Genomic DNA, 56,450 nt, shown 5'->3' on the forward strand with positions numbered 1-56,450 from the left:
TACCGGTTCCGGTGAGGGTCGAGTAGATGGTCAGCAGATTGCTGATACCCGGCTTGTGCTCCGCGTCATACCTGATGACGGTGTCGGTGTCGGTGACCGCGCTCTTGACCTTCTTGGCGGTGGCCTTCGGCTCGTCGAGGAGGTTGATGAGGCCCTTGGGCGTGGACGCCGACTTGCTCATCTTGATCGACGGGTCCTGGAGATCGAAGATCTTCGCCGTCTCCTTGAGGATGTACGGCTTCGGGACCGTGAACGTCTCGCCGAAGCGGCCGTTGAAGCGCTCGGCGAGGTCGCGGGTGAGCTCGATGTGCTGGCGCTGGTCCTCGCCCACCGGGACCTCGTTGGCCTGGTACAGCAGGATGTCGGCGACCTGGAGGACCGGGTACGTGAACAGGCCGACGCTCGCGCGGTCGGCGCCCTGCTTGGCGGACTTGTCCTTGAACTGGGTCATGCGGGAGGCCTCGCCGAAACCGGTGAGACAGTTCATGATCCAGGCGAGCTGCGCGTGCTCCGGGACGTGGCTCTGGACGAAGAGCGTGCAGCGCTCCGGGTCGAGGCCCGCGGCGAGCAGCTGCGCGGCGGCGAGCCGGGTGTTGGCGCGCAGATCGGCCGGATCCTGCGGGACGGTGATCGCGTGCAGGTCGACGACCATGTAGAACGCGTCGTGGGACTCCTGGAGGGCCACCCACTGGCGGACGGCGCCGAGGTAGTTGCCGAGGTGGAACGAGCCTGCGGTGGGCTGGATTCCGGAGAGCACGCGGGGACGATCAGAGGCCATGTCCGCCATTCTCTCAGGTGCGAGGCGCCGGTCCGGAACAGGCCGGAAACAGAAGGGGAGGACTGTGATGGGCAGGGGCGTATCGGGCGAGGGCCTGTGGGGCAGGATTGCGCTGGTCAGGGGCTTGCGGCGGGGTCCACGGAGCCTGCGGGGCGCTCGGCGCGTACGGCCCGTGTTCGCCGTGGCCATGGCATGCATGGTGCTCGGGGCGCCGCAGGCCGGGGCTCTCGGCCGGGACGACGGTCATGGTCGCGACATACCGGACCTGGCGCTGGTCATCGCGGGCGGGTCGGGGCGGACGGTCGTCCTGCGCTCCGGGCAGCGGGACTTCGCCCGGATCTGGCAGTTGCTGGGGCCGATGAACGTCGGGACCGAGAAGGTGCCGGACGCCTGGGCGCGGGGCCGCTACCCGAAGGTGCGGGCCACCGTGGTGTGGGGCCTGACGGGCATCGGCGGCTGGCCGTACACCGACCGGGCGCCCGGCGGGGACGTCGGCATCGAGCGGCAGGACCAGGTGTTCCTCGCGGAGGACGGGACGCCCTGGGTGCGTACGGATCCGGCGCCGGACGTGGCGGACGACGACGTGCGCTGGCACCGGGCGACGCGTTCGGTCTTCGCCGAGGTGAACAGGAGCGGTCTGTTCGGGGCGGCTCCCGCGCCCCCGGCGGACGAGGGACCTTCGGCGGTGCGCTGGGGCGTGTGGGGGCTCGGCACGGGACTCGCCCTCGGGGTCGGCGGCACCCTCCTGGTACGCCGCACGGCGGCCCGGCGTGAAGGTGCCGGACCGCCGCGGGAGCCACGACAGGAGCTGATCGACCTGTAGGGCCGACCGGCGTACGGGGTGGCGTCAGCCGAGGTCGATCTCCGGGTAGAGCGGGAAGCCGGTCAGCAGGTCTCCGGCGCGGTGGGCGATCTCGTCCGCGATCTTCGGGTCCAGGACGTGCTGGGCCTTGGAGGGGGCGCCCTTGGCGGTGGTGCCGGGCTCGGTGGTGGTGAGGACGCGGTCGATGAGGCCCGCGATCTCGTCCATCTCGGCCGTGCCGAGGCCGCGCGTGGTCAGGGCGGGCGTGCCGATGCGGATGCCGGAGGTGTACCAGGCGCCGTTGGGGTCGGCGGGGATCGCGTTGCGGTTGGTGACGATGCCCGAGTCGAGCAGCGCGGTCTCGGCCTGGCGGCCGGTGAGGCCGTAGGAGGAGGCGACGTCGATCAGGTTGAGGTGGTTGTCGGTGCCGCCGGTGACCAGGGTGGCGCCGCGGCGCACCAGGCCCTCGGCGAGGGCGCGGGAGTTGTCGACGACGGCCTGGGCGTAGTCGCGGAACTCGGGGCGGCGGGCCTCGGCGAGCGCGACGGCCTTGGCGGCCATGACGTGCGGAAGGGGGCCACCGAGGACCATCGGGCAGCCGCGGTCGACCTGGTCCTTGAGCGAGTCGTCGCACAGCACCATGCCGCCGCGCGGGCCGCGCAGCGACTTGTGCGTGGTGGTCGTCACGATCTGGGCGTGCGGGACCGGGTCGAAGTCGCCGGTGAGGACCTTGCCCGCGACGAGGCCGGCGAAGTGCGCCATGTCGACCATCAGGGTCGCGCCGACCTCGTCGGCGATCTCCCGCATGATCCGGAAGTTCACGAGGCGGGGGTAGGCGGAGTAGCCGGCGACGATGATCAGCGGCTTGAACTCGCGGGCGGAGGTGCGCAGGGCCTCGTAGTCGATGAGGCCGGTGGCGGGGTCGGTGCCGTAGGAGCGCTGGTCGAACATCTTGCCGGAGATGTTCGGGCGGAAGCCGTGGGTGAGGTGGCCGCCGGCGTCCAGGGACATGCCGAGCATGCGCTGGTTGCCGAAGGCGCGGCGCAGCTCGGCCCAGTCGGCGTCGGAGAGGTCGTTGACGTTGCGGACGCCCGCCTTCGCGAGGGCGGGGGCCTCCACCCGGTCCGCGAGGACGGCCCAGAAGGCGACGAGGTTGGCGTCGATGCCGGAGTGCGGCTGGGCGTAGGCGTGCTGGGCGCCGAAGAGCTCGCGGGCGTGCTCGGCGGCGAGTGCCTCGACGGTGTCGACGTTGCGGCAGCCGGCGTAGAAGCGGCGGCCGACCGTGCCCTCGGCGTACTTGTCGCTGAACCAGTTGCCCATGGCCAGGAGGGTGGCCGGAGAGGCGTAGTTCTCGGAGGCGATCAGCTTGAGCATCTCGCGCTGGTCGGCGATCTCCTGCCCGATGGCGTCGGCGACGCGGGGCTCCACGGCCCGGATCACGTCGAGGGCGCTGCGGAAGGCGGTGGACTCGGTGGAAAGGGGCTGCTCGGGCATGTCGGCCTCCGGACGGCGTGGCGTTCAGCGTTCACGGTTCACGTTCGGCCCAGGCGCACGGCACACATTCGCATTCAGGCCGCTCCCCGATGGTCGGTCCCATCCCAGCGCGCCAGTCACGGCCCGTCGGCCAGCCTACCGGGCGTGCCGGACGGGCGGCGACGCGGCCGGGGCCGCGGGTCGACTACGCCCCGTCCGGCGTGCGCGCGACGATGGGGAGGGGGGTCACCCGTCGTCGTGCGGTCGGAAACGGAGTCCTCGTGAGCACCACCGAAACACTCATCGCCTCGGCCGACGCGCACAGTGCGCACACCTACCACCCGCTGCCGGTCGTCGTGGCGACGGCGGACGGGGCCTGGATGACGGACGTCGAGGGGCGCCGCTATCTCGACCTGCTGGCCGGATACTCGGCGCTCAATTTCGGACACGGCCACCGGCGGCTGATCGACGCGGCGCGAGCGCAGCTGGAGCGGGTGACGCTGACGTCGCGGGCGTTCCACCACGACCGGTTCGCCGCCTTCTGCACCCAGTTGGCAGAGCTGTGCGGCATGGAGATGGTGCTGCCGATGAACACGGGCGCGGAGGCGGTCGAGACGGCCGTGAAGACGGCCCGGAAGTGGGGCTACCGGGTGAAGGGCGTGCCCGCGGAGATGGCGAAGATCGTCGTGGCGGGCAACAACTTCCACGGCCGTACGACGACGATCATCAGCTTCTCCACGGATCCGGAGGCGCGGGCGGACTTCGGTCCGTACACACCGGGCTTCGAGATCGTGCCGTACGGGGATCTGACCGCGATGCGTTCGGCGCTCACCGAGAACACGGTGGCGGTGCTGCTCGAGCCGATCCAGGGCGAGGCGGGGGTGCTGGTGCCGCCGGCCGGCTACCTGGCCGGGGTGCGGGAGCTGACGCGGGACCGGAACGTCCTGTTCGTCGCGGACGAGATCCAGTCGGGGCTCGGCCGGACGGGGCGTACGTTCGCCTGTGAGCACGAGGGGGTCGTACCGGATGTGTACGTCCTGGGGAAGGCGCTCGGCGGCGGGATCGTGCCGGTCTCGGCGGTGGTGGCGTCGAGCGAGGTGCTCGGTGTGTTCCGGCCCGGTGAGCACGGGGCGACGTTCGGCGGCAACCCGCTGGCCTGCGCGGTGGCGCTGGAGGTGATCGCGATGCTGCGGTCGGGCGAGTACCAGGCGCGGGCGGCCGAGCTGGGCGAGCACCTGCACCGGGAGCTGGGGGTGCTGGCCGGCACCGGGCGGGTGACGGCGGTGCGCGGGCGCGGGCTGTGGGCGGGCGTGGACGTCGATCCGGCGTACGGCACGGGCCGGGAGATCTCCGAGAAGCTGATGGACCGGGGTGTCCTGGTCAAGGACACCCACGGCTCGACGATCCGGATCGCGCCCCCACTGGTGATCTCCAAGGAGGACCTGGACTGGGGGCTGGCCCAACTGCGTGGCGTGCTCGGTGTCTAGTGCCGTGACAGGCCCTAGAGGATCACATGGGGCAGGAAGCGGGCGTACTCGTCCGTGATCAGCCCGGACGACTCGCGGATGCCGAGGCCCGCCGACTCGTCCTCGACGACCCAGGCGCCGAGGACGACGTGGTTGCCGTCGAAGGCGGGCAGGGGTGCCAGCTCCTGGTAGCAGCAGGGCTCTTCCTCGCGTACGACGGGGGCGGCGCCCGGTGCGTGGACCGTCACCCCCGCGCCCTCCCGGCCGAGGAGCGGCTTGGCGACGTAGCCGTTGGCGGTCGCCAGGTCGCGTGGGCCGTCGAGGTAGGCGGGGAGCAGGTTCGGGTGTCCGGGGTACAGCTCCCAGAGGATCGCCAGCAGGGCCTTGTTGCTGAGCAGCATCTTCCAGGCGGGTTCGATCCACAGGGTGGAGCCCGTGCCGCCGCCGTTGTCGAGGGTGTCCAGGACATGGCCGGCGAAGCGGTCGCCGGTGAGCCACTCCCAGGGGTACAGCTTGAAGCAGCTGCGGATGAAGTGGAGCTGGTTGTCGACGAAGCGGCCGGAGAGCGGGTCCCAGCCGATCTCCTCCATGGAGATCCAGTCGGTGTCGAGGCCGGCCTGCTCCGCGGTCTCCTTGAGATAGGCGACGGTCATCAGGTCCTCGCCGAGTTCGTCGGCGGCGGAGTGCGCGAAGTAGAGCGGGCTGCCCGGCGGGAGGAGGGCGGCCTGCTTCTTCCAGGCGTCGACGAGCCGTTCGTGGAGGGAGTTCCACTGGTCGGCGCCGGGGAAACGGTCCTCCATCCAGAACCACTGGGGGCCGGCGGCCTCGACGAGCGAGGTCGGGGTGTCGGCGTTGTACTCGAGGAGCTTGGCGGGGCCCGTGCCGTCGTAGCGGAGGTCGAACCGGCCGTAGACGGACGGGAGTTCGGCGCGCCGGTGCCAGGCCTCGGCGACGAGCGCGGCGAGGCGCGGGTCGGCGATGCCGAGGTCGGCGAAGCGATTCTGCTCGACGATGTGCGCGGCCGCCGCCAGGCACATGCGGTGCAGTTCCTCGACGGTCTCCTCCAGCGCCTCCACCTCGGGCAGCGAGAAGACGTAGTACGCGCTCTCGTCCCAGTAGGGGCGCAGGGAGTCGTCGGGGTAGCGGGTGAGCGGGTAGATGAGGCCCTGCGCCTCGACGGTCTGCTGCCAGCCGGGGCGGGGGTCGATGGTGCGGCGTTCCATGGCGTACGAGTCCGATCGCTCCGTGACCGCTCAGCCGCCGGAGCCGCCCTTGCCGCTGCCGAAGCCGCCGCGGTCGACGCCGCCACCGCCGCTCGAACCGCCCGAACCCTTGGAGGGCTTGGTGAAGCTGCCGGAGTCGATGCGGCTCTTGCTCCTGTCGCCGCCGTAGTACCAGGTGTAGCCCGAGGAGACCTTGCCGCTGCCGGAGCTGCCCGTCTTGCAGTTCTTGTCGGCGACGACCTTGTAGCCGCCCTTGCCGAGGTTGTAGCTGTCGCGGTCGACGCAGCGCTTGTCGGGTTCGTCCGACGAGCAGGCGGTGAGCGCCGCCGCGAGGAGTCCCATGCCGCCGAGCACGACCGTGCCCGAGCGCAGTTGCCGTCGTGAGTTCGCCATGTTCGTACTCCCCCGTTCGTAGGATCAATCAGGCGATCACATTAGAGAGCGCCGCTCTGCCGTATGCACCGGCCCCCCGTGATCCCCTTCCCCTACAGTCACTTTGTGCTCTTTGGAATGATGTGCGCGCTCGGCGCGGCGGTCTGCTTCGGTACGGCGACGGTGTTGCAGGCGATCGCCACCCGGGAGGCCGCCACCACGGGGCCCGGCGGGGACGCGGCTCTGTTGCTGCGGGCGCTGCGGCAGTGGCGGTATCTGGCGGGCCTGGCGCTGGACGGGCTGGGCTTCCTGCTCCAGATCGCGGCACTGCGGTCGATTCCGATCTACGCGGTCGGCGCGGCCCTGGCGGCGAGCCTCGCGGTGACGGCGGTGGTCGCCGCACGGCTGTTGCATGTGCGGTTGAGCGGGGTCGAGTGGGCCGCGGTGGGGGTGGTGTGCGCGGGCCTCGGCATGCTCGGGCTGGCGTCCGGGGCGGAGGGCGACCGGGCCGGGTCGACGGCGCTGAAGTACGCGACGCTCGCGACGGCGGTGGCGGTGCTGCTGCTCGGGCTGGTGGGCGGGCGGATGTCCGGGCGGGGGCGGGCGTTGGTCCTCGGCCTCGGGGCCGGATTCGGGTTCGGGGTCGTAGCGGTGTCCGTACGCCTGATCGACGACCTCGCGCCCGCCACTTTGCTGACCAATCCGGCGACGTACGCACTGCTCATCGGCGGAGGCGCCGCATTCATCCTGCTGACCTCGGCGCTGCAACGCGGCTCGGTGACGACGGCCACGGCCGGCCTGGTCATCGGCGAGACCGTCGGACCGGCCCTGGTGGGGGTCATCTGGCTGGGTGACCGTACACGGGAGGGCCTGTCCTGGCTGGCCGTGCTGGGCTTCGTGGTGGCGGTCGCGGGGGCGTTGGCGCTGACACGGTTCGGGGAGGCGCCGGTGGAGGAGGGGTGACGGGGCGACGCGACTGAGCCCGCTTCCAGGGGCGCGGGGAGCTACGCGGCCCCCAGTTCGCACCAGACCAGCTTGCCCCGATGCCCGAGCCGGGACAGCGGCTGCCAGCCCCATACGTCGGAGCACGCCCGCACGAGGGCGAACCCGCGTCCGCTCTCGGCATCGGTCAACTCCTCCAACCGGCCGGGCGGCTCGGGCGGCTCGGGGTCGGCGTCCCAGGCACCGATCTGCAGGAGGCCGTCCCGGTAACGGACGCGGAGACAGGCCGGGCCCTTGGTGTGCAGTACGGCGTTGGAGACCAGCTCCGAGGCGAGGAGTTCGGCGGTGTCGGCGAGGTGGGTGAGGTGGTGGAGGGTGAGGACCAGACGGAGGGTGCGGCGGCAGACCGTGACGGCGCGGAGGTCCTGGGGGATGTAGAGGGAGTACTCCCAGGAGTCGGCGGCGGAGTCGGTTTCGGGCATGCGTCAGCTCCAAGTGGGGTGGGATTACGGGCGGTGGCAATGCCGCAGCCGTCACGGCAGGACGGAGCGGTGCGCTTCCGCAGCGTGTGCGTCTCATCACTGACAGTAGGTCTGAAAGTTATGACGGTGCAAGTCGTTCGCGTAATCTGACGCCCGAACGAGGCACCCATGCCGGCAAGTTGAGGAGCTGTACATGGCGACGCGGCGACACCCCACGGCACGGCAGGCGCGCCTGGGCTCCGAGCTGCGCAAACTCCGGGACGCCGCTGGGCTGAAGGCGACCGCGGCCGCGACCCTGCTGGGCGTGAGCTCGGTCCAGATGAGTCAGATCGAGTCCGGCATCGCAGGAGTCAGCGAGGAACGCATCCGCCGCCTCGCGGCCAACTACGCATGTTCCGACAGCGCGTTGATCGATGCCTTGGTCGTCATGGCCACGGACCGGACCCGTGGCTGGTGGGAGGAGTACCGAGGTGTCCTTCCGGCCGCCTACCTGGACCTCTCCGAACTCGACCACCACGCGACGTTCCGCCACGATGTGGCGGTCATCCATGTGCCTGGGCTCTTCCAGACGGAGGACTATGCCCGTGCGCTCTTCTCCTATATGAACCCGGAGTTCCCGGAGAGCGAGGTGGAACACCGGGTACACCACCGGATGAAGCGGAGGGTCGTCATCGAGGGTCCCACGCCCATTCCGTACGAGGCCGTGATCCACGAAGCAGCACTCCGCATCAAGGTGGCCGGCCGACCCGCTTCGTGTGCCCAACTCACCCGGGTTGCGGAGCTGTCCGAGGAAGAGCACATCAGCGTGCGGGTCATCCCGTTCGGCCTGGACGACTTCGCCGGTGCCGGAAGCGCCATGGTGTACGTGGGTGGCGCGGTACCGCGCCTGGACACTGTCGTACGCGACGCTCCGCACGGCACGGCCTTCGTCGATTCGGAAGCCCAACTGGACCACTTTCGGACGCTCTTCCGTAGGGTGAAGGGGGAATCACTGGACCCCGGTCAGTCACGTGACCTCATCCACAAGCTCATCAAGGAACTGTGAGGAAGAGCCATGGCCACCCGCCTCAAGTGGCAGAAGTCGTCCTTCTCCGGCGGCGGTGAAGGCAACGACTGCCTCGAACTCGCATCCACCCCCACCACCCTCCACCTCCGCGAGAGCGACACCCCCACCACGGTCCTCACCACCACCCCCACCACCCTCGCCCACCTCCTGGCAGGCATACGCGCCCACGCCGTTCCCGGCCAGGCGTGACCAAAGGCTGGGCGCCGGTGCCCACCCGGCCTCACTGAGGTCAGCCGGTACTGTCGAAAGGCAATGCCGCGCACAAGGCGTCCAGCGCCCCCGACCACCCGTGGTCCGGTGGTGTCCCGTAGCCCACCACCAGCGCGTCGGACCGCTCGGCGGTCGACTCCGGGTGGCGGTAGCGGTCGAGGCCGTGCACCGCGAGCCCCTGCCAGGCCGCCGCCCTCAGCGTCGACTGCTCGGTGCCCGGCGGCAGGCGCAGCACCACGTGCAGGCCCGCCGCGATGCCCGTCGCCCGGCCCCCGGGGGCCTGTTCGGCGAGCCGCGCCACCAGGGCGTCCCTGCGCCGCCGGTAACGCAGCCGGGACGCGCGAATATGGCGGTCGTAGGCGCCCGACGCGATGAACTCCGCCAGGGTGAGCTGGTCCAGCACCCCGCACGACCAGTCCACCCCACCCTTCGCCGCGACCACCTCCGGGGCGAGCGCCGGCGGCAGCACCAGCCAGCCCAGCCGCAGGCCCGGCGCCAGGGACTTGCTGGCCGTGCCCATATGGACGACGTGGTCGGGGTCGAGCCCCTGGAGGGCGCCGACCGGCTGGCGGTCGTAGCGGAACTCCCCGTCGTAGTCGTCCTCCAGGATCAGACCGTCGTCGCGCCGCGCCCAGTCCACCACCCGCGCCCGCCGGTCGGGGTGCAGCGGTACGCCCATCGGGAACTGGTGCGCGGGCGTCATCAGCACCGCCCGTACGCCTCCCAGCGCACCCCCACCCTGCGCACCGGCCGCCAACTCCTCCGTACGCGTGCCCAGTTCGTCGAATCCGAGCGGCACCGTGCGCAGCCCGGCCGCCTCCAGCAGCCGCCAGTGGGCGTCGAGCCCGTACGACTCCACGGCCAGCGAGGTCAGTCCCCGCCCGCGCAGCACCTGGCCGAGCAGCATCAGGCCGTGCAGGAAGCCGGAGCAGATGACGATGTGCTCCGGGTCCGTGCGGACGCCCCGGGCGCGGGCCAGATAGCCGGCCAGGGCGGTGCGCAGTTCCACCCGGCCGCGCGGGTCGCCGTAGTGGAGGGCCTCGTGCGGGGCGACGGTCAGCGCGCGACGGGAGGCCTTCAGCCAGGCGGCGCGGGGGAAGGAGGACAGGTCGGGGGTGCCGGGGACCAGGTCGTACACCGGGCGGGCGCGGGTCGGGCGGCCGGGGGCCGAGGCGGCGGTGGGCGTCGGCACCGGGCGCCGTGCGACGCTCGTGCCCGAGCCCTGGCGGGCGGTGAGCCAACCCTCCGCCACCAGGTCCGCGTACGCCTCCGCGACCGTGTTGCGGGCGATGCCGAGGTCGGCGGCGAGCGACCGTGATGAGGGCAGCCGGGTGCCGGGGGCGAGGCGCCCGCCGCGGACCGCCTCGCGGAGGGCTTCCGTCAGACCTCTGCGGATGCCGGGTCCGGTCGGCTCGACGTGGAGATCGACCCCGAAAGTGGCCCAAGATTTCGCCATGTAAATGGACCATACTCCTGGGCTGCTTCGCTCATAGGGTCGAGAGCATGACGACGAACGACACCACCACCGCCACGACCACCCCCACCGCCGAGTACGCCCCCGAGCACAGCCCCCGCCTGAACTGGGCCAAGCTCGCCCCCGATGTGTACAAGGCCATGATCCGGCTCGACACGGCGGCTCAGCGGGGCCTCGACCCGAAGCTGCGCGAGCTGGTGAAGATCCGCGCCTCGCAGCTCAACCACTGCGCGTTCTGCCTCGACATGCACACCAAGGACGCGCTGGCGGCGGGCGAGAGCGTCGAGCGGGTCGTGCAGCTCAGCGCGTGGGACGAGTCGCGGCACTTCTACACGGAGAAGGAGCTCGCGGCCCTCGAGCTGACCGAGGCGGTCACGGTGCTCACGGACGGCTTCGTGCCGGACGAGGTGTACGAGAGGGCCGCCAAGCACTTCGAGGAGGCGGAGCTGGCCCAGCTGATCGCCGCGATCACGGTGATCAACGCGTGGAACCGGTTCGGGGTGACCTGCCGGCTGGTGCCGGGCCACTACCAGGCCGGGCAGCACAAGTGACGGTGCGCACACGGCAGCTCGAACTGGCCCGCAAGGACGGCGAGTCGGAGAACCGCATCCAGCTGCTCAACGGCTGGAACCGGCTGATGGTCAGCCGTCGGATTCCCCCGGGGGGCTACACATGGTGAGCGGCGTCGATCTCTTCCGCGCCCTGCACCGCGGCCGCGTGCCCGGCGATCCGCTGGTGCTGCCCGGTCCGTGGGACGCGGCGAGCGCACGGGTGTTCGCCGAGGCGGGGTTCCCCGCGCTCGCCACACCGAGCGCGGGAGTCGCCGCCTCGCTCGGCTACGAGGACGGGGCGACGCCCGCCGACGAGATGTTCGCGGCGGTGGCGCGGATCGCACGGGCCGTCGACGTGCCGGTGTCCGCGGACATCGAGGACGGGTACGGGCTCGCGCCCCGGGAACTGGTGGAGCGGCTCCTGGAGGCGGGTGTCGTCGGCTGCAATCTGGAGGACTCCCACAGGGGAGTGCTCCAGGACCCCGCCCGGCACGCCGACCGGCTCGCCGAGGTGCGCGCCGCCGCGGGCGACCGGCTCTTCGTGAACGCCCGCGTCGACACCTTCGTGCGCGGGGTCACGGATCCCGCACGGGCCATCCAGCGGGCCGCGTCGTACGTCGCCGCGGGCGCCGACTGCGTCTATCCGATCGGCGCCCCGACGGACGTACTGCCCCTGCTGCGGTCGGGCATCCAGGGGCCGGTCAACCTGCTCGCCCGGCCCGGGGGCCCCTCGCTCACCGCACTCGGTGAACTCGGCGCCACCCGGATCACGTTCGGCCCGGGCCTCCAGCTGCGGGCGACGGAAGCACTGCGCGAGATCGCCGCCGAGCTGGCGTAGGGCGGCCCGGCGGATCAGGCCGGACCGGCCCCGGGCGAGGCAGGGGCTACGACAGCCACGCCTTCCACGTCGAAGCGTGGCCGTCCACCCACTTCTTCGCCGCCTCCTCGGGCGTCAGCTTCTGGTCGGCGATCATCAGGGCGACCTCGTTCTGGTCCTCGGTCGTCCACTTGAACTTCTTCAGGAACCGCGCCGCCTTGCCGCCGCTCTTCGCGAAATCGGCGTTCAGGTACTTCTGGAGGGGCGTGTGCGGATAGGCGCACGCGACCTTCTTCGCGTCGGCGTCGCAGCCCTCCTTGTACGCGGGCAGCTTCACCTCCGTCATCGGGACCTTCTTGAACAGCCACTGCGGCGCGTACCAGTACGTCAGGAAGGGCTTCTTCTCCTTGGCGAACTGCCGCATCTGGGTGATCTGCGCCGCCTCCGAACCCGCGAACACGACCTGGTAGTTCAGCTTCAGGTTGTTCACCAGCGCCTTGTCGTTGGTGACGTAGGACGGGGAGCCGTCCAGGAGCTGGCCCTTGCCGCCGCTCTCCGCGGTGCGGAGCTGGGAGGCGTACTTGTTCAGGTTCCTCCAGTCGGTGACGTCCGGGTGCTGCTCGGCGAAGTACGTCGGGACGTACCAGCCGATGTGCCCGGTCACCCCGAGCCCGCCGGCGGGCGCGATCGTCTTCTTGTCCTGGACGTACCGCTTCTCCTGCTCGGGGTGACCCCAGTCCTCCAGCAACGCGTCGACCCGGCCCTGGCTGAGCGCGTCCCAGGCGGGCACTTCGTCGACCTGGACGGTGTCGACGCGGTAGCCGAGCTTGTGTTGCAGCAGGTACTGCGCCACGGCGACGTTCGACTGTGCGCCCACCCAGGACTGCACGGACAGCGTCACCGTCTTGGCGCCCTGCGCGCCCGCGAAGGGCGAGGCCTGCTTGGTCATGTCGGCGGCGCCGCAGCCGGTCGCGAGCAGCAGCACGGCAAGACCCGCCGTCATCGTCGTCATCCTCGTACGCCGAGTCATGTGACGCGTCATGTCACGCTCCCTTCTTCGCGCGGCGCCCGGTCGGCTGGGTCACCCGGTCGAGCATCAGGCCGAGGCAGACGATCGCCGCGCCGGCCACCAGACCGGTCGCCAGGTCGCCCTGGGCCAGGCCGAACACGACGTCGTAGCCGAGCGCGCCGCCGCCTACCAGACCGCCGATGATGACGACGGCGAGGACCAGGACGACGCCCTGGTTGACGGCGAGCAGCAGGGCCGGGCGGGCCAGCGGGAGCTGGACCTGGCGCAGCTGCTGCCCACCGGTGGCACCCAGCGAGCGGGCGGACTCCAGCGCGGCCGGGTCGACCGCGCGCAGCCCCTGGGTCGTGATGCGGACCACGGCGGGCAGCGCGTAGACCACCGCCGCGGCGACCGCGGGCGCCCGGCCGACACCGAACAGCGCCACCACCGGGATCAGGTACACGAACTGCGGCATCGTCTGGAAGACGTCCAGGACCGGGCGCAGCAGCCGTTCGACGCGGTCGCTGCGCGCGGCGGCGACGCCCGTCGCGAAGCCCAGGACGAGGGTGACGGCCACGGCCGCCAGCACCTGCGCGAGGGTGTCGAGGGACGGCTTCCAGACGCCCAGCACGCCGATCGCGGCCATCGCGAGGACGGCGGTGAGCGCGGTGCGCCAGGTGCCGATCAGCCAGGCGAGGGCGGCGACGATGAGCAGCACCGACCACCAGGGCAGCCACTGGAGGCCGTCGCGGAGCGGGTCCAGGACCCAGGTGGTGAAGTGGCCCGCCCAGTCGGCGGTGCCGCCGAGGTAGGGGACGCCGGAGTAGAGGTGGTCGGTCATCCAGTCGACGACCCGGTTCACCGGCGCGGCGATGTGCACGGTCCAGGCGTCGGGCCAGTCCAGGCGGTGCGTGAACCGGCCGGCGAGCGCGACGGCCACGGCCGCGGCGGCCGCGTAGGCCCACCCGGCGCGGCGGGAGCCGTCGGCGCCGGGCCCCTCCCCCGCCGCACCGGTCACCCGGTCCAGGACGACCGCGAGCAGCACGATCGGGATGCCCGCGGCGAGGGCGGCGCCCACGTCCACGGAGGCGAGCGCCTGGTAGACGCGGTCACCGAGGCCGCCGGCGCCGATCACGGAGGCGATGACCGCCATGGACAGCGCCATCATGATCGTCTGGTTGAGGCCGAGGAGCAGTTCCTTGCGGGCCAGCGGCAGACGGGCGGTGAGCAGGCGCTGGCGGGCCGTGGCGCCGAGGGATTCGACGGCCTCCAGCACACCGCCGTCGGCGTCGCGCAGGCCGAGCGCGGTGAGCCGGGCCATGGGCGGGGCCGCGTAGACGACGGTGGCGAGGACCGCCGCGGGGACGCCGATGCCGAAGACGAGGACGACCGGGAGCAGATACGCGAAGGCGGGCAGCACCTGCATGGTGTCCAGGATCGGCCGCAGGGCGCGGTGGGTGCGGTCGGAGAGCCCGGCGGCGAGGCCGAGGAGCGCGCCGAGCACGACGGACGCGAGGACCGCGACCACCATGAGGGCGAGCGTCTGCATGGTGGGCACCCACATGCCGAGCAGACCGCAGACGAGGAAGGCGACGGCGGTGCCGGCCGCCAGCCGGACTCCGGCCACCCGCCAGGCGACGAGCGCGGCGGCGGCCGTCACACCGGCCCAGCCTGCCGCGAGCAGCACGAGGTAGACGCCGCGCACGGCGAGGACGACGGCGTTGCTGACGTAGCCGAAGAAGTACAGGAACAGCGGGTGGCTGTCCCGGTTGTCGATGATCCAGTCGCTGGCCCTGCCGAGCGGCTCGGTGAGGTCGACGGTCAGCGCGTGCGGCCAGGTCCCGCTCGCCCAGCGGGCGTCGGCGAGCGGGACGAGGACGGCCGCGGCCAGCGCGAGGAGCGCGAGTTTCCGGACGGCGCGGCGCCTGAGGAAGGCGGGGACGCCGACGTGGGAGGCGGCAGCGGTGGCTGTGGCCATCAGGCGACCTCCTCGCCGGTGACGTCACCCGGCGCCGCCTCTGCCGCGCCGGCGCCCGCGTTGCCGAAGTCCCGGCTCGGCTCGAACGGGGGAACCGCTGTCACCGCGGGGGCGGGGCCGCTGGCACCGACGCCGGCGACCACGTCGAGCAGCGCCTCGGAGTCGACCACCCCGACGCACCGCCCGGAGTCCACGACCCGCGCCGGGCTGCCCGCCCGCGCGACCGCCTCGATCGCCTCGGACACCGTCGCGTCCGGGGCGACGGCCGGGCCGCTTCCCGCCTCCTCGGCGGAGGCGGCGCGCATCGCCGTGCGGACCGTCATCACCTGCTCGCGCGGCACGTCCCGGACGAACTCGCGTACGTAGTCGTCGGCGGGCGAGCCGACGATCTCCTCGGGCGTGCCGAGCTGGACGACGCGGCCGTCGCGCATCAGGGCGATGCGGTCGCCCAGGCGGAGCGCCTCGTTCAGGTCGTGGGTGATGAAGACCATGGTGCGGCCCTCCTCGCGGTGCAGCCGGACGACCTCCTCCTGCATGTCGCGCCGGATCAGCGGGTCCAGCGCGCTGAACGGCTCGTCGAAGAGGAGGACCTCGGGGTCGACGGCGAGCGCCCGGGCCAGGCCCACGCGCTGCTGCTGACCGCCGGACAGCTGGCCGGGCTTGCGCTGCTCCATGCCTTCCAGGCCGACCTTGGCGACGACCTCGGCGGCCCGCTCGCGGCGTTCCGCCTTGCCGAGGCCCTGGATCTCCAGGCCGTACGCCACGTTGTCGAGGACCGTGCGGTGCGGCAACAGGCCGAAGTGCTGGAAGACCATGGACGCGCGGTGGCGGCGCAGTTCGCGCAGCCGGGTCCTGTCCATGGCGCGTACGTCCTCGCCGTCGATGGCGATGGTGCCCGCGGTCGGCTCGATCAGCCGGGTCAGACAGCGCACGAGCGTGGACTTGCCGGAGCCGGACAGGCCCATGACGACGAAGACCTCGCCCTTGTGCACGTCGAACGAGACGTCGCGGACGGCGGCCGTGCAGCCGGTGCGCTCGCTCAGCTCGGCGGCGCTCAGCGCGGCGAGTTCGGGGTCGGCGGGGACGCGTTCGGCCTTCGGGCCGAAGACCTTCCACAGGCCGTCCACGGAGAAGACGGGGCGCGTGTTCTGCGGCGGCGTACTCATCACGCGTCACCCCGCAGCAGGTCGGCGCACTTCTCCCCGACCATGAGTACCCCGATCATCGGGTTCACGGCGGGCATCGTGGGGAAGACGGACGCGTCGGCGATGCGGATGCCGTCGAGGCCGCGGATGCGCAACTTGGGGTCGACGACGGCGTGTTCGTCGGAGGTGGCGCCCATGCGGCAGGTGCCCGCCGGGTGGTACACGGTGTGCGCGACCTGCCGGGCGTATGCGCTCAGCTCCTCGTCGTCCGTGATCTCCGGACCTGGACAGACCTCGCGCTTGAGCCAGCGGGCGAGTGGTTCGGTTTTCGCGATCTCGCGGGCGATCTTGATGCCGTCGACGAGGGTACGGCCGTCGTAGTCGTCCTCGTCGGTGAAGTACCGGAAGTCGAGGGCGGGCTTGACGGACGGGTCCGCGCTGGTCAGGTACACCCGGCCGCGGCTCTTCGGCTTGGGGATGTTCGGGGTCATCGACACGCCGTGCTCGGGGCGTTCGTAGCCGAGGCGCTCGGGGTTGTCCGTGAAGGGGATCTGGTAGAAGTGGAACATCAGGTCGGGGCCCGCGTGTTCGGGGTCGCGGCGCACGAACAGGCCCGCGTCCGAGTCCATCGCGGAGTTCTCCGGGATCGGCCCGTCGGTCTCCCAGACGATCACCGACTCGGGGTGGTCGAGCAGGTTCTCGCCGACGCCGGGCAGATCGTGCGCGACCGGTATGCCGAGCTTCTCCAGGTCCTCCTTCGGGCCGATGCCCGAGTGCATCAGCAGCCGCGGCGAGTCGACCGCGCCCGCGCACAGCAGGACCTCGGTCCGGGCCCGTACGAGGATCTCCTCGCCGTCCTTGGTGCGCACGTGCACGCCGGTCGCCCGGGTGCCCGCCAGCTCCAGCCGGTACGCCCAGGTCTCCAGGAGGAGGTGGAGGTTCGGGCGGTCCAGGAAGGGGTGGAGGTAGGCGACCGACGCGGAGGACCGCTTGTTGTTCTCCGGGTGGTAGGCGAGGTCGAAGAAGCCGGTGCCGTCGGTGAACGGTTTCTTGTTGAAGCCCTCGACGCGGGGGACGCCGAGCGCGGCCTGGGCGGCGTCGACGAAGTCGCGGGCGATCGCGTTCCGGTCCTTCTCGTCGACGGGGACGATGTTGTTGCGCAGCCGGGCGTAGTACGCCTCCATCGGCACCGCGCCCCAGCCCTCGGCGCCCGCCGCCTCCCACTCGTCCCAGTCGGACGGCAGCGGCTTGAAGGCGATCAGCGTGTTGTGCGAGGAGCAGCCGCCCAGCACGCGGGCGCGGCTGTGCCGGATGTGCGAGTTGCCGCGCGGCTGCTCGGTGGTCGGGTAGTCGTAGTCCAGTTCCCCGCCGAGCAGGCCCATCCAGCGGCGCAGGGTCAGCACGTCGTCGCGGCCGACGTCGCTGGGGCCGCCCTCGATGACGGCGACGGTGACGTCCGGATCCTCGGTCAGGCGGGACGCGATGACGGAGCCCGCAGTGCCGCCACCGATGACGACGTAGTCGTACTCGCGGGAGTTCTCATGGGAGTTCTCATAGGAGTTCTCGTGCATGGGGTGGTGCTCCTGGGTTACTTGGGACGTGGGGTAGTGCGAGGGTCGGGGGACGGCGTCGGCCCGCGACGTGGTGCCGGGGTGCGGAACAGGGGCCGGGCGGGCCGTCCTCAGCCTGCGAACCAGCGCACGGGCTTCGGCGCGAGGTTCTGGTAGACGTGCTTGGTCTCGCGGTACTCGGCGAGTCCGGCGGGTCCCAGCTCGCGCCCGACCCCGCTCTTGCCGAAGCCGCCCCACTCCGCCTGCGGGAGGTAGGGGTGGAAGTCGTTGATCCAGACGGTGCCGTGGCGCAGGCGTCCGGCGACCCGGCGGGCGCGGCCGGCGTCGCTGGTCCAGACGGCGCCGGCGAGCCCGTACTCGGTGTCGTTGGCCAGGGCGACGGCCTCGTCCTCGGTGCGGAAGGTCTCGACGGTCAGGACGGGCCCGAAGACCTCCTCGCGTACGACCTTCATCCCGCGGTGGCACTGGTCGAGGACGGTCGGCTCGAAGAAGTAGCCGGCCGCGGGCCTGACGTCGCTCGGCTCGGGCCGCCTGCCGCCGGTCCGCAGCACCGCTCCCTCGGACAGTGCCGAGGCCACGTACCCCTCGACCTTGTCGCGCTGCTGCTCGGAGACGAGCGGACCGCACTCGACGCCGTCCTCGGTGCCGCGGCCGAGCCTGATCCGGCCCGCCCTGCGGACGAGTTCGGCGACGAAGCGCTCGCGGACGGATTCCTCGACGATGAGGCGGCCGCCCGCCGAGCAGACCTGGCCGCTGTGGATGAAGGCGGCGTTGAGGGCCTGGTCGACGGCGGTGTCGAAGTCCTCGTCGGTCGCGCAGGCGTCGGCGAAGACGACGTTGGGGTTCTTGCCGCCGAGTTCGAGCGCGACCTTCTTGACGCTGACGGCGGCGGCCTGCGCGACCTTGGTGCCGCTGGCGAGTCCGCCGGTGAAGGAGATCAGGTCGACGTCGGGGTGCTCGGCGAGCCGGGCGCCGACGGTGTGGCCGGGGCCGGTGACGATGTTCGCGACACCGGCGGGCGCTCCGGCCTCGACGAGCAGGTCGACGAGGGCGGCGGTGGTCAGCGGAGTGATCTCACTCGGCTTGATCACGAAGGTGTTGCCGGCGGCGAGGGCGGGCGCGATCTTCCAACTGGCCTGGAGGAGCGGGTAGTTCCAGGGCGTGATCATGGCGCAGACGCCGACCGGCTCGTGCACGACGACGCTGTGGATGTCGGGCGAACCCGCGTCGACGACCCGGCCGCCACCCTCGCCGACGACCAGATCGGCGAAGTAGCGGAAGGCGTCCGCGACGCAGTCGATGTCGACGCGCCCCTCTTCGAGGGTCTTGCCCGCGTCCCGGCTCTCCAGCAGGCCCAGCGATTCCCGATCGCGCACGAGGAGATCGGCGACGCGGCGCAGCAGGGCGGCGCGCTCGGCGACGGGCGTGTGCGGCCACTCGCCCGAGTCGAAGGCGCGCCGGGCGGCGGCGACGGCCGCGTCGGCGTCCCGCTCGTCACCCTCCGCGACGACGGCGAACGGCTTGGCGTCCGCGGGGTCGAGGATCTCGCGCGTGGCGCGGGAGTCGGCTTCGCGCCACTCCCCGCCGACATGGATGGTCCGCTGCGTCTGCCCTGCCTGCCGTGCCTGCTGTCCGGCCATGATCGGTATTGCCTTCCGTTCCTGTTCGGTGCCCCTGTGTCACACCCGTGTCACTCTTGGGGGCCGTGAGCACCTGCCCCTGAGTGGGATATGCATGCGCGATCGATGGCCGAAAGTGTGCGGCGTCACGGAAAATGCGACCAAAAGGACAGAAAGGCACGCCGAGCGGCGCCGGGCATCACCCAGGGTGAGGTGATGTGGCACGGCGCGCGTCGGACGGGCGGGGCGGGGCGTACGAGGACGGCGTCCCGGGATCGAGTGCGGCGACTCGTCCGTGTCGCGGCGACTCGCCGGTGTCAGGGGCTCGTGCAGCTCGCCCCGGTCGGGCAGAACGAGTTCAGGGCCACGGTGAACGGCTCGGCCACGTCCAGGCCGGAGGGGCCGCTCGAACGGATCGCGTACAGCGTGCCGTCGGCCGCTGTGAAGCGGTGGTCGATGACCTGCGTGGTGCCGCTCTTCGGGTCGTCGTAGCGGTAGTCGAGCCTGGCCCAGTCTGCGCCGGAGGACCGGTCGAGGACGTGGAAATCCGCCAGCCCGTCGAATCCGCCGGGACCGTTCTCCGCCAGGTCGAGGGATTCGGCCGGGGTGTTCTCGACGACCTGGAACAGCTTCAGCGTGCGGCCGTCGTCCGGTGAGGCGTAGGTGACGACCTCGGCGCTGACTCCCCGTTTCTCCTCACGCACCCACCCTTGCGGCACGTCGACGGTGTAGCCGACCGGGTCGACGGCCCGGCTGTAGCCGGGGGACGGCTGGGCTGCGGCGGACGACGGCTGCGCGTCCGTGCCGACGCTGTCGCCGTCGGACAGCGTGGAGCCGCCCTGCCCCGCGGCGTCCTCCCCGGCCGTCGCCGTGGCGGTGACGGTCACGGACGGCCCGGCGCCCGCCGCCCCCGTGTGCTCCGTGGAGTCGTCGCGGGTCAGCACCCACGCCCGAACCCCCACCCCGGCGCCCGCGAGCACCGCCAGCACCGCGACGAGGACGAGCGTGCGCCGGGACCCGCCCGAGCCGGGCGGCGTGCCGCCGCCGACGACGGGGACGGGGGACGACCAGGAGTCGGGCGGGGGAGGCGGAGGAGGCGAGGACCATGGGGTTGATGCCGACGGAGGCGGGGACCACGGCTCTTCCGCGGGCGGGGGCGCGGCCCACGGCTCTTCCGGCGGCGCAGGCGCGGGCGAGGACCACGGTTCTTCCGCCGACGGAGACGGAGGCGAGGACCACGGTTCTTCCGGCGTTGGAGGCGCGGCCCACGGTTCTTCCGTCGGCGGCGACGGTGGCGCGGGAGGCCGTACCCCCGCCGCCTGGGTCTCGGCGCCCGCCCACCAGGGGGTGTCCGGTGCCTCGTCCGACGGAGGTACGGGCGGTCGCTGCCACAACGGCGTGTCGCGCGACGGCTCCGCCCGCTCGCCGCCGTCGTTCCCGCCGTCGTTCCCGCCGTCGTGGCCACCGCCGTGCCCGTCGTCGTGCCCGTCGCCGCTCCACTGTTGTCTGTCCGGGTCCCGCCGTTGCTGCATCTCGTCCCCCTGCCCCACCCACACCAGGATTCGACGATAGCGACGGTCCCGTCCGTCGTGTCACCTCAAACGCCGATTAAGTACGCACGTTCGATACGTACTTTCGGTACGCATGACGGACAAGCGGAAGGCCCCGCCCCCGGAACGGATCCGGCGGCGGGGCCTTGCGCGGTGCTACGCGTCAAGCGTGTGGGCTCAGATGAGGCCGAGGGCGCGGACCGCCTCGCGCTCCTCCTCGAGCTCCTTGACGGAGGCGTCGATGCGGGCGCGGGAGAACTCGTTGATCTCCAGGCCCTGGACGATCTCGTACCGGCCGTCCTTGGTGGTGACCGGGAAGGAGGAGATGAGGCCCTCCGGGACGCCGTAGGAACCGTCCGACGGGATGCCCATGGAGGTCCAGTCGCCGTCCGCGGTGCCGTTGACCCAGGTGTACACGTGGTCGATGGCGGCGTTGGCGGCCGACGCGGCGGAGGACGCGCCACGGGCCTCGATGATCGCGGCGCCGCGCTTGGCGACCGTCGGGATGAAGTCCTCGGCCAGCCACTTCTCGTCGTTCACGACCTCGGCGGCGTTCTTGCCGGCGACCGAGGCGTGGAAGATGTCCGGGTACTGGGTGGCGGAGTGGTTGCCCCAGATCGTCAGACGCTTGATGTCGGCGACCGTGCTGCCCGTCTTCTTCGCGAGCTGGGTCAGCGCACGGTTGTGGTCCAGACGGGTCATCGCGGTGAAGCGCTCGGCCGGTACGTCCGGGGCGGCGGCCTGCGCGATGAGCGCGTTGGTGTTCGCCGGGTTGCCGACGACGAGGATCTTGACGTCGTCCGCGGCGTTGTCGTTGATGGCCTTGCCCTGCGGCTTGAAGATGCCGCCGTTGGCGGAGAGCAGGTCGCCGCGCTCCATGCCCTTGGTGCGGGGGCGGGCGCCGACGAGCAGACCGACGTTGGTGCCGTCGAAGGCGACGTTCGGGTCGTCCGTGATGTCGATGCCCTGAAGGAGCGGGAAGGCGCAGTCGTCGAGCTCCATCGCCGTGCCCTCGGCGGCCTTGAGCGCCGGGGTGATCTCCAGGAGACGCAGCTTGACCGGCACGTCCGCGCCGAGCAGCTGGCCGGAGGCGATGCGGAAGAGCAGGGCGTAACCGATCTGGCCGGCCGCGCCGGTGACGGTGACGTTCACGGGAGTGCGGGTCATGGCGTTCTCCGTAGGACAGCTGGCGGTGGGGCGTCGCTGCCCCGGGTGCAGGTTCCGGATCCCCTGCGTCCGCCGGAATGATCGATCAGGGGTACAGATGATCGATCTCTTGGCGTCAAGAGAGATCCGCCCGTCAGGCTATCGCGCATCCGGCATCCGAGACGTCCGGGTCGGTGTGGCCCACCCCACAGATGGTCACGGAGGGGGCGGCGGCCGCCCGTTCGGGAGAGGGGGGAACGAGGCGGCCGCCATGAGGGGTGCCGGAGCCGGGAAGGACTGTCGCCCTCCCGGACGGGCCGGACTCCCGTGGGGGTACGGTGCGCCTGCCCAGGGTGCGGGCGGCCATGCCCCCCAATTTCGAATGAGTTTTCCTCGTCCCGCTTCGGCTGGCTCGGCGGCTTCGGCGGCGTCGGCGGCTTCGGCTGCTTCGGCTGCTTCGGCGGCGTCGGCGGCTTCGGCTGCTTCGGCGGCGTCGGCTGCTTCCCGGGGGAACGCCCCCACGCTCCCCCGGATGCCACTCAGGTGGTGCAGCCCTTCTGGCCCGCCTTCAGGGTCACGCAGGCCTTCGCCTCGCCGGCGTCCTTCACGGCCACCATCGGGGTGTACGCGTCGGTGTCCGCGGCCGCCTCGACCGTGCCGGTCTGCTTCGCCGACGCGCCCGAGGCCACGGTGACCTCGTCGCCCGGCACGGCCCGGGTGATACGGGCCCAGGCCGCGCCGCAGGTCTTGCTGTAGCGGACCTCGACGAGGGTCGTGCCGACGGTGACGCTGTTGGAGGTCTTGGCCAACTCGCCACCGCAGCCCATGTTCTCCGGGTCCTTGCCGGTGCAGCTCTTGCCGCTGCACTTCACGCCCGCCGGCAGGTCGGGGTCGGCGGAGGCCGAGGCCGCGGGTGACTTCGGCGCGGTCTCGTTGTCCTTGTCGCCGCCGTTGTTCGTGAGGAAGACGGCCGCCGCGATCACGACGAGTGCGCCGACGACGCCCGCGAGGAACATCGTCAGCCGCCGCTTGCGCCGCGCCCCGTCGGGCGAGCCGACCGCAGGGGGACCGGAGTCCCGTGGCGGCTGTCCGCCCGGCGCTCCGTGAGCGGCGGCCTCCGGCGTCCGGCCCGGCCCCCCGGGCGACCGAGGTCCCCCCTTCTCGGGCGAGCCCGAGCGCCCGGTGGGAGCGGCGGGCGCGCGCCCGTCGGCCTGTGCCGGGCCCGCGTACCCGGCGAGCCCCCACGAGTTGCCTCCCGAGGAGGCGGCGGAGGCACCGGAAGAGCCGCCGGAGGAGCCGCCCCGCAGGGCGCCCCGCCGGGCCTCGCCCGACGAGTCCTGGACGTCCGGGGCCGTCGGCTGCGGCGGAATGGTCGGCGAGACGCCGGCCGGGCCCGCCACGCCGGGCAGCACCGTGGCGCCGCGCGCCGCCTTGCCGTTCCTGCCCGCCGCCGGTGGGGCACCGGACTCCCCGAGCGCGGCGCGCGCCTGGGATATCCGGATCGCCTCCATCGTCATGTCGTGGCGCATCTCCGAGCGGCTCCAGGCGCGCTCGGCCAGCTCCCACATGGTGGTCAGATGAATGGGATTGGTGCCGGTGACCTCGGCCAGGGCGACGATGGCGCCCTTGGGCGCGAGCAGCCGGCCGTTGAGGTATCGCTCCCAGGACGTCTTGCTGTAGCCCGTGCGGTCGGCCACCGCGGCTATGCTCAGCCCGCTGCGGTCGACGAGCCTGCGCAACTGGCTTGCGAACTCCCTGACCTGCGGATCGAGTTCATCCGGCAAAGCCTTCCAACGAGGCATTGCTTCCCCCTCTTCCCCCGTACGAGCCTGAACTGTCCCCCCGTACGTGTCTGGTCTTCCCCCCGTACATACGTACCTGGCTTCCCTCGTGCGTGCCGGACTTCCTCGCTCGCGACACCCTCCGCGAGTCCCCGTTCTGGCTACCCACAGGGATGCGCCCGGCCAGGATCTCAGTTCCCCCATAGGGGGCGCACGGGAGCATTCGGGCCTGAGCGCGCGCCGTTGCGCGCCCATGAGGCCCTGGTCCAGTGTCCCACCGACACCTCGGGCAGTCGGCCGGAACGCCCTCGACCGACGCACGGAACGTCCCACGGAGCCCGTGCGCCCCCCATGGTGCCGTCACGTCAGCGCGAAGGCGCCGATGAGTACGCAGAGCAGGAGGGCGACGGCGATGACGCCGGCGACCGCGAGCAGCCGCGTCGGGGACCAGCGGGGTTCGGGGACGTTGTCGCGCGCGTCCCACCAAGGGAGCGTCGGATCGTCCTCGTACGCGCCGGGGGCCGGTCCGCCCATCGGCTCGCCCGTCGGTCCGCCCGTCGGTCCGCCGGCGTGAGCGGGTGCGGGGGCCGGCGGGCGGGGCCAGGCGTGGACCGCCAACTCCCATCGCACGCCGAAGCGTTCGGCCTCGCTTTCGGCGAGGCCCGCGACCCGGCACAGCGCGGCGACCGCCTGCCGGGGCGGCGGCTGGGTCGCGTTGAGGTAGCGCTGCCAGGAGGACTTGCTGTAGGCGGTGCGTGCGCCGAGCGCGACCAGGCTCAATCCCGTGCGGTCCTTGAGGAGCCGCAGCTGCTCCACGAAGTGCCGTACCTCCGGCGGCAGATCGTCCGGCAGCGGCTGCCAGGCACCCATCATTCACCTCTTCCGCATCGCCCGATCTGAGCGATGGACGATGTCAGGCGGCGGATCGGTTCCCACGCGGTTGCCGTTCGGTTGCCTCTCGGTTCCCGTTGCCGGGCGCGGACACGGTAGCGGAATGGTCACTTCCGTGCCACAGCGGACTGCCAGGTGTTGAACAGCTGATTCCGTGTGGCCGAGTGTTGACCACGGGCGGCCCGGCCGCCTCTGGCGCCCGTCCTCCCACGGGGGTGAGGACGGGCGCCACCCTGTGCCCGGCGCCTCCCGGGCCCCCTGCGCACCCGGCGCCCCGCGCCTCACGTCCCGCGTCCCGTCCCGCCCCCGGTCCCGTCCCGCCACGTCCCGCGAGGCGCGCCGGGACCCCGCAGGTCCCGGCCCGGGACGTCCCGGTTCGTCCCGCCCCGGCCGATCCGGGGAGCCGCGGCACGGCCTGCCGCGACCTGATGGCTGTTGGCACACAACGAGCCACGGGCCGCACCGGGGGATCACGGGATCAGCGGAGCAAGCGGTCCGGGGAGAGGAATGAAGACCATGCGCAAGCACATCCGCACGGCAGCGGTGGCGGCGGTTCTGGCCGCGGGCACGGCACTCGGGTCGATCGCGGCCGTCGGCACGGCCCTGGCCTCAGAGGACACGGGCTTCGTCGACGGCAAGGCCGGTACCCACGACGACTGGAACGACGAGGGGACCCTCGCCAAGGACGACACCAGCAACGCGGTCGCCCTGTGGCAGACGGTCCTGTGGGCCGACGGTGCCAAGTGGAAGGCCAAGAACGGGACGCTGAAGTCGTTCACCCAGGACGACATCACCGGCGACTTCAACAGCCGGACGGTCTCGGCGACGAAGTTCTGGCAGGCCGGCAACGGCCTCAAGCAGACCGGCAAGGCCGACGGAGCGTCGTTCTCGCTCGCGGACAACAACCTGGGCTCCGCGAACAAGAAGGGCCTCGTCATCTACGACGGCGTCATCGACGAGACCGTCCAGTTCAAGCGCCTGACCGTCGCGGGCGTCACCCAGCAGGTCTACTTCGTCAAGGTCGACGACGAGTGGGTCGCGGCCGCGTACTGACAGCCGGCGGGTCCTCCTGATCCCTCATGGATCAGCCCGCCCGACGACCGGTCGGGCCCACCCGCGGCACCGATGGGGGCCTCAAGGATTCGTCGTGACCGGCTCGCAGTCGGTGCGGCCCTGGCCGATGACGGCCAGGGCCGTGCCGGTGACGGCGAGGAGCAGTGCCAGCAGTACGGCGGCGATCAGCCGCCAGCGGCGCACCGCCGCCGCGAGCGGGGCCGTGGGAGCGGCGGACGCCGGGACACTCTTCCCGGCCCGCCGCTCCTCCCGCGCTGTCCGGCCGGACTCGGCCGGTGACGCCGGTGACGCGTCCTGAGGCATCGCCTCCTGCGGCACCGCCTCGGCGGGCTCCCCGCGCCCGTGCGACGGCCCACGCCCGTCCGACGGCTGCCGGGGCCCGGGCGGCGCTAGGGGACCCCGGCCGGACCGCAGCACCGCCTCACGCAGGCCGAGCAGCCGGGCCGGGTCGGCCCCGGCCGCCTCGGCGAGGAACCGCAGGGCCGAACGGGGCGGTATCTGGCGGCCGTTGAGACAGCGCTGCCAGGAGGACTTGGAATAGTGGGTCCGCTCCGCCAGAGCGGCCAGGCTGAGTCCGGTGCGTTCCTTGAGGAGACGGCAGGACTCGGCCAGCGCGCGGGCCTCCCGCCCCAGGTCCGCGGGCAGCGGCGCCCACTCCCCCATGCCCCGTTCCGCCACGTCGTTCCCCCCTTACGACCCGCCCGACCATCGTGGCCGCCCGAGCCGGAAGCGTGGCGAGAACCAGGGGTGTTCGATTCACCGGACACCCCGAACGCCGCCCGCCGGATACAGCACAACCCGCAGACGCCGTACGCACACTTCGGGCTCCGAAAGGGGCGCGGGACGGTGTCGACATGCGACTCCGTCGCGTGGGCGCGACCAGCCACCGCCGGCCCGCACCTTCCGAACCGGCCGCCGGTCACACCCCGCCCCCGGCCCCACCCGCGGAGCGCTACGTACGGATCGTGAAGTGCAGCGTGTCGTCCAGGAACGGGATCTCCAGCAACGGGTTCGGCTGAGCCATCATCGCGAGCAGCACGATGGCGACGCCCAGCACGCCGTACGTGACCATGTCCGTGAACCGCGACCGGACCGCGAGCATGCCCACATCGGGCAGCACCCAGCGCATCGCGGCGCCGGCGAGCAGCGCCACGCCGATCAGGACCGTGCCGAAGCGGACCACGTCCAGCGCGGTGAGCAGCAGCCCGAGCCCGACGGCGGTCAGCACGGTGAGGATCGGCCACTGGCGGGCGGGCGCGGGCGCGTCCGAGGACGCGGCGCGGCCACCGCCCTCGGGCCGCGCGGTGTCCCGGGTGAAGGACGGGAAACGGCGGGTGGTCCGCCGCGGCTTCCCGTCGGCATCGGGAGCGCTGACGGCGTCCAGCACGACCGGCCCGCCATTCGCGTCCCGCTCGACCGGCGAACCACTCGCCTCCGCCACGGCGGGTGCGCCACTCTCGCCATCCGCGGCCGGCCCGCCTTCCGTGGCCGGCGCACCACTCGCGTCCCGCACGGCCGGTCCGCCGTTCGCGTCCTCCGCGGCCGGGCCGCCGCCCACGCCCTCGACGCTCGCGTCCCGCACGGCCGGCTCACCGCTCACACCCGACGACCGCCCCGAGCCCGTGCGCGGCTCCGTGGTCCTGGTCGCCGCGTTCTTGTCCGGAGCCTTCTCGGGCCCGCCCTCAGCCGACACTGCGCTCCGCCGCCTCGACCACATTGACGAGCAGCTGGGCGCGGGTCATCGGGCCGACGCCGCCCGGGTTCGGGGAGATCCAGCCGGCCACCTCGGCGACACCGGGGTGGACATCGCCGACGATCTTGCCCTCGGCGCTGCGCGAGACACCGACGTCGAGCACGGCCGCGCCCGGCTTCACGTCCTCGGGCCGGATCAGGTGCGCGGAACCCGCCGCGGCGACGATGATGTCGGCGCGCTTGAGGTGCGAGGAGAGGTCGCGCGTACCGGTGTGGCACTGCGTGACCGTCGCGTTCTCGCTGCGCCGCGTCAGCAGCAACGGCATCGGACGCCCGATGGTCACGCCGCGGCCGACGACCACGACCTCCGCGCCCTTGATCTCCACGCCGTAGCGGCGGAGCAGGGTGAGGACGCCGTTCGGGGTGCAGGGCAGGGGGGCCGGCTCGTTCAGGACGAGGCGGCCGAGGTTCATCGGGTGCAGGCCGTCCGCGTCCTTGTCCGGGTCCATCAGCTCCAGGATGCGGTTCTCGTCGATGCCCTTGGGCAGCGGCAGCTGGACGATGTAGCCGGTGCAGGCCGGGTCCTCGTTCAGCTCGCGTACGGCCGCCTCGATCTCCTCCTGCGTGGCGGTCGCGGGCAGCTCCCGCTGGATGGAGGCGATGCCGACCTGGGCGCAGTCGCGGTGCTTGCCCGCGACGTACTTCTGGCTGCCGGGGTCGTCCCCGACGAGGATCGTGCCGAGGCCGGGCGTCACACCCTTTTCCTTGAGGGCCGCCACGCGGGCGGTCAGATCGGACTTGATCGCGGCTGCGGTGGCCTTGCCATCGAGAATCTGGGCGGTCATGACCCCATCCTCGCGGATGACCGGCCCCCGGTTCCAATCAGGGCCGCGCTGCCCGCGGCTGCGCGATCACAGACATTGCGACTGCACAACAGCTCATCGTATCTACTGGACAAAAAGTGCCCCTCCTACCACGATGAACGCCGCACTACGCGGTCAGTGTTGGGGGGCAAACCGCTCGTATCGTGACGTTCCTCCGCGCAATCCGCAACGTCCCCGCCTTTGCAACGGAGGAAAAATCGCCATGAGTTTCGGCGCGCCCGACAATCCGTACGGACAGCCGCAGAACCCCCAGCAGGGTTACGGCTACCCCCAGCAGGGCCAGCCGCCCTACCCGCAGGCGCCGGGAGGCATTCCGCAGCAGGGTTACGGCTACCCCCAGCAGGGCCAGCCCGGCTACGGCTACCCGGGCGGACCGGGCGGACCCGGCCCGCGCGTCGCCTCGATGGGCCGCCGCCTCGGCGCCCGCGCGATCGACGGCGTGGCCTTCTTCGTCATCTACTTCATCCTCGGCGCCATCGGCGTGGCCGGTTCCATCGGCGCCGCGCAGGACTGCGACCCGAACGCCGCGGACTACAACACCTGCATCAACAACGCGAGTTCGGACATCGCCGCCAAGATCGGCAGCATGATCGCCGTTCTCGCGATCGTCGGTCTGCTCTACGAGTGGCTGATGACCGGCCTGGTCGGCGCCACCCTCGGCAAGCTCGCTGTCGGCATCCGCGTGGTGAAGGCGGACACCGGCCAGAAGCCGGGCCTGGGCTCCTCGTTCATCCGCTGGATCATCCCGCTCGTCGGCAGCCTGGCCTGCGGTATCGGCCAGGTCCTGGTCTACCTGTCCCCCTTCTGGGACAAGTCGGGCCGCCAGCAGGGCTGGCACGACAAGGCCGCCGGCACGATGGTCATCCAGAACTGAACGAGGGCTTCGCGCGCAGCGCAGGGCAGGGCTTCGCGCAGCGCAGGGCAGCGCAGGGCTTGTGCGCGCAGCGCAGAGCGACGGGTTCGCGCCACTCAGACACACTCAGGGCCGTGTCTCCCCCTTACGCAAGGGGGAGACACGGCCCTGGTGCTGGTGGACCTAGTGGAAGAAGTGGCGCGTGCCCGTGAAGTACATCGTCACGCCCGCCTTCTTCGCGGCCTCCACGACCAGTTCGTCACGGACCGAACCGCCGGGCTGGACCACGGCCCTGACGCCCGCCGCGGTGAGGATCTCCAGGCCGTCGGGGAACGGGAAGAACGCGTCCGACGCGGCGAACGCACCACGGGCACGCTCCTCGCCCGCCCGCTCGACCGCCAGCTTCGCGGAGTCGACCCGGTTGACCTGACCCATGCCGACACCCACCGAGGCACCGTCCTTGGCGAGCAGGATCGCGTTGGACTTCACCGCGCGGCACGCTCGCCAGGCGAAGGCCAGCTCGTCCAGCTCGGCGGGCGACAGGGCCTCGCCGGTGGCCAGGGTCCAGTTCGCCGGGTCGTCGCCGTCGGCCTGGAGACGGTCGGTGACCTGGAGCAGCGCGCCGCCGTCGATCTGCTTGAGCTCGGCCGGGTTGGCCGGAGCGTCCTGGGCCCGCAGCACGCGGATGTTCTTCTTCTTGGCGAGGGCCTCCAGCGCGCCGTCCTCGTAACCGGGCGCGACGATGACCTCGGTGAAGATCTCCGCGACCTGCTCGGCCAGCTCCTTGGACACCGGGCGGTTGACCGCGATCACACCGCCGAACGCGGACAGCGGGTCGCAGGCGTGCGCCTTGCGGTGCGCCTCGGCGACGTCCGCGCCGATCGCGATGCCGCAGGGGTTGGCGTGCTTGATGATCGCGACGCAGGGCTCGGCGTGGTCGTACGCGGCACGGCGCGCGGCGTCCGTGTCCGTGTAGTTGTTGTACGACATCTCCTTGCCGTGCAGCTGCTCGGCCTCGGCGAGGCCGGTGCCGCCGCCGTCGACGTAGAGGGCGGCGGGCTGGTGCGGGTTCTCGCCGTAGCGCAGGGTGCTCTTGCGCTCGAAGGTGGCACCGAGGAAGTCCGGGAAGACGGACTCGTCGACGGGGGCGTACGAGGACGCGAACCAGGAGGCGACGGCGACGTCGTACGCCGCGGTGTGCCGGAAGGCCTCGGCGGCGAGCCGCTTGCGGGCGGTGAGGTCGAAGCCGCCGCCGCGGACCGCGGAGAGGACGTCGGCGTACCGCTCGGGGCTGGTGACCACGGCCACGGACGGGTGGTTCTTGGCGGCGGCACGGACCATGGACGGGCCGCCGATGTCGATCTGCTCGACGCACTCGTCCGGGGAGGCGCCGGAGGCGACGGTCTCGCGGAACGGGTAGAGGTTCACGACGACGAGCTGGAACGGTTCCACGCCCAGTTCCTCGAGCTGACGCCGGTGCTCGTCGAGCCGCAGGTCGGCGAGGATGCCCGCGTGGACCTTGGGATGCAGCGTCTTGACGCGGCCGTCCAGGCACTCGGGGAAGCCGGTCAGCTCCTCGACCTTGGTGACCGGGACGCCGGCCGCGGCGATCTTCGCGGCGGTGGAGCCGGTGGAGACGAGCTCGACACCGGCCTCGTGCAGGCCGCGGGCGAGGTCTTCGAGCCCCGTCTTGTCGTAGACGCTGATGAGCGCGCGCCTGATCGGGCGCTGCGTGCCCTCGGCGGTCACGGTACCTTCGGCGGTCACGGGATAACTACCTTTCGTCCCTCAATGCGATGGCCGTTGCGGGCGAGCCGCCCCACGACCTCGACGAGCAGCCTTCGCTCGACTTCCTTGATGCGCTCGTGCAGAGCGCTCTCGTCGTCCTCGTCCCGGATCTCCACCACGCCCTGAGCGATGATCGGTCCGGTGTCGACACCGTCGTCGACGAAGTGGACGGTGCATCCGGTGACCTTCACGCCGTACGCGAGTGCCTCGCGCACGCCGTGGGCCCCGGGAAAACTGGGCAGCAGGGCGGGGTGCGTGTTCACGAACCGACCGCCGAACCTGGCGAGGAATTCCTTCCCCACGATCTTCATGAACCCGGCGGAGACGACGAGATCGGGTTCGTACGCGGCGACGGCCTCGGTCAGCGCCGCGTCCCACTCGTCACGGGTGTCGTAGTCCTTCACCCGGCGGACGAAGGTCGGCAGGGCCGCACGCTCGGCGCGGGCGAGGCCTTCGATGCCGTCGCGGTCGGCGCCGACGGCGACGATCTCCGCCCCGTAGGCCTCGATGCCCTGGGCCTCGATGGCGTCGAGGAGAGCCTGCAGATTCGTACCGGATCCGGAAACCAGCACGACGAGGCGCTTGGCCACGGGCTTGGCGGCCACGGTGGGGCCCTTTCTCGGGGGAGCGTCTGTCCGGTCGGTCGTACGGCCGGTTGTTCATTCGTACGAATGCTTCGCGCCCCGCGATACGGGGAAGTCTACGAAGCGGCCGACCGGCAGCAACGATACCGGCACTCCGGACGGCCCCCACGGGACGGGGGCGTGGCCGGAAGGTAGCGTCAGGGCAGGACCCGTCCCGGGGAAGACGGTCCGGCGCGGGGAACGCCTTCTCCGTGCGGGACGTTGACCAGGACGGGTACGCATGCCGGGTACGCATGCCCGGGGGTGGACATTCCGCCCGCCGGATCCACCAGCCGGAACCACCAAGGGGAAGACGCACACCTGATGCCGGACCGCAGTCTCCGACTCCCTCAGCTCCTGCTGCGCGAGCGGCGCCCCTCTCCCCCGCAGCCCACGCCGCCGCGGGAGGGCGAGGACGCACCCGCGGGCGAGCGTGACGCCGCGGGCGGGCGCAGCCCGGAGACCCCGTCGAGCGGCTCGGGCTCCTCGGGGTCCGGTGCTTCGACCTCGGGGTCCGGCGGCTCGGGCTCCTCGGGCTCCTCGGGCTCCTCGGGGTCCGGCGACTCGGGCTCCTCGGAGGACAATCCGTTCGCTCCGCCGCCGGAGGGGACGCCGGACCGGCCCTGGCAGCCGCGGCGTCCCTCGGGCGGACCGGAGGGGGACGAGCACGGAGGGCCGTCGGGACAGCCCGGTCAGTCCCCCTGGGGCAGCCAGTGGAGCGACCGGCAGCCGGGGCGTTCGGGCGAGGGCGGCTTCGGTGACCGCCAGGGACGGCCGGGCGGACCGGACGGACAAGGCGGACAGGGCGGCGGTCCTGAGGGTTCGGGTGGCCCGGGAGGCCCGGGTGCGGGCCTGCGCTGGGACCCCGCGGACCCGGCCCAGCGCCGCGCCCGCTACGCACTGCTCTGCGGCATGTGGGCCTTCTTCTTCGCGCTCTTCAGCTGGCCGTACGTGGCACTGCTGCTGGGGGCGCTGGCCGTGTACTGGGGCGCGAGCTCCCTGCGCGCCAAGCCCCGCACGCCGGACCCGGACAACCCGGCGCCGGAGGCGACCGCCAACGCCCGCCCGCAGCGGACGGCGGCGATCAGCGGCCTGGTCACCGCTTCCCTGGCGATCGTCATGGTCGCGGCGACGTTCACCGCGCAGCTGGTCTACAGCGACTACTACACCTGCACGAACGACGCCCTCACCCAGACGGCGAAGCAGTCCTGCAACGATCTGCTCCCGAAGAACCTGCGGGGCCTGCTGGGGTCGCAGAGCTGACGACTGCCGCCGACGGCCGCCGCTCCACCGCTTCGGCCGCGGAGGCACGCCGTCCGCGCTCACGCCGTCCGCGCTCACGCCGTCCGCGCTCACGGCGCCTGCGGCGGCTCGGGTGGCGTCGCCCCCTCCGGCGGTTCCGGTGAGGACGGCGCCTCCCGTGGTTCCGGGGTGGCCGCCACCTCCCGTGGTTCCGGTGGCGCGGGCGCCTCCCGCGCATCCGTCGGCGCCGCCGCCTCCGTCGGTTCCGGGGAGGTCGCCGCCTTCCTCAGCGCCGACCACCGGCTCTCCCGTGCCGCGTCGTCGTACCAGGACGAGCCCTCCGCGTCCGAGGGCAGGAAGTCGTACAGCTCGGACGTCTCGTCGACCGCCGAAGGCACCGGCAGCACAGGCGCGGGGGTCGCCGCGGGCGCCGGTGCCGGTGTCGCCACCACCACGTCGCCTTCGCCGCCCTTCCCCCGCCCTGGCCCGCCGGCCGGCGACGGCATCCCGAGTCACCTCCCGCCGTCCCCCGGTCCCCGCCCGCTCAGGCGCCACCCCCACGCCCCCACCGCCACCGGCACCCCCACCAGCGCCTTCCACCCGACCGTGGCACCGCCCACCTGCCACCCCACCGGCCCGAACCGGGCCAGCGTGCGCACCCCTGAGCGGCCCGCCCGCCAGCGCGTGCCAGTATCCAGAGAACGGCCCCGCACAGCAGCGCTGGCCACCCCGGCCACCGCCGCTGTCCGCGCCCGCGACCAGCGCGCCTTCCCGTCCGCCACGGCCGCTCCCGCCGTGAACCACCCCACCGTCACCCCCGCCGCAAACGGCACCACCCCCGCCACCCAGCCCCACGGCCCCGCAGCCTCAGGCACCGCCGCCAGCAGCGGAAACGGCGGCAGCAGCGCCGGCGGAGTCCCGGTGGCCAGCGGCCCGGTCATATGCCCGGCCCCCAGTTCGAACCCGGGCCCCAGCCCGTACGCGGCCCCCCAGCACCGCCGCGTTCGGCACCAGCACCAACGCCAGCAGCAGTACCGCGAACCGCCCCGACCACCCCTCCGTGAGCCGCAGGAACGAGTCCTGAGCCGGCCCCCCGTGCCACACCAGCGACACCCCCACCAGCAGCGCCCCACCCCCGACGAGCACCGCCACCCCGGCCAGTCCCGCCCGCAGGGAGGCCCGCGTCCACCCCCGGGCATCGGCGGTGACAAAACGCCGTACGCCCCCGGGCAGCGCGTTCAGCGCCCGGCGCGCGAGCGGCGGCAAGGGCCCGCGCGGGCGCCCGTACGCCGTCCACACCCCCGCCCCGGCCGCGGTCACGGCGAGCAGCGGCAGACACCCGGCGGTCCACAGCCACGAGGGCCGCAGCGCGCCGCCCGAGGCGTACACCCCGGCCGCCACGCCCACCACCACATAGCCCGCCACCACCCCGGACAGGGCCGTACGCGCGGCCACCGGCGGCATGTCACCTTCCTCGTCCACATCGACGGCGTCCCGCCCCGCCCGGAACACCAGCCACACCGGCAGCGCCAGCAGCAGCAGCGGGGTGACGCCGACCGGGCGGGCCGCGCCGGCCAGCGTGTCGGTGCGGACGAGTTCGACACCGTGTGCGAGCAGCCACAGCGCGGCGCCGATGTGCAGCGCCCCACCGGGCCCGCTGTCCGGGTAGGGGGAACTGATCCACAGCACCGTCACCAGCACCGCGAACGAGCCGAGTCCCAGGACCGCCGCAAGCGCACCACCCAGGAGGCTGGCGGCCAGTCCGGGCGATCGGTCGGGCAACCGGGTGAGCAGGGGCGACAACGGCGTTCGGTGATCGGTCAATTGAGTCACACCCGCCATGCTCCCAACGACACGCGCTTTCCGTGCGTAACAGGCGAACCTCGGATGTGTCGCTCAATATACGTTTATGTACTTTTTCGTACGGAGGGGCGCCCTGTGACGCAGAGCCCTGACACCCCGCTGCCTTCCCCCCAGGAACGCCGACGCCTGCGCGAGGCCCAGTCACTGACCCAGGCTCAGCTCGCCGCCAAGGTGGGTGTCAGCCGCGAGACGGTGCGCTCCTGGGAGGCCGGCCGTACGACACCGCGCGGCCGCAAGCGGGAAGCGTACGCACGGGCGCTGGCCGGACTGACCGCCCCTCAGCCGCCCGCCGCCGACCCGGTCGACCCGAAACCGGCCGCACCGGTACCGGCCGCACCGGAGACGGAGCCCCCCGCCGTGCGGCCGCCCGCCGAGGCGCCCCTCCGTCAGGAACAGCCGGTACGCGTACCGGTGGGTGCCGCCCTCACCCCCGTGTCCACCGCCGACGAGATCCTCGCGGACACGGAAGATCCCACCGCGACGACCGCGCTGACGCCCTCTCAGGCCTTCGACGCGCTGTACGCGTTCTGCGCCCCCGCCCTCGTACGGCAGACCTATCTGCTGACCGGGCGGCGCGAGCTGGCGCGCGAGGCCGTGGAACGGGCGTTCCAACTGGCCTGGCAGCGCTGGCCCGAGGTGGCCGTCGACCGGGACCCCGGGGGGTGGGTGCGGGCGACGGCGTACGAGTACGCGCTCTCGCCCTGGCACCGGCTGCGTCCGCGCCACCGGCACCCGGAACCCCCGCCCGCCGACGCGGCCGACCGCGTACTGCTCGAGGCGTTCCTCAAGCTGCCGCCCGCGCACCGGCGCACGCTGCTGCTCTACGACGGGGTCGGGCTCGGTCTGCCGGAGACGGCGGCCGAGACGGAGGCGAGCACGCCCGCGGCGGCGAACCGGCTGCTGCACGCGCGCGGGGCGATCGCCGCGCGGCTGCCGGAGCTGGCGGCACCGGAGGAACTCCACCGCCGGCTCACCGCACTGGCGTCCGGGGAGCGCCTGCGCGCGGCGCGGCCCCCGACGGTACGCACCGGCAGCGAACAGCGGGCCCGTCAGTGGACCCGCGCGGCCGTCGCCTTCACCGTCGTGATCATCAGCGCGACGGCGCTGACCCTGCGGGACGCCCAGGACCACTACGAGCCGCCGGTGGCGCCGGGCGCGACGGTGCAGGGGGTACCGCCCAGGGTCGCTCCGGGCCCGCTCTCCCGGCAGGAGCTGGAACTGCGCGCGAAGCTCAGGTCGGAGCTGCTGAACGGGCCGGAGAGGCTCACGCCCGACGACCACTGAGGTGGCGCGTACGCGGACGGCCCGACGACCACTGAGGTGGCGCGTACGCGGACGGGCCCGCATCCCCGGTGAGGGATGCGGGCCCGTCCGTGCGTTCAGCCGTTCGAGCCAGGAAGCTCAGCCGGTGTGGTTCAGCCGCTCAGGCCGTACTCAGCTGCCGAGGATGGCGCGCGCCAGCTTCGCCGTCTCGGTCGGCGTCTTGCCGACCTTGACGCCGGCGGCCTCGAGGGCCTCCTTCTTCGCGGCGGCCGTGCCGGAGGAGCCGGAGACGATGGCGCCGGCGTGGCCCATGGTCTTGCCCTCGGGCGCGGTGAAGCCGGCGACGTAGCCGACGACCGGCTTCGTCACGTTCTTCGCGATGAAGTCCGCCGCACGCTCCTCGGCGTCGCCGCCGATCTCACCGATCATGACGATCAGGTCGGTGTCGGGGTCGGCCTCGAACGCGGCGAGCGCGTCGATGTGCGTCGTACCGATGATCGGGTCGCCACCGATGCCGACGGCCGACGAGAAGCCGATGTCACGGAGCTCGTACATCATCTGGTACGTCAGCGTGCCGGACTTCGAGACCAGGCCGATGCGGCCCGGCTTCGTGATGTCGCCCGGGATGATGCCGGCGTTCGACTGGCCCGGCGTGATGAGACCGGGGCAGTTCGGGCCGATGATGCGGGTCTTGTTGCCCTTCGACTTCGCGTACGCCCAGAAGGCGGCGGAGTCGTGGACGGCGATGCCCTCGGTGATGACGACCGCGAGGGGGATCTCCGCGTCGATGGCCTCGACGACGGCGGCCTTGGCGAAAGCCGGCGGCACGAAGAGGACGGACACGTTGGCGCCCGTCTTCTCGATGGCCTCGGCTACCGAGCCGAACACCGGGATGTCGGTGCCGTCGATGTCGACGGACGTGCCCGCCTTGCGCGGGTTCACACCGCCGACGATGTTCGTGCCGTCGGCCAGCATGAGCTTGGTGTGCTTCATGCCCGTGGCACCGGTCATGCCCTGGACGATGACCTTGCTGTCCTTGTTGAGGAAGATAGCCATGGCGGTTGTTTCCCTCGTCCCTTACTTCGCAGCCGCGAGCTCGGCGGCCTTGTCGGCCGCGCCGTCCATGGTGTCCACGCGCTGGACCAGCGGGTGGTTGGCGTCCGACAGGATCCTGCGGCCCAGCTCGGCGTTGTTGCCGTCGAGACGCACGACCAGCGGCTTGGTGACTTCCTCGCCCTTGTCGGCGAGCAGCTGCAGCGCCTGCACGATGCCGTTGGCGACCTCGTCACAGGCGGTGATGCCACCGAAGACGTTGACGAAGACGGACTTGACGTCCGGGTCACCGAGGATGATCTCGAGACCGTTGGCCATGACCTGCGCGGAAGCGCCGCCGCCGATGTCGAGGAAGTTGGCGGGCTTGACTCCGCCGTGGTTCTCACCAGCGTACGCGACGACGTCGAGGGTGCTCATGACGAGACCCGCGCCGTTGCCGATGATGCCGACCTCGCCGTCGAGCTTGACGTAGTTGAGGTTCTTCTCCTTGGCGGCGGCCTCGAGCGGGTTGGCCGACGCCTTGTCCTCGAGGGCGGCGTGGTCGGCCTGGCGGAACTCGGCGTTCTCGTCCAGGGAGACCTTGCCGTCCAGCGCCAGGATGTCGCCGGAGGCGACCTTGGCGAGCGGGTTGACCTCGACGAGGAGCGCGTCCTCGGCGACGAAGGTGTCCCACAGGGTCACGAGGACCTCGGCGACCTTCTCGGCGACCTCGGCCGGGAACTTCGCCAGGGCGACGATCTCGCGGGCCTTCTCGATGGAGACGCCTTCCACAGCGTCGACCGGGACCTTCGCAAGGGCCTCGGGGGTCTTCTCGGCAACCTCCTCGATGTCCATGCCGCCCTGAACGGACGCCATGGCGAGGAAGGTGCGGTTGGTGCGGTCGAGGAGGTACGAGACGTAGTACTCCTCAAGAATCTCCGGAGCCGTCTCGGCGATCATCACCTTGTGGACCGTGTGGCCCTTGATGTCCATGCCGAGGATGTCCGTCGCGCGAGCGACGGCCTCGTCCGGGGTGGCGGCGAGCTTCACGCCACCGGCCTTGCCGCGGCCACCGACCTTCACCTGGGCCTTGACGACGGACTTGCCGCCAAGACGCTCGGTCGCCTCGCGGGCCGCCTCAGGCGTGTCGATGACTTCACCGGCCAGCACCGGTACACCGTGCTTGGCGAAGAGGTCCCTCGCCTGGTACTCGAACAGGTCCACGCGCGTCCGTCCCTATCAGTGATCTCGCGGTTCGTTGTCTGCGTGGGCGTGCCGCGAAGGGCAACGTGACGTCCGCTGTCACAAGGGTGGCGCACACGGTGTCCGAGCGCGCGGCATGTCCGTCTCGCAGGTTATCGCCGCTTGAGCTGGGGCTCTAAATCGCAGATCACACCTGAGCGGTGATACCTGTCACAGATCCGGCCGGAGCGGTGCCGGGGCAGGGCCTCACCGGGCTGGGGTTTGCCCGGTGAGACCCCTTGAACAGGCCCTCAACAGCTGGGAAGGGCCCAGGGCGGGTGATCTCCACCCCAATGGGGATCACCCCGCCCCATCCGCAGGGTTTCGGTCGGACGGACCGATGGCTTTCGGCCGCCGTCCAAGTCCCGTTTCCCCGTGGAGTCGGTTGAATGCGCTGCGACTGTGCCGCCGGGCGGCAGCCGCACGGTGCGCGGTCCGGTCAGATGCTGTACGTGCCGTACGCGCCGGTGTGCTGGACGTGCGGCAGGTAGCCCGGGGTGACCGACTCGGCGACGCCCTGGACGCCGGTCACGGCGTGGCCGGCCAGCGGACCGCCCGCCGACTCGACGGTCCCGGTCAGGTCCTGCGCGAACGGGCCGACCTGGCCGACGACGCCCCGCGCGAAGGGGTCGGCCGCGCCGGCCACACCGCCCGCGAAGGGCTGTACGTCGCCCACCACTCCGTAGGCGAGGCCCGTGGCGCTGCCGCCGACGCCGTCGACGACCGGGCCGACGGCGCCGACCGCCGTGTCCACGACCGGCCGCACCGCGCCGGTCACGGTGTCCACGACCGGCCGCACCGCGCCGACCACGGTGTCCACGGCCGGATGGACCGAGCCGACCACGGTGTCCACCGCCGGGTGGACCGAGCCGACCACGCCGTTCGTGAACGGCTGCACCTCGTCGGTGACGCCGTGGCCGAGCCCGGTGGCGCTGCCGCCGACACCCTGGGCGAGCGGCGGAACCTGGCCGACGACCCCGCCCGCGAAGGGCCGCACGTCGCCGACGACTCCGTACGCCAGGCCGGTCGCGTCCCCGGCCGCCTGCCCGGCGACGGGGACGACCCCGTGGACGGCGGTCGCGGCGACGGGCGGCAGCACGGACGCGGCCGTCTCGTGCACGGCGTCCCGGACCACGCCCGAGGCCAGCGGCTGCACGTCGCCCGTGACGCCGTACGCGAGCGTCGTGGCATGGCCGGCCGCGTCCCGCGCGAGCGGCTGCACATCCGCCACCACGCCGTACGCCAGGCCGGTCGCGTTGCCGGCGGCGTGGTCGGCGAGCGGGGCGACCCCGTCGACGGCGGTCACGGCGACCGGCGGCACAACGGCGGCGGCCGTCCCGTCGACGACCGGGGTGACGGTCGCGGTGACGCCCTGGACCGTGCCGGGGACGCCGGCGACCGTGCCGAAGACCGAGCCGACCGCCTGCTGCTCGACCCCCGTGACCGTGCCCGTGAGGTGGCCGGGGACGGCGGAGGCGGTGGCGTGGGCGGCCGTCGTGACCTCGCCCGCCGTGCCCCGGGCGGCGGCAACCGTGCCCGTGGCGCGGCCCTGGGCGTAGCCGACCGCGTGGTGCGCGGCGCTCGTCGCACCCGCCGCGGTACGGCCCGCGCCCGCGGTGGTGGTCTGCGCCTTCGTCTGTACGAGGCCCTGGACGCCCTGCGCCTTGGGCTGGGCGGCGTCCTGAGCACCCTGGAGCTTGGTCTGGGCGGCCGCGAGGGCCTGCTCCAGTTCGGGCGCGAAGGCCGAGAGGGGACCGAACAGGTAGTCGATCCCGCCCCGGGGGGCGCCCGCGTCGGACACGGCCGCGTCTACCGCGCGCGTGGCACCGTCCGCGACCGCGGTGGCCTTGCCCCGGGCGGCGTGCACGGTGTGCGTGGTGTTCGCGGTGTGCGCGTGGGAGAGGTGGGAGACGGGGACCTCGGCGTCGACGTACCGGCGGGCCTGGTCGGCCTGGTCCGCTGCGGCTGTCGTGGCCGTGGTGGCCGTGCTCGTGGTGCGGGCGGCCGTCGTCTTCGTCTGGCCGGCGGCATCCGTGACCGTGGAGGTCGTGGCGTCGGTGACGCGGGCGGTGGTGCCATTGGTGCCGGTGAGGCCGGTGGCCGTGTCCTGGACGCCGGAGACGACGCCGTCGACCGTGCCGGTCACCGCGCCCAACGGGTCCGTGGTGTCGACGCTCGCGTCGGACGCGTCGGTTGCGTCGGCCGCGTCGGGAACGGAGACGGACGGCGCGGGCAGCTCGTCCGCGCTGGCGACGGCGGAACCGAGCGCCCACGCGCCGGTGACACCTGCGGCTATGACGATGGAACGGCGGATGTTCTTGTTCATGCTTGCGTCAGATCCTTCGGGATTCCGGGATTCCGGGTTCTGAGAACCCGGACCAGGGAGTTCGGGAGTTCTGGAGTTCGGGCGCACCGGTGCCGGTCGGCCGGTCGACCGACGGATGCGTGGGGCGGTCCGGAGAGTGGGGATGGGGACCAGCGACTTCGCATCGGTCAGGCCTCGGCCAAGGGGCTTCGGTGGCTTCCGTCCGGAGACCGGAGGGGTGTCCGGACGACGGGCAGACCTGTTCCGCCCCCGCGCGACAGGTCGGGGCGGGGAGGGGCTGCCTGGCTCTAGCCGGGGAACTCCGGAATGTCCCGGTACCTGTCCCGGGTCCCGTCCGCGGTGACGACCGCGGTGGCGCCGGGCACCAGCCGCAGCGGCGCCCGGTGGTCCAGGGTCACGGCATGTGCGTCGCCGTGCCGCGGCGCGCCGTTGTCGACCGCCGACTGCGGGCCGAGCTCGCCGGTCGGGTCACCGGGGGCTTGTTGCGCGGGCGCCTGTGCGGGCCCTGCGCCGTGGGGCGCGCGGTGCATCACGTTCCCACCGGCCGAGGAGGCGCCGACGGCCGGTGGACCGTATGCCGCCGGTGATTCCTGGGTCTCCCGCTGCTCCGCGGAACCCGCGTGCGCCGCCGTGCCGCCCGGCTGCCGCGGACTCGCCGGGGCCGGCAGGGTCTGCACCGGGGACGTGGGCAGACCGGACAGCCCCGGGAGACCGGGCAGCGAGGGCGGCTCGGGGAGCGCGGGCAACGAAGGGAGCGGGGGAAGCGAAGGAGGCGAAGGAGGCGAGGGAGGCGAAGGGAACGACGGCACCGGCACCTGCGAGGACGCGTCGGCCAGCCCGTCGGCGACCGTGTCCGCGAGATCCCCGACCGGCCGTACGACACCACCGGCGAGGCCGACGGCGACGGGACGGACGACGCGCTGGACGGCGGGGGCCGTCTTGGTGACGTCGGCGACGGGGCCGACATTCGCGCGGGAAGGCGTTCCGGCGTTCGCACGGGAAGGCGTTGCGGCGTTCGCGCGGGACGGCGTTCCGGGGGATCCCTTGGGTGCCGAGGGAACGGCCGTTGCTTCAGGGCGTACAGGGCGAGCCGCAGGCGTGGGCGCGCCCTTCGGTTCCTGGGCCGCCGCGCTGCTGATGGTCCGTCCGGCTTGCCGAGCCGTCCCCTTCACCGACCGCACGAACGCTGGCGGTGCCGCCCCCGGAGCCGTCCCCGAAACCGTTTCCGCAGCTGTCGAAACCGTCGGCGTACCGTCCGCCGCATGCACCTGCTCCCCGCAGAGGAGCCCCAGCGCGAACAACCCGCCCACCAGCACCACCACATGCAGCGCGCGCCGTCCGGCCGCCCCGCGCATCACACGCAGAGCGGCACCGGAGAAGGGCAGCGCGGCTGGCAGGGTCAAGACGGGCGGAGCCTCCGTGCGGCGGAACGTGACGAAACGAGGCGGTACAGAACGGAACACGGCGGACACGGCGGACGCGGCGCACCGTCTGCACCGAGACGGCAGTGAGTCGACGATGACTCGACAGCGACTCGAAAGTGAAGAGGCGTCGATCCTCGCACGGGACTCCCGAGGTTGCGCAAGCCCCCCATTACCGATGGGTAGTCATATCCGGTTTCTCAGCCTCCGTCATGCCGTGTCCGGTATCGGAAGGGGCCGCTTCTCGATCGCCGCCGCCATGACCTCCGGGAACAGGTCGGGCGTGCAGGCGAACGCCGGTGCGCCCAGCGCCGCGAGCGCCGCCGCGTGCTCCCTGTCGTATGCGGGCGCCCCCTCGTCGGACAGCGCCAGCAGCGTCACGAACTGCACCCCCGACGCCTTCATCGCCGCCACCCGCTTGAGCATCTCGTCGCGTATCCCGCCTTCGTAGAGGTCACTGATGAGGACGACGACCGTGTCGGCGGGCCGGGTGATCTGCGACTGGCAGTACGCGAGCGCCCTGTTGATGTCCGTACCGCCGCCGAGCTGGGTGCCGAAGAGGACGTCGACCGGATCGTCGAGCTGGTCGGTGAGGTCGACGACGGCCGTGTCGAAGACGACGAGCCGGGTGGCGATGGACCGCATGGAGGCGAGCACCGCACCGAACACCGAGGCGTAGACGACGGACGCCGCCATCGACCCCGACTGGTCGATACAGAGGACGACCTCCTTCTTGACGGACTGCGAGGCGCGTCCGTAGCCGATGAGCCGCTCGGGCACGATCGTGCGGTACTCCGGCAGGTAGTGCTTGAGGTTGGCCGCGATCGTGCGGTTCCAGTCGATGTCGTGATGGCGTGGGCGGGTGATGCGGGCACTGCGGTCGAGGGCACCGGTGAGGGTGGCCCGGGTGCGGGTGGCCAGCCGCTTCTCCAGGTCCTCGACGACCTTGCGCACCACGGCCCGCGCCGTCTCCTTCGTGGTGTCCGGCATCGCCTTGTTGAGCGAGAGCAGCGTGCCCACGAGGTGCACGTCGGCCTCCACCGCCTCCAGCATCTCCGGCTCGAGCAGGAGGGTGGACAGCCCGAGCCGGTCGATGGCGTCCCGCTGCATCACCTGGACGACCGAGGAGGGGAAGTACGTCCGGATGTCCCCGAGCCAGCGGGCGACGGACGGCGCGGACGCCCCGAGCCCCGCCGAACGGTCTCGGCCCGTCTGCGGTTTGTCCCCCTTCCCGTACAGCGCGGTCAGCGCCCCGTCCATCGCGGCGTCCTGCCCGGCGAGCCCACACCCGGTGCCGTCCGCCGCGTCCCCTCCGAGCACCAGCCGCCAGCGACGCAGCCTCTCGCCGGCACCGGCCGGGCGGGCGGCGTCGGCTGGACGGGCGCCGTCAGCCGGGCGAGCGGCGTCAGCCACGCGGGCGCCGTCGGCCAGGCGGGCGGCCGGCGTCGTCGTCCCCGCTCGGTCGGTCGCGTGTGCGGTCATCGAGTCACCCCCACAAGGTCGTTGGTGTCGCCGTCGGCGAGGTCGTCCAGCCCGAGCAGCAGGCGCAGCACCGGCAGCACCGCGTCGGCCCGCTCGGTGTCGAGGTCGGTGGCGTATCCGGGGGTGCCCGAGCCGACGGCCGCGGCACTCCCCCGCGCCCCCGGTCCGCGCCGCACCAGCTCGCCCAGCGTTCTGCGCACCCCGGGCTCGTATGCCGAGAAGGTGCGCCGCAGCAGGGGCAGTACGTCGGTGAACGCCTCCGCCGGTACCCCGGTCAGCCAGGCGTCCACCAGCCCGAGCAGCCGCTCGTCGTGCACGAGCAGCATCCCGCCGCCGGAACCGCCCCCGACGAACCCCTCGATCCACGCGGCCGCGTCCCCCGGCGCCGTCCCCGGCGACAGCACGAGCCCCATCAGCCGTGCGGCCTCGTCCTGCGCCAGCGCCCCGTCGTCCAGGAGCAGTCGCACGGCGCGCCCACGGATCACTCCGGGTACGGTGTCCCGCCCGGAGAGGACCCGCAGCACGGAGTGCCAGCGTTCGCGTATGCCGGTACCGCCCTGGCCCGAGCCCTCGTCGCCCTGCCGAGCCGCGGTCCCCTCCCCCAGCAGACCCACCGCCCCGTGCACCGCGTCCACATGGCGGCGCATCTCCTCCGCCGCCTCCGTGCCGAGCGCGGCGCACGCGGGCGGCAGTCCGACGAACACGCGTTCAGCGAGGCCCGTCGCGACCCCGGCCAGTGCCTTCGTGTCCGTGCCGCGCACATCGCCGTAGCGCAGGGAGCGGACCAGGGCGGGCAGGGCCTGGGCGAGATGGCCGACATCGGTGTCGAGTGCCGCGCGGTCGGCGAGGACGCGCATCACGACGGGCAGCGCGCCCGGGAGTCCGGCCGGCAGACAGCGCTCGGCGAGCGCCGTGACCTCGGCCAGCGCCTGCGCGGCGACCGCGTCCGCCTCGGCCTTGGCGGTCGCGGCGGCGAGCACGGTGGTGCCCCACACCCCGGCTTCCGCGACCCGTACCGACAGCTCCGGCTCCCAGCGCAGCCGCCAGGTCTCCCGGAACGTACCGGTGCTGCCGCGCGACGCGGCGGGCTCGCCCCACGCCACGCGCAGCAGACGGAGCCGGTGCAGCAGCCTGCTGCGCTCGGCGTCGGTCTCTTTGCGCAGGTCCAGCTCCACCTCCCGCTCCAGCGGCTCCGGTTTGAGCCGCAACCGTCGCTGGAGCCGGGTCAGGTCCCGCTGCAACGGGACGGCGGGAGCCGACTCGGGGACCTCCCCCAGTACATCGCCGACCACGAGCCGGTCGTGCACCAGCGCCAACGGCACGTCCGAGCCCTCGCACATCACCGCCCGAACGGCGTCGGTCGTCTCGGTCAGCCCGGGCAGCGGACGTCCGCGCATCACCGCGAGCGTTTCGGCCAGCCGCACCGCCTCGATGACGTGGGCGGACGAGACGATCCGGTCCTCCTCGCGCAGCAGCCCGGCCACCTTGGTCAGCCATCGCTCGACCGGCCGGTCGGGAACGCCGAACAGATGCCCGTACCAGCCGGGCGAGTCGATCCCGGCGCCGTACCCACTGGCCCGGGCCAGCCGCCGGTGCGTCCACGGCACCCAGGTCATGTCGGTCTTCACCTTGGGCAGCCCCTTCAGCAGGGCCCGGTCGGCGGCGACGGTGGCCTTCCGCCGCAGCGCGGGCACATGCCAGGCACCGCACACGACCGCCACGTCGTCACCGAACTCCCGCTGGGCCGCCCGCACCTGGAGCCGCATGTACGCCTCCCGAACGAGGTCCCGCTCGTGCCCCCCGGTGCCGTACGCCTCCCGCAGCGCCCCCATGGCCTCCTCGAGCACCGTGAACGGCGCGAACACGTCACCCCCCGTCCCCCGGTGCTCGACCACGTCCTCCCACCAGCGCTCCGGGTCGTCGTACCCGGCGGCTTCGGCGAGTACGGCCAGGGGGTCGACCCGGACGGCCTCGTCGACGGGCTGCGGCAAGGGCTCCTTCTCCGCGGCCGGTTCCTCCTTGTCCCAGGCCAGCGTGTGCGTCGCCGGGAGGTCGATGAAGCGGGCCGGCACCCCGTGTTCGAGGGACCAGCGGATCGCGACCCACTCCGGGGAGAACTCGGCCAGCGGCCAGAACGCCGACCGCCCCGGCTCTTCCACGGCATGGGCGAGCAGCGCCACGGGCGGCCGCATCTCCTCGTCCCCGGCGAGCGGGATCAGGGCGTCCGCCTCCGGGGGCCCCTCGATCAGCACGGCCCGCGGCCGCGCCGCTTCCAGAGCCGCCCGTACGGCCCGCGCCGAACCGGGCCCGTGATGCCGCACGCCGAGCAACAACGGCCGCTCACCGCCGTCTCCGCCCCCACCCACGGCCACGTCGACGCCTACGCCTACGCCTACGGACTGAGCCTCCTCATCGCCTGCCACACGATCCCCCTCGCCGCCGGGTCCAGCCCAAGTCCTTGAACTCCAGGTGCTCCAGGTCCTCCAGCCCCTCCCTGGCACCCCGGCCCCCGGCACCGTCCTCAAGACAGCGCGTCACCAGGACCCCCGCCCCGTGCCAGAACCCCCGCACGGCGTCGCATCCGGAGTCACTCATGCGCTCACCTCCCGGCACGCCCGGTAGAAGTCCATCCACCCGTCGCGCTCGCGGACGACCGCCTCCAGGTACTCCTGCCAGATCACGCGGTCGGCCGCCGGGTCGCGGACGACGGCGCCGAGGATGCCCGCGGCGACATCGCTCGCGCGCAGCACGCCGTCACCGAAGTGGGCGGCCAGGGCAAGCCCGTTGGTGACGACGGAGATCGCCTCCGCGGTGGAGAGCGTGCCGCTGGGTGACTTCAGCTTCGTACGCCCGTCGGTCGTGACGCCGTCACGCAGCTCGCGGAAGACCGTGACGACCCGGCGGATCTCGTCGACGCCGTCGGGCACGGCCGGCAGATCGAGCGAGCGGCCGATCTGGTCCACCCGGCGGGAGACGATGTCGACCTCGGCGTCGGCGCTCTCCGGCAGCGGCAGCACCACCGTGTTGAAACGGCGGCGCAGCGCGCTCGACAGCTCATTGACCCCGCGGTCCCGGTCGTTGGCCGTCGCGATCAGGTTGAAGCCGCGTACGGCCTGCACCTCCTGCCCCAGCTCCGGGATCGGCAGGGTCTTTTCCGACAGGATCGTGATCAGGGTGTCCTGGACGTCCGCCGGAACGCGGGTCAGTTCCTCGACGCGGGCCGTCATTCCGTCGGCCATGGCCCGCATGACCGGGCTCGGCACCAGCGCGTCCCGGCTCGGGCCGTGCGCGAGCAGCTGCGCGTAGTTCCAGCCGTAGCGGATCGCCTCCTCCGGTGTGCCGGCCGTGCCCTGCACCAGGAGTGTGGAGTCTCCGCTGACGGCGGCGGCCAGATGCTCGGACACCCATGTCTTCGCGGTGCCGGGCACCCCGAGCAGCAGCAGGGCCCGGTCGGTGGCGAGGGTGGTGACGGCGACCTCGACGATGCGCCGCGGGCCCACGTACTTCGGTGTGATGACCGTGCCGTCCGGCAGTGTGCCGCCCAGCAGATACGTCGCCACGGCCCACGGCGACAGCCGCCACCGGACCGGGCGCGGCCGGTCGTCCTGTGCGGCCAGCGCCGCGAGTTCGGCGGCGAAGGTGACCTCGGCGTGCGGTCGCAGGACCTCGGGCGTCTCTCCCCCGGACGGACGCGCGCTCTCGCCCGTGGACGGACGCGCACTCGCGTCCGCTCTCCCGCTCGCGTTCGCGGGCGCGGACTTGTCGGGGCTCGGGTCGACGGACGTCGGTTCGACGGACACGGACATGGAGCGGTCCCCCTCCAGCTCGATCGGCTCGGATCTGGTTCCACCGTGCACCACACCACTGACAATGCGCTCTGACCTGCACAAATGCAGGCACGGCAGTCGATTGTCAGTGGGGGGATCTACCTTCGATGGCATGACTCAGCAGGGGGTGCGCTGGACTGCGGATCAGGTGCTGGCACTGGCGCCTGACGCCTCGTCACGCAAAGCGGGAAGCAAACTCGGCGCGGCCGGCCCGTGGTCGGAGGCCGGCCGTTCCGAGGAGGGGACGGTGTGGGGACTGTGCAAGGGCAGTGGCAGCAAGCCGTATCAGACGGTCGTCGACATCGCGGACGCCACCGGGCCCGCGTACAAGTGCAGTTGCCCGAGCCGCAAGTTCCCGTGCAAGCACGCGCTGGGGCTGCTGCTGCTCTGGGCGGGCGAGGACGGTGCGGTGCCGCTGGGGCAGGCGCCGGACTGGGCGGAGCAGTGGACAAGGGGGCGCAAGCAGCGCGCGGAGGAGAAACGGACGGCAAGCACGGCGGGTTCCGCGTCCGGTGATCCGGAGGCGGCGCGGCGCAGGGCGGAGCGCCGGGCCGAGCGGATCACGGCGGGTGCGGCGGAGCTGGAGCAGCGGCTGGCCGATCTGCTGCGCGGCGGCCTGGCCGCGGCCGAGCGGGAGGGGTACGGGCTGTGGGAGGAGACGGCGGCCCGCATGGTGGACGCGCAGGCTCCGGGACTGGCCGCGCGGGTGCGGGAGTTGGGGGCGATCCCGTCGTCCGGTCCGGGCTGGCCGGTCCGTCTGCTGGAGGAGTGTGCCCTGCTCCACCTCCTCGACCAGGGCTGGCTGCGCCGCGAGGATCTGCCGGACGGGCTCGCGGCGACCGTCCGTTCCCGGATCGGCCTGCCCGGCTCGCCCGACGGCCCGCCGGTGCGCGACCGCTGGCTGGTCCTGGCCCAGTACGACACGTCGGACAGCCGGCTCACCACTCGCCGGATCTGGCTCCACGGCGAGGCGTCCGGGCGCACGCCGCTGCTCCTCTCCTACGGGGCGGCGGGGCGCGCACCGGAGTTGACGCTTCCGGTGGGCCTGGCCGTCGAGGCGGAAGTGTCCGCGTACCCGGGTGCGGGTCAGCTGCGGGCGGCCCTGGGCGAGCAGTTCACACCGCCCGCCCCCGCCTCGACACGGCCACCGGGCATCAGCCCGGCCGAGGCGGCGGCCCGCTACGGCCGGGCGCTCAGGGACGACCCGTGGCTGGACTCGTTCCCGGTGACGCTGGGCCGCGTCGTACCGACCCCGGCGGACGACACCTGGCAGCTGGCCGACGCGTACGGCGACCTGGCCCTCCCCCTCACGCCGGCGGCCCGCTCCCGCCCGGGCCTGTGGCGCCTGATCGCCCTCTCGGGCGGTGCCCCGGTCACGGTCTTCGGCGAGTGCGGCCACCGGGGCTTCACTCCCCTGACGGCCTGGCCGGAGGAGACGGGAGAGGCGGTGGCGCTGTGCTGACCGACACCACTCCGATCGACTGCGCACAGGGGACTCGCATGACGGAAGGGCCTCGCATGAGCACATCACCCGCGCCCGCCCCCACGCCCGGCAGCCCGGCCGCGCCCTCCGTCGCGCCCTGGGAAGAGCTGGTGACTGTCGCGCTGCTCGGGACGGACCGGCGGACGCCACCGGGGCCGGCGTCCGGTCGGGAGGCACCGGCGGCGCTGCTGGACATCGCGGCCGTGGAGACCGTACGGCGAAGGGCCGGGCTGCGTCCCGCGCGGGCGGCGGCACGGCCGGAGCCTGCGGCGGCGGATCCGCGTCCGCAGCTGCCGCCCGCTGCGGCGCGCCGGCTGTCGATGCTGCTGGCGGACCGGCCCGGCACGGGCGGCGGCGGCCGCAGAGGGGCTGCGCCCGACCTCATGGAACTGCTGCCGCAGTGGCTCTCCCTGGCGAACGCGCGCGGTTTCGCCGCACCCCCGCAGACCTTGCCCACGCTGCTGGACGCGGCCAGGGGACGTACGGATCTGCGCCCGGCGGTCCTGGCCTTCGCGGGCCCGCGCGCGCTGTGGCTGGCCCGGCTGAACCCGGACTGGCGCTTCGCGCTGCGCGCCGCGCCGGGCGGCGGCGCCGAGCTGCCGCTCCCGCAGGAGTCGGACCGCATACGACAGCTCTGGCAGGAAGGCCTGTTCGCGGAACGGGTGGCGCTGCTCACCACCCTCCGGGCGCAGAGCCCCGAAACCGCCCGTGAGCTGCTCGCCACGACGTGGGCGACGGAGCGGGCCGAGGACCGGCTGATGTTCCTCGACTCACTCCGGGCGGGCCTGGCGGCCGCGGACGAGCCGTTCCTGGAGCAGTCGCTCTCCGATCGGAGCCGCAATGTGCGGGCCACGGCGGCGGAGCTGCTGTCGGCGCTGCCGGAATCGGCGCTGGCCGGACGGATGGCGGACCGCGCGGGCTCCTGCGTGGCGGTGGACCGTACGCGTCGGGTGCCGACGCTGGTGGTCGAGGCACCGCACGAGTGCGACGCGGGCATGGAGCGCGACGGCGTGGTGGCCAAGGCGCCGGCGGGACGGGGTGAGCGGTCGTGGTGGCTGGGCCAGCTGGTGGAGGCGGCACCGCTCGGGACGTGGCAGAACCGGCTCGGGGGGCGTACGCCGGAGGAGGTGGTCGCGTTGCCGGTGGCGGACGACTGGCGGAGCGAGCTCCACGCGGCGTGGTGCCGGGCGGCGGTACGGCAGCGGGACCCCCGCTGGTCCAGGGCGCTGCTGGGGTCGCCGTCGGCCCCGGAGGCCGGAGGGCCGGGGGCGGTGTCGCTGGCGGAGCGGGCGAAGCTGCTGGCGACGCTGGGTGCCGCGGAGCGGGCGGACTGGGTCGCGGGGTTCGTCGCCACGCACGGGCTGTCGGAGGCGTTTCAGCTGCTCGGGGTGTGTGCGGTGCCGTGGGCGGCGCCGCTGGGGCGGGCAGTGGTAGACGCGCTGAACATCGCCCGGGACGCGGGGAGTTATCCGTGGAGCTTCAGCGGGGTGATGGGGCTGGCGGAACGCTGCCTCGATCCTGCGGAGGCCGGCCGCCTCGACGCCCTGACGGCCGTACCCGACGAACCGGAGGACGCGTCTCCGGGGGCGGGTGGTTACTGGGCGGAGGCCTTCCAGCGCCTCACGACCACGTTGCGCCTGCGGGCGGCGATGCGGGAGGAGCTGGAGGGCCCATGACGACGCACCCCTCACCTGCGCTGTCCGGACACCCGGGGCCCGTGCTGGCGCGGGGCCGCTTACCCGTGCGGGCAGCTCGGCGCCTGCGCCCATCCGTGCCGCTCCCGGCCCCCGAGCACCCGCACCCGCTCGGAAAGGGCCGTACCGGCAGGCCACGCCCGTCGCTCACAAGCTTCTCCGCCCACCGCGTCAATGACCGGCAGGCAGCCGTACGTCCCGCGCGGCGGAAAGCCACACCGGCGCGGCCCCGGCCCACCCACCGGACGGAGTACGCACCGGCGCCCGCGCAGGGGCTACGCCCCGGCAGGCTGCCGCACGTTCGCCCGCACCCACTCCACGATCGACGCCGTGGTCGCCCCCGGAGTGAAGATCTCCGCGACACCCTTCTCCTTCAGCGGCGCGATGTCCGCCTCGGGGATGATGCCGCCACCGAACACCTTGATGTCCTCGGCATCGCGCTCCTTGAGCAGATCGATGACCGCCGCGAACAACGTGTTGTGCGCCCCGGACAGGATCGACAGCCCGATCGCGTCGGCGTCCTCCTGGATGGCCGTGCCCACGATCTGCTCCGGCGTCTGGTGCAGCCCCGTGTAAATGACCTCCATACCGGCATCGCGCAGCGCCCGCGCGATCACCTTGGCCCCGCGATCGTGGCCATCGAGCCCCGGCTTGGCCACCACCACGCGGATCGGACCGGCTGCCACACCCATCACTGCCTCCATGAACCGACTACACCGACCTGTACCCACACAGGTAGCCCCCGCCGCACCGACCGGGGAAGTGAACGAACGTTATCGACAGCATCCCGCAACCGGCAGTTTCGCGGCACACACCGAGGGGGAAATCACACAATGGGACACGTTCGCCGCGCAGGGTTCCACGCTTCTGCGGCACACGGGCCGCGGCCATCCGCGGCAGACGTGCCGCTACCGGACCGTGCGCAAGGAGAGCCGCTACGAGGTAGCCGCACCACTCCGCCGCCAGCGGGGCGCCGTGGTGGTGAGGCAGACAGGCGAGGGCACGACAACAGGGAGCCACGCCCGACGTACGAGGACGACGCAGCACCGCGCCACGAGAGAGGCGAGGCACCACGTCCCCACGACGGCGGAATGCTCCGTCGCGTCACCGGTGCACCACGCGCCGCACACGCACCGTCGGCCATCACCGTCACCACCGGCGTCGCGACTTTCCACGAGGGCACACGGGGGACAGAGCCGTTCTCCCGCGTGCCGACGGGAGGTCGGCCATGAAGGTCACCGGGGCAGTGCAGCCCTTTCTGCCACTCTGCCGATGTCTGTTCCCCAGCAAACTGGCCGGACTCTCCGTGGCCCTCCTGAAGGCGACCGCCCTGGAGATCGCGATCCTCGCGGGCCACCTCATCCTCTATCCCTCCGGGATCGCACAGGAGCGCCGCGCCGGACCGCCCCCGCTTCCGGCGGAGACCGCACCGCTGCCCACCGAGGCCAAGCCCCCGGTCGTCCTCCTCCATGGCTTCATAGACAACCGCTCGGTCTTCGTCCTGCTGCGCCGTTCCCTCACCCAGCACGGCAGGCAGCAGATCGAGTCGCTCAACTACTCACCGCTGACGTGCGACATCCGTACCGCCGCCGAGCTGCTCGGCCGGCACATAGAGGTGATCTGCGAGCGCACGGGACACGCACGGGTCGACATCGTCGGGCACAGCCTCGGCGGACTGATCGCGCGGTACTACGTGCAGTGCCTCGGCGGCGACATCCGCGTCCGCACGCTCGTCACGCTGGGCACCCCGCACTCCGGCACCCGGGTCGCGCCGCTGGCGAACGCGCACCCGATCGTCCGTCAGATGCGCCCGGGTTCCGAGGTGATCGAGGAGCTCCAGCGGCCCGCACCGGGCTGCCGTACGCACTTCGTCAGCTTCTGGAGCGATCTGGACCACCTGATGGATCCGCTGGAGACGGCCTGCGTCGAGCACCCCGACCTGATGGTGCAGAACGTGCGGGTCAGCGGTATCGGACATCTCGCACTGCCCGTGCACCCCGCCGTGGCGACCGGGATACGGCAGGCACTCGACTCCGAGGGCACGGGAGCCGAAGCCGCCCCCCGCACCGACGGCCTGACGGTGGCGTGAGCCTCCGCGGGACATCCTCCTGACGACAGCCTCCTGACAACCCGCGCACAGCCGTCACTCGACCCCAGCAGAGAGCCATCCGAGCTCGAACAATCATCGAACACCAGGCCAAGGCCGTGTCCACAGACCGCCAAAACACGGCCGAATGCCCGTTTCCTGCGAGCGCGAAACCTGCGGAAGATTGTCGCGCCCGCGTACCGCCGGGTACAGTCGCCGCACTGCTCCGCCAGCCCCTGTTGTCGAGACTGCTCTGCCAGCCCCTGTTGTCGAGGCGAAAGAGAAGTTGGTGAACGACCGTCACCCGTCGGGGACCGTTACTCCCCCGGCTCCGGCTTCCGATGCCGCTTCGGCGCACTACGCGGCATATGGCGGGCAGGGTGGCCAGTACGGCGAGTTCACTACGTACGCCGACGGCTCCGCCAACGGTTTCGCGACCGGCGGCCATCAGATGGCGAGCTTCGCGACCGACCCCCTCTTCGGCGATATGCCGGGTGACGGCACCACCGGCTCGTACGACGCCACGCAGTGGTCCACCGGCAGCCACGAAACGCTCGGCACCGGTACCCATCAGACGCTGAACTACGACGCGTACGCGGCTCAGCATCAGGCCGCGTACGACACGGGCGCCTATGACGCGACCGCGTGGGCGACCGGCTACCAGCAGCTCGCCGACATTCCCTCGCAGCACCCGGGCCCCGACGCCTCGGGCCAGTGGGACGCCGGCTCCTGGCACCACGGCGACCAGACCGCTCCGGCCGACCGGACCCAGCAGTGGGAATGGGGCACGCAGGCCTTCGACACGGGTGCGTACGACGCCACGCAGTGGAACTCGGACGGCACGGCCGCGCACGAGACGCAGGACCAGTCGGCCCCGGAACCGTTCGACCAGCAGGCCACGGCGACGTTCGAGCAGGTCACGCAGGAACCGTTCGATCAGCAGGCCACGGCGACGTTCGAGCAGGTCACCCCGGAACCGTTCGACCAGCAGGCCACGGCGACGTTCGAGCAGATCTCTCCCGAGCACGAAGAACTCGGCGAACACGGCGAACACGGCGTCGAGGCCCCCGGAGACATTCCGCTCCTCGACGACCAGGAGGAGGTCACTCCGGTTCCGGGTTCCCGCGCCGCGTCGCGCACCGCCTCCCGTTCCCGCCGCCGCATTCCGGCCAGGCGCTCCGCGCTGCTGACCGTCGCCGTGCCGTCGGCCTGTGTGATGGGGGTCGCCGGGATCGCCGCCGCGTCCGTCGGCGTCGGCAGCAGCGACAGCAAGGACGCGCACACGACGGCCAGCGCCGCCGACGCGATCGCTGTGAAGCCGTCCGCCGCGAACAACAAGCTCGACACCCAGATCGAGAGCCTCTCCGCGGGCGCGGACGACTTCGCCGACCGGGCTAGCCGAACGCAGGAACGTATCGACCTCAAGGCCCAGCAGGCCGCCGAGAAGCAGAAGGCGGCGGCGGAGGCGGCCCGCAAGGAGCGGCTGCGTCCGAAGTTCGCGCTGCCGGTCGCGCAGAAGGGGCTCAGCGCCTACTACGGCCAGGCCGGCATCAACTGGATGTCCGTACACACCGGCATCGACTTCCCCGTCTCGTACGGCACCACCGTGCTGGCCGCGACCGACGGAACCGTGCGGACGCAGTGGAACAGCGCGTACGGGAACATGGCGATAGTGACGGCCAAGGACGGTACGGAGACCTGGTACTGCCACCTGTCCACGTACAAGGTGGCGTCCGGTACGACCGTGAAGGCCGGCGACCCGATCGCGTTCTCCGGGAACTCCGGCAACTCGACCGGACCGCACCTGCACTTCGAGGTCCGCCCGGCCGGGGGCTCGGCGATCGACCCGCTGCCGTGGCTTCGGAGCCATGGCCTGGACCCGACGTAGGCGAACCCTCTTCGGCGACCCCTCGGCGTGCCCGGGGCCGCACCCCCAGGCCTACCCCCAGGCCTCGGCCTGAACGGGCTCCTCCTCACACGCCGGACGGCCCGAGTGGTGATGCCGGCCGGGGCTGGAAAACCCCGGCCGACCACCTAAAGCTTCTCCACCGGCGCATACCGGAGCAGCAGCCGCTTCGGCTTCGTGTCGCCGAAGTCGATCGTCGCCTCCGCGTTCCCGCCCGTGCCCTTCACGCCGACCACCGTGCCGAGGCCGAACTGGTCGTGCGTGACCCGGTCCCCGACCGCCAGTGAGGCCACCGGCTTCTCGGACGCACCGCCCCGGCGCGTGGCGAAGCCGGACGCCCCCGAGACCGCGGAGCGCGAGCGCGACGACGACAGCGAGGCCGCCACGCCCGAGGCCGGCCCCGAAGACAGCGGAGCAGCGGACGCCCCCTTCCGCTTCCACTCCAGATGCGCGTCCGGGATCTCCTCCAGGAAGCGGGACGGCGGGTTGTACGAGGGCTGGCCCCACGCGCTGCGCAGGGACGAACGGGTGAGGTACAGCCGCTCCCGCGCGCGGGTGATGCCGACGTACGCGAGGCGCCGCTCCTCCTCCAGTTCCTTGGTCTGGCCGAGCGACCGCATGTGCGGGAAGACGCCGTCCTCCATGCCGGTGAGGAAGACGACCGGGAATTCGAGGCCCTTGGCGGTGTGCAGGGTCATCAGGGTGATGACTCCGTTGCCGTCCTCCTCGTCCGGGATCTGGTCGGAGTCGGCGACGAGCGCGACCCGCTCGAGGAACGCCGAGAGATCACCTGACGCCGCGCCCGGCGCACCACCCGGCGCGTCGCCTGCCGCGTCGCCTGCCGCGTCGCCCGCCGCATCGCCTGTCGCGGCCTCCTCCCCTGCCCCGGACTCCTGCTCGAACTCCAGCGCCACAGCGGCGAGTTCCTGAAGGTTCTCGATGCGGGTCTCGTCCTGCGGGTCCGTCGACGCCTGCAACTCCGCCAGGTAGCCGGTGCGTTCGAGCACGGCCTCCAGGACCGTCGCCGGGCCCGCGCCCGACTCGGCGATCGTCCGCAGGTCCTCCATCAGCGTGTTGAACCGCTTGACGGCGTTCGTGGAGCGGGCCGCCATCCCGTACGCCTCGTCGACGCGGCGCAGCGCCTGCGCGAAGCTGATCTTCTCGCGCTGGGAGAGGGCGTCGATCATCGCTTCCGCGCGGTCGCCGATGCCGCGCTTGGGCACGTTCAGGATGCGGCGCAGCGGGACCGAGTCCTCCGGGTTGGACAGGACCCGCAAGTAGGCCAGGACGTCCCGGACCTCCTTGCGCTCGTAGAAGCGGACACCGCCGACGACCTTGTAGGGCAGGCCGACGCGGATGAAGATCTCTTCGAAGACACGGGACTGCGCGTTCGTCCGGTAGAAGACGGCGACGTCTCCTGCCTTTGCCTCGCCCGCGTCCGTCAGCCGGTCTATCTCGTCGGCGACGAACTGCGCCTCGTCGTGCTCGGTGTCGGCGACATAGCCGGTGATCTGCGCGCCGGCGCCCGCGTTGGTCCACAGGTTCTTGGGGCGACGGGACTCGTTGCGCTCGATGACCGCGTTGGCCGCGCTGAGGATCGTCTGGGTGGAGCGGTAGTTCTGCTCCAGGAGGATCGTCGTCGCGTCCGGGTAGTCCTCCTCGAACTGGAGGATGTTGCGGATGGTCGCGCCGCGGAAGGCGTAGATCGACTGGTCGGCGTCACCCACGACGCACAGCTCGGCGGGCTCGAGGTCGTCCTCGCGGGGCGGCTCGTCCTCCGGGCGGGCGCCGCCACCCGGTCCCGGAACCCCGACCAGCTCCCTGACCAGGGCGTACTGCGCGTGGTTCGTGTCCTGGTACTCGTCGACGAGGACGTGGCGGAAACGGCGGCGGTAGTGCTCGGCGACGTCCGGGAAGGCCCGCAGCAGGTTGACCGTCGTCATGATCAGGTCGTCGAAGTCGAGCGCGTTGGCCTCACGCAGCCGCGACTGGTACATGGCGTACGCCTGGGCGAGGGTCTTCTCGAAGCCGTCTGCGGCCTGGGCGGCGAAGTCCTCCTCGTCGATCAGCTCGTTCTTCAGGTTCGAGATCTTGGCGCTGAAGGACTTCGGCGGGAAGCGCTTGGGGTCGAGGTCCAGGTCGCGGCAGACCAGGGCCATCAGACGCTTGCTGTCGGCGGCGTCGTAGATCGAGAAGGAGGAGGTGAACCCGAGCCTCTTCGATTCACGCCTCAGGATGCGCACGCACGCGCTGTGGAACGTCATCACCCACATCGCGTTGGCGCGCGGGCCGACCAGCTGCTCGACGCGCTCCTTCATCTCGC

General features: G+C 72.4%; 49 protein-coding genes and 1 riboswitch (2 of these 50 cut by a window edge). Of the genes, 16 read left to right on the top strand and 33 right to left on the bottom strand.

Annotated features, from left to right (window positions below; all coding sequences use genetic code 11):
* On the bottom strand, positions 1 to 778 hold the 5' portion of the coding sequence (trpS, locus tag GTY58_RS17875; protein ID WP_010984848.1) for a tryptophan--tRNA ligase. The gene continues 236 nt to the left of window position 1, outside the view; the window shows 778 of its 1,014 coding nt (coding positions 1-778); the start codon lies at positions 776 to 778; its stop codon lies off the left edge, out of view.
* Between the two features lie 187 nt (positions 779 to 965).
* Here trpS and GTY58_RS17880 point away from each other — a divergent pair, with 187 nt between their 5' ends.
* Positions 966 to 1,601, top strand: a complete 636-nt coding sequence (locus GTY58_RS17880; RefSeq protein ID WP_237529384.1) for a hypothetical protein — start codon at positions 966 to 968, stop codon at positions 1,599 to 1,601.
* Positions 1,602 to 1,625: 24 nt separating this feature from the next.
* Here GTY58_RS17880 and GTY58_RS17885 read toward each other — a convergent pair whose 3' ends face one another.
* The gene (locus GTY58_RS17885) at positions 1,626 to 3,074 is read right to left on the bottom strand and encodes a glycine hydroxymethyltransferase (RefSeq protein ID WP_010984850.1); all 1,449 of its coding nucleotides are present in this window, start codon (positions 3,072 to 3,074) and stop codon (positions 1,626 to 1,628) included.
* 40 nt (positions 3,075 to 3,114) lie between these two features.
* Positions 3,115 to 3,204: riboswitch (ZMP/ZTP riboswitch) on the bottom strand.
* Between the two features lie 130 nt (positions 3,205 to 3,334).
* On the opposite strand from GTY58_RS17885, the gene rocD reads away from it, so the two are divergent.
* A complete protein-coding gene (rocD, locus tag GTY58_RS17890) occupies positions 3,335 to 4,540 on the top strand; it encodes an ornithine--oxo-acid transaminase (RefSeq protein ID WP_037644912.1) in 1,206 nt (401 codons plus the stop codon).
* Positions 4,541 to 4,554: 14 nt separating this feature from the next.
* Here rocD and GTY58_RS17895 read toward each other — a convergent pair whose 3' ends face one another.
* Together GTY58_RS17895 and GTY58_RS17900 are read right to left on the bottom strand one after the other, a co-directional pair.
* Positions 4,555 to 5,742 carry a glutathionylspermidine synthase family protein gene (locus GTY58_RS17895; RefSeq protein WP_010984852.1) on the bottom strand — a complete coding sequence of 396 codons (1,188 nt, stop codon included), beginning with the start codon at positions 5,740 to 5,742 and terminating at the stop codon, positions 4,555 to 4,557.
* A gap of 30 nt (positions 5,743 to 5,772) precedes the next feature.
* Positions 5,773 to 6,135, bottom strand: coding sequence for a hypothetical protein (locus GTY58_RS17900; RefSeq protein WP_010984853.1), 363 nt, complete (start codon positions 6,133 to 6,135; stop codon positions 5,773 to 5,775).
* Between the two features lie 117 nt (positions 6,136 to 6,252).
* Here GTY58_RS17900 and GTY58_RS17905 point away from each other — a divergent pair, with 117 nt between their 5' ends.
* Positions 6,253 to 7,077, top strand: coding sequence for a hypothetical protein (locus GTY58_RS17905; protein ID WP_010984854.1), 825 nt, complete (start codon positions 6,253 to 6,255; stop codon positions 7,075 to 7,077).
* 41 nt (positions 7,078 to 7,118) lie between these two features.
* On the opposite strand, the gene GTY58_RS17910 is transcribed toward GTY58_RS17905, so the two are convergent.
* Positions 7,119 to 7,538, bottom strand: a complete 420-nt coding sequence (locus GTY58_RS17910; protein ID WP_010984855.1) for an ATP-binding protein — start codon at positions 7,536 to 7,538, stop codon at positions 7,119 to 7,121.
* A 193-nt stretch (positions 7,539 to 7,731) separates the two neighbouring features.
* Between GTY58_RS17910 and GTY58_RS17915 the strand changes: the two genes are divergently transcribed.
* The gene (locus tag GTY58_RS17915; protein ID WP_010984856.1) at positions 7,732 to 8,583 is read left to right on the top strand and encodes a helix-turn-helix transcriptional regulator; all 852 of its coding nucleotides are present in this window, start codon (positions 7,732 to 7,734) and stop codon (positions 8,581 to 8,583) included.
* A gap of 9 nt (positions 8,584 to 8,592) precedes the next feature.
* On the top strand, positions 8,593 to 8,793 hold the full coding sequence (locus GTY58_RS17920; RefSeq protein WP_010984857.1) for a DUF397 domain-containing protein: 201 nt from the start codon (positions 8,593 to 8,595) through the stop codon (positions 8,791 to 8,793).
* A 40-nt stretch (positions 8,794 to 8,833) separates the two neighbouring features.
* On the opposite strand, the gene GTY58_RS17925 is transcribed toward GTY58_RS17920, so the two are convergent.
* The gene (locus GTY58_RS17925; protein ID WP_010984858.1) at positions 8,834 to 10,270 is read right to left on the bottom strand and encodes a PLP-dependent aminotransferase family protein; all 1,437 of its coding nucleotides are present in this window, start codon (positions 10,268 to 10,270) and stop codon (positions 8,834 to 8,836) included.
* A 47-nt stretch (positions 10,271 to 10,317) separates the two neighbouring features.
* On the opposite strand from GTY58_RS17925, the gene GTY58_RS17930 reads away from it, so the two are divergent.
* From GTY58_RS17930 to GTY58_RS17935, 3 genes are read left to right on the top strand one after another with little or no spacing between them, the layout of a single operon-like run.
* Positions 10,318 to 10,839: a carboxymuconolactone decarboxylase family protein gene (locus GTY58_RS17930; protein ID WP_010984859.1), complete on the top strand. Its 522-nt coding sequence runs from the start codon at positions 10,318 to 10,320 to the stop codon at positions 10,837 to 10,839.
* The gene (locus tag GTY58_RS41355) at positions 10,836 to 10,967 is read left to right on the top strand and encodes a hypothetical protein (protein ID WP_255222018.1); all 132 of its coding nucleotides are present in this window, start codon (positions 10,836 to 10,838) and stop codon (positions 10,965 to 10,967) included. Before GTY58_RS17930 ends, GTY58_RS41355 begins: the two co-directional genes overlap by 4 nt.
* The gene (locus GTY58_RS17935) at positions 10,961 to 11,677 is read left to right on the top strand and encodes an isocitrate lyase/phosphoenolpyruvate mutase family protein (protein WP_010984860.1); all 717 of its coding nucleotides are present in this window, start codon (positions 10,961 to 10,963) and stop codon (positions 11,675 to 11,677) included. The genes GTY58_RS41355 and GTY58_RS17935 overlap by 7 nt, the downstream gene beginning before the upstream one ends.
* A gap of 46 nt (positions 11,678 to 11,723) precedes the next feature.
* On the opposite strand, the gene GTY58_RS17940 is transcribed toward GTY58_RS17935, so the two are convergent.
* From GTY58_RS17940 to GTY58_RS17980, 9 genes are all read right to left on the bottom strand, one after another.
* Positions 11,724 to 12,668 (bottom strand): ABC transporter substrate-binding protein, encoded by a 945-nt coding sequence (locus GTY58_RS17940; RefSeq protein ID WP_037644911.1) that lies wholly within the window; start codon positions 12,666 to 12,668, stop codon positions 11,724 to 11,726.
* A gap of 31 nt (positions 12,669 to 12,699) precedes the next feature.
* On the bottom strand, positions 12,700 to 14,643 hold the full coding sequence (locus GTY58_RS17945; protein WP_010984862.1) for an ABC transporter permease subunit: 1,944 nt from the start codon (positions 14,641 to 14,643) through the stop codon (positions 12,700 to 12,702).
* Positions 14,643 to 15,809, bottom strand: coding sequence for a glycine betaine/L-proline ABC transporter ATP-binding protein (locus GTY58_RS17950; RefSeq protein ID WP_202497446.1), 1,167 nt, complete (start codon positions 15,807 to 15,809; stop codon positions 14,643 to 14,645). Before GTY58_RS17950 ends, GTY58_RS17945 begins: the two co-directional genes overlap by 1 nt.
* The gene (locus GTY58_RS17955; RefSeq protein WP_010984864.1) at positions 15,809 to 17,359 is read right to left on the bottom strand and encodes a GMC oxidoreductase; all 1,551 of its coding nucleotides are present in this window, start codon (positions 17,357 to 17,359) and stop codon (positions 15,809 to 15,811) included. The genes GTY58_RS17950 and GTY58_RS17955 overlap by 1 nt, the downstream gene beginning before the upstream one ends.
* A 110-nt stretch (positions 17,360 to 17,469) precedes the next feature.
* Positions 17,470 to 18,999 (bottom strand): aldehyde dehydrogenase family protein, encoded by a 1,530-nt coding sequence (locus tag GTY58_RS17960; protein ID WP_010984865.1) that lies wholly within the window; start codon positions 18,997 to 18,999, stop codon positions 17,470 to 17,472.
* Positions 19,000 to 19,295: 296 nt separating this feature from the next.
* Positions 19,296 to 19,967: a hypothetical protein gene (locus GTY58_RS40740; protein WP_052295931.1), complete on the bottom strand. Its 672-nt coding sequence runs from the start codon at positions 19,965 to 19,967 to the stop codon at positions 19,296 to 19,298.
* A gap of 738 nt (positions 19,968 to 20,705) precedes the next feature.
* On the bottom strand, positions 20,706 to 21,695 hold the full coding sequence (locus GTY58_RS17970) for a malate dehydrogenase (protein WP_010984867.1): 990 nt from the start codon (positions 21,693 to 21,695) through the stop codon (positions 20,706 to 20,708).
* A gap of 518 nt (positions 21,696 to 22,213) precedes the next feature.
* Positions 22,214 to 23,476, bottom strand: coding sequence for a DUF2690 domain-containing protein (locus GTY58_RS17975; RefSeq protein WP_010984868.1), 1,263 nt, complete (start codon positions 23,474 to 23,476; stop codon positions 22,214 to 22,216).
* A 339-nt stretch (positions 23,477 to 23,815) separates the two neighbouring features.
* Entirely contained in the window at positions 23,816 to 24,325 is a 510-nt protein-coding gene (locus GTY58_RS17980) for a helix-turn-helix transcriptional regulator (RefSeq protein WP_037645213.1), read from the bottom strand.
* Between the two features lie 537 nt (positions 24,326 to 24,862).
* Between GTY58_RS17980 and GTY58_RS17985 the strand changes: the two genes are divergently transcribed.
* Positions 24,863 to 25,399, top strand: coding sequence for a hypothetical protein (locus tag GTY58_RS17985; protein WP_010984870.1), 537 nt, complete (start codon positions 24,863 to 24,865; stop codon positions 25,397 to 25,399).
* A gap of 81 nt (positions 25,400 to 25,480) precedes the next feature.
* Here the strand turns inward: GTY58_RS17985 and GTY58_RS40745 are convergent, their stop codons facing one another.
* The 3 genes from GTY58_RS40745 to GTY58_RS18000 form a co-directional block, all read right to left on the bottom strand.
* A complete protein-coding gene (locus tag GTY58_RS40745; RefSeq protein WP_010984871.1) occupies positions 25,481 to 26,098 on the bottom strand; it encodes a helix-turn-helix transcriptional regulator in 618 nt (205 codons plus the stop codon).
* Positions 26,099 to 26,372: 274 nt separating this feature from the next.
* Positions 26,373 to 26,861, bottom strand: coding sequence for a DUF3017 domain-containing protein (locus tag GTY58_RS17995; RefSeq protein ID WP_242432317.1), 489 nt, complete (start codon positions 26,859 to 26,861; stop codon positions 26,373 to 26,375).
* 241 nt (positions 26,862 to 27,102) lie between these two features.
* On the bottom strand, positions 27,103 to 27,957 hold the full coding sequence (locus tag GTY58_RS18000) for a bifunctional methylenetetrahydrofolate dehydrogenase/methenyltetrahydrofolate cyclohydrolase (RefSeq protein WP_010984873.1): 855 nt from the start codon (positions 27,955 to 27,957) through the stop codon (positions 27,103 to 27,105).
* Between the two features lie 241 nt (positions 27,958 to 28,198).
* On the opposite strand from GTY58_RS18000, the gene GTY58_RS18005 reads away from it, so the two are divergent.
* Positions 28,199 to 28,870: an RDD family protein gene (locus tag GTY58_RS18005; RefSeq protein WP_010984874.1), complete on the top strand. Its 672-nt coding sequence runs from the start codon at positions 28,199 to 28,201 to the stop codon at positions 28,868 to 28,870.
* Between the two features lie 162 nt (positions 28,871 to 29,032).
* Here the strand turns inward: GTY58_RS18005 and purH are convergent, their stop codons facing one another.
* Positions 29,033 to 30,598 carry a bifunctional phosphoribosylaminoimidazolecarboxamide formyltransferase/IMP cyclohydrolase gene (gene purH, locus GTY58_RS18010; RefSeq protein WP_107083295.1) on the bottom strand — a complete coding sequence of 522 codons (1,566 nt, stop codon included), beginning with the start codon at positions 30,596 to 30,598 and terminating at the stop codon, positions 29,033 to 29,035.
* Positions 30,599 to 30,612: 14 nt separating this feature from the next.
* Positions 30,613 to 31,242: a phosphoribosylglycinamide formyltransferase gene (gene purN / locus GTY58_RS18015; RefSeq protein ID WP_010984876.1), complete on the bottom strand. Its 630-nt coding sequence runs from the start codon at positions 31,240 to 31,242 to the stop codon at positions 30,613 to 30,615.
* A 342-nt stretch (positions 31,243 to 31,584) separates the two neighbouring features.
* On the opposite strand from purN, the gene GTY58_RS18020 reads away from it, so the two are divergent.
* On the top strand, positions 31,585 to 32,523 hold the full coding sequence (locus tag GTY58_RS18020; RefSeq protein WP_010984877.1) for a hypothetical protein: 939 nt from the start codon (positions 31,585 to 31,587) through the stop codon (positions 32,521 to 32,523).
* An 89-nt stretch (positions 32,524 to 32,612) separates the two neighbouring features.
* On the opposite strand, the gene GTY58_RS41645 is transcribed toward GTY58_RS18020, so the two are convergent.
* The 3 genes from GTY58_RS41645 to GTY58_RS41655 are packed head-to-tail and all read right to left on the bottom strand — an operon-like array spanning position 32,613 to position 34,326.
* Positions 32,613 to 33,008 carry a hypothetical protein gene (locus GTY58_RS41645; RefSeq protein ID WP_010984878.1) on the bottom strand — a complete coding sequence of 132 codons (396 nt, stop codon included), beginning with the start codon at positions 33,006 to 33,008 and terminating at the stop codon, positions 32,613 to 32,615.
* A gap of 6 nt (positions 33,009 to 33,014) precedes the next feature.
* Entirely contained in the window at positions 33,015 to 33,443 is a 429-nt protein-coding gene (locus tag GTY58_RS41650) for a DUF6350 family protein (protein ID WP_063823069.1), read from the bottom strand.
* Positions 33,370 to 34,326: a DUF6350 family protein gene (locus GTY58_RS41655; protein WP_338058987.1), complete on the bottom strand. Its 957-nt coding sequence runs from the start codon at positions 34,324 to 34,326 to the stop codon at positions 33,370 to 33,372. Before GTY58_RS41655 ends, GTY58_RS41650 begins: the two co-directional genes overlap by 74 nt.
* A 114-nt stretch (positions 34,327 to 34,440) precedes the next feature.
* Here GTY58_RS41655 and GTY58_RS18030 point away from each other — a divergent pair, with 114 nt between their 5' ends.
* Complete coding sequence (locus GTY58_RS18030) at positions 34,441 to 35,649, top strand: helix-turn-helix domain-containing protein (RefSeq protein WP_048894568.1); 1,209 nt, start codon at positions 34,441 to 34,443, stop codon at positions 35,647 to 35,649.
* Positions 35,650 to 35,799: 150 nt separating this feature from the next.
* On the opposite strand, the gene sucD is transcribed toward GTY58_RS18030, so the two are convergent.
* From sucD to GTY58_RS18070, 8 genes are all read right to left on the bottom strand, one after another.
* The gene (sucD, locus tag GTY58_RS18035) at positions 35,800 to 36,684 is read right to left on the bottom strand and encodes a succinate--CoA ligase subunit alpha (protein ID WP_010984882.1); all 885 of its coding nucleotides are present in this window, start codon (positions 36,682 to 36,684) and stop codon (positions 35,800 to 35,802) included.
* Positions 36,685 to 36,705: 21 nt separating this feature from the next.
* Positions 36,706 to 37,884 (bottom strand): ADP-forming succinate--CoA ligase subunit beta, encoded by a 1,179-nt coding sequence (gene sucC / locus GTY58_RS18040; protein ID WP_010984883.1) that lies wholly within the window; start codon positions 37,882 to 37,884, stop codon positions 36,706 to 36,708.
* Positions 37,885 to 38,341: 457 nt separating this feature from the next.
* Positions 38,342 to 40,228, bottom strand: a complete 1,887-nt coding sequence (locus GTY58_RS18045; RefSeq protein ID WP_010984884.1) for a hypothetical protein — start codon at positions 40,226 to 40,228, stop codon at positions 38,342 to 38,344.
* Between the two features lie 287 nt (positions 40,229 to 40,515).
* A complete protein-coding gene (locus tag GTY58_RS18050) occupies positions 40,516 to 41,631 on the bottom strand; it encodes a hypothetical protein (protein WP_137865225.1) in 1,116 nt (371 codons plus the stop codon).
* 228 nt (positions 41,632 to 41,859) lie between these two features.
* Positions 41,860 to 43,131: a VWA domain-containing protein gene (locus GTY58_RS18055; protein WP_137865224.1), complete on the bottom strand. Its 1,272-nt coding sequence runs from the start codon at positions 43,129 to 43,131 to the stop codon at positions 41,860 to 41,862.
* Positions 43,128 to 45,497 carry a DUF5682 family protein gene (locus tag GTY58_RS18060; RefSeq protein ID WP_037645206.1) on the bottom strand — a complete coding sequence of 790 codons (2,370 nt, stop codon included), beginning with the start codon at positions 45,495 to 45,497 and terminating at the stop codon, positions 43,128 to 43,130. Before GTY58_RS18060 ends, GTY58_RS18055 begins: the two co-directional genes overlap by 4 nt.
* A gap of 43 nt (positions 45,498 to 45,540) precedes the next feature.
* Entirely contained in the window at positions 45,541 to 45,726 is a 186-nt protein-coding gene (locus GTY58_RS18065) for a hypothetical protein (RefSeq protein ID WP_037644908.1), read from the bottom strand.
* Positions 45,723 to 46,937, bottom strand: a complete 1,215-nt coding sequence (locus tag GTY58_RS18070) for an AAA family ATPase (protein ID WP_037645205.1) — start codon at positions 46,935 to 46,937, stop codon at positions 45,723 to 45,725. Before GTY58_RS18070 ends, GTY58_RS18065 begins: the two co-directional genes overlap by 4 nt.
* 133 nt (positions 46,938 to 47,070) lie before the next feature.
* Between GTY58_RS18070 and GTY58_RS18075 the strand changes: the two genes are divergently transcribed.
* The gene (locus GTY58_RS18075; protein WP_037644907.1) at positions 47,071 to 48,420 is read left to right on the top strand and encodes an SWIM zinc finger family protein; all 1,350 of its coding nucleotides are present in this window, start codon (positions 47,071 to 47,073) and stop codon (positions 48,418 to 48,420) included.
* 56 nt (positions 48,421 to 48,476) lie between these two features.
* Positions 48,477 to 50,117 carry a DUF5691 domain-containing protein gene (locus tag GTY58_RS18080; protein ID WP_010984890.1) on the top strand — a complete coding sequence of 547 codons (1,641 nt, stop codon included), beginning with the start codon at positions 48,477 to 48,479 and terminating at the stop codon, positions 50,115 to 50,117.
* Between the two features lie 293 nt (positions 50,118 to 50,410).
* On the opposite strand, the gene GTY58_RS18085 is transcribed toward GTY58_RS18080, so the two are convergent.
* A complete protein-coding gene (locus tag GTY58_RS18085; protein WP_010984891.1) occupies positions 50,411 to 50,827 on the bottom strand; it encodes a cobalamin B12-binding domain-containing protein in 417 nt (138 codons plus the stop codon).
* 536 nt (positions 50,828 to 51,363) lie between these two features.
* On the opposite strand from GTY58_RS18085, the gene GTY58_RS18090 reads away from it, so the two are divergent.
* Complete coding sequence (locus tag GTY58_RS18090; protein ID WP_010984892.1) at positions 51,364 to 52,224, top strand: alpha/beta fold hydrolase; 861 nt, start codon at positions 51,364 to 51,366, stop codon at positions 52,222 to 52,224.
* A gap of 286 nt (positions 52,225 to 52,510) precedes the next feature.
* Positions 52,511 to 54,109, top strand: a complete 1,599-nt coding sequence (locus tag GTY58_RS18095; RefSeq protein ID WP_010984893.1) for a M23 family metallopeptidase — start codon at positions 52,511 to 52,513, stop codon at positions 54,107 to 54,109.
* A gap of 146 nt (positions 54,110 to 54,255) precedes the next feature.
* Here the strand turns inward: GTY58_RS18095 and GTY58_RS18100 are convergent, their stop codons facing one another.
* Positions 54,256 to 56,450, bottom strand: the 3' portion of a protein-coding gene (locus tag GTY58_RS18100) for an ATP-dependent DNA helicase (protein WP_010984894.1). It continues 391 nt past the right edge of the window; the window shows 2,195 of its 2,586 coding nt (coding positions 392-2,586); its start codon lies off the right edge, out of view; its stop codon occupies positions 54,256 to 54,258.

The organism is Streptomyces sp. SID5469, from assembly GCF_009862865.1.
Classification (GTDB): Bacteria; Actinomycetota; Actinomycetes; order Streptomycetales; family Streptomycetaceae; genus Streptomyces; species Streptomyces avermitilis.

What these genes read in the sequence shown, in the direction of transcription:
- GTY58_RS17915 (WP_010984856.1), top strand. Translation starts at nt 7,732, where the DNA reads ATGGCGACGCGGCGACACCCCACGGCACGGCAGGCGCGCCTGGGCTCC.
- GTY58_RS17985 (WP_010984870.1), top strand. Translation starts at nt 24,863, where the DNA reads ATGCGCAAGCACATCCGCACGGCAGCGGTGGCGGCGGTTCTGGCCGCG.
- GTY58_RS17930 (WP_010984859.1), top strand. Translation starts at nt 10,318, where the DNA reads ATGACGACGAACGACACCACCACCGCCACGACCACCCCCACCGCCGAG.
- GTY58_RS17880 (WP_237529384.1), top strand. Translation starts at nt 966, where the DNA reads ATGGCATGCATGGTGCTCGGGGCGCCGCAGGCCGGGGCTCTCGGCCGG.
- GTY58_RS41645 (WP_010984878.1), bottom strand. Translation starts at nt 33,008, where the DNA reads ATGCCGTCGCCGGCCGGCGGGCCAGGGCGGGGGAAGGGCGGCGAAGGC.
- GTY58_RS18020 (WP_010984877.1), top strand. Translation starts at nt 31,585, where the DNA reads ATGCCGGACCGCAGTCTCCGACTCCCTCAGCTCCTGCTGCGCGAGCGG.
- GTY58_RS17935 (WP_010984860.1), top strand. Translation starts at nt 10,961, where the DNA reads ATGGTGAGCGGCGTCGATCTCTTCCGCGCCCTGCACCGCGGCCGCGTG.
- GTY58_RS17885 (WP_010984850.1), bottom strand. Translation starts at nt 3,074, where the DNA reads ATGCCCGAGCAGCCCCTTTCCACCGAGTCCACCGCCTTCCGCAGCGCC.
- GTY58_RS18070 (WP_037645205.1), bottom strand. Translation starts at nt 46,937, where the DNA reads ATGTCCGTGTCCGTCGAACCGACGTCCGTCGACCCGAGCCCCGACAAG.
- GTY58_RS17955 (WP_010984864.1), bottom strand. Translation starts at nt 17,359, where the DNA reads ATGCACGAGAACTCCTATGAGAACTCCCATGAGAACTCCCGCGAGTAC.
- sucD (WP_010984882.1), bottom strand. Translation starts at nt 36,684, where the DNA reads ATGGCTATCTTCCTCAACAAGGACAGCAAGGTCATCGTCCAGGGCATG.
- GTY58_RS17910 (WP_010984855.1), bottom strand. Translation starts at nt 7,538, where the DNA reads ATGCCCGAAACCGACTCCGCCGCCGACTCCTGGGAGTACTCCCTCTAC.
- GTY58_RS18000 (WP_010984873.1), bottom strand. Translation starts at nt 27,957, where the DNA reads ATGACCGCCCAGATTCTCGATGGCAAGGCCACCGCAGCCGCGATCAAG.
- GTY58_RS41650 (WP_063823069.1), bottom strand. Translation starts at nt 33,443, where the DNA reads ATGACCGGGCCGCTGGCCACCGGGACTCCGCCGGCGCTGCTGCCGCCG.
- GTY58_RS18080 (WP_010984890.1), top strand. Translation starts at nt 48,477, where the DNA reads ATGAGCACATCACCCGCGCCCGCCCCCACGCCCGGCAGCCCGGCCGCG.
- GTY58_RS18065 (WP_037644908.1), bottom strand. Translation starts at nt 45,726, where the DNA reads ATGAGTGACTCCGGATGCGACGCCGTGCGGGGGTTCTGGCACGGGGCG.
- GTY58_RS17945 (WP_010984862.1), bottom strand. Translation starts at nt 14,643, where the DNA reads ATGGCCACAGCCACCGCTGCCGCCTCCCACGTCGGCGTCCCCGCCTTC.
- GTY58_RS17975 (WP_010984868.1), bottom strand. Translation starts at nt 23,476, where the DNA reads ATGCCTCGTTGGAAGGCTTTGCCGGATGAACTCGATCCGCAGGTCAGG.
- GTY58_RS17905 (WP_010984854.1), top strand. Translation starts at nt 6,253, where the DNA reads ATGATGTGCGCGCTCGGCGCGGCGGTCTGCTTCGGTACGGCGACGGTG.
- GTY58_RS17950 (WP_202497446.1), bottom strand. Translation starts at nt 15,809, where the DNA reads ATGAGTACGCCGCCGCAGAACACGCGCCCCGTCTTCTCCGTGGACGGC.
- GTY58_RS17920 (WP_010984857.1), top strand. Translation starts at nt 8,593, where the DNA reads ATGGCCACCCGCCTCAAGTGGCAGAAGTCGTCCTTCTCCGGCGGCGGT.
- GTY58_RS17925 (WP_010984858.1), bottom strand. Translation starts at nt 10,270, where the DNA reads ATGGCGAAATCTTGGGCCACTTTCGGGGTCGATCTCCACGTCGAGCCG.
- GTY58_RS17940 (WP_037644911.1), bottom strand. Translation starts at nt 12,668, where the DNA reads ATGACGACGATGACGGCGGGTCTTGCCGTGCTGCTGCTCGCGACCGGC.
- GTY58_RS18075 (WP_037644907.1), top strand. Translation starts at nt 47,071, where the DNA reads ATGACTCAGCAGGGGGTGCGCTGGACTGCGGATCAGGTGCTGGCACTG.
- GTY58_RS17895 (WP_010984852.1), bottom strand. Translation starts at nt 5,742, where the DNA reads ATGGAACGCCGCACCATCGACCCCCGCCCCGGCTGGCAGCAGACCGTC.
- GTY58_RS17970 (WP_010984867.1), bottom strand. Translation starts at nt 21,695, where the DNA reads ATGACCCGCACTCCCGTGAACGTCACCGTCACCGGCGCGGCCGGCCAG.
- GTY58_RS18085 (WP_010984891.1), bottom strand. Translation starts at nt 50,827, where the DNA reads ATGGGTGTGGCAGCCGGTCCGATCCGCGTGGTGGTGGCCAAGCCGGGG.
- GTY58_RS18045 (WP_010984884.1), bottom strand. Translation starts at nt 40,228, where the DNA reads ATGAACAAGAACATCCGCCGTTCCATCGTCATAGCCGCAGGTGTCACC.
- GTY58_RS18090 (WP_010984892.1), top strand. Translation starts at nt 51,364, where the DNA reads ATGAAGGTCACCGGGGCAGTGCAGCCCTTTCTGCCACTCTGCCGATGT.
- GTY58_RS17980 (WP_037645213.1), bottom strand. Translation starts at nt 24,325, where the DNA reads ATGGGTGCCTGGCAGCCGCTGCCGGACGATCTGCCGCCGGAGGTACGG.
- GTY58_RS18055 (WP_137865224.1), bottom strand. Translation starts at nt 43,131, where the DNA reads ATGACCGCACACGCGACCGACCGAGCGGGGACGACGACGCCGGCCGCC.
- GTY58_RS17900 (WP_010984853.1), bottom strand. Translation starts at nt 6,135, where the DNA reads ATGGCGAACTCACGACGGCAACTGCGCTCGGGCACGGTCGTGCTCGGC.
- GTY58_RS18005 (WP_010984874.1), top strand. Translation starts at nt 28,199, where the DNA reads ATGAGTTTCGGCGCGCCCGACAATCCGTACGGACAGCCGCAGAACCCC.
- GTY58_RS17960 (WP_010984865.1), bottom strand. Translation starts at nt 18,999, where the DNA reads ATGGCCGGACAGCAGGCACGGCAGGCAGGGCAGACGCAGCGGACCATC.